The 49,733-nt window shown below is 73.9% G+C and carries 44 protein-coding genes, 1 pseudogene and 1 riboswitch (1 of these 46 running past the window's edge); of the genes and pseudogenes, 27 read left to right on the forward strand and 18 right to left on the reverse strand.

Features of this window, described 5'->3' with window-relative positions:
- The 4 genes from groL to ACWEFJ_RS25815 all read right to left on the reverse strand — a co-directional run.
- A protein-coding gene (groL, locus tag ACWEFJ_RS25800; RefSeq protein ID WP_378083745.1) for a chaperonin GroEL crosses the window boundary here: on the reverse strand, positions 1–561 show its 5' portion. The gene continues 1,062 nt to the left of window position 1, outside the view; the window shows 561 of its 1,623 coding nt (coding positions 1–561); its start codon is at positions 559–561; its stop codon lies off the left edge, out of view.
- 216 nt (positions 562–777) lie between these two features.
- Complete coding sequence (locus ACWEFJ_RS25805; RefSeq protein WP_449715318.1) at positions 778–2,028, reverse strand: serine/threonine-protein kinase; 1,251 nt, start codon at positions 2,026–2,028, stop codon at positions 778–780.
- 147 nt (positions 2,029–2,175) lie between these two features.
- Complete coding sequence (locus tag ACWEFJ_RS25810) at positions 2,176–2,382, reverse strand: cold-shock protein (RefSeq protein WP_033443686.1); 207 nt, start codon at positions 2,380–2,382, stop codon at positions 2,176–2,178.
- A gap of 81 nt (positions 2,383–2,463) precedes the next feature.
- On the reverse strand, positions 2,464–3,108 hold the full coding sequence (locus ACWEFJ_RS25815) for an AIM24 family protein (protein WP_378083817.1): 645 nt from the start codon (positions 3,106–3,108) through the stop codon (positions 2,464–2,466).
- 54 nt (positions 3,109–3,162) lie between these two features.
- Between ACWEFJ_RS25815 and moeA the strand changes: the two genes are divergently transcribed.
- The 4 genes and pseudogenes from moeA (at position 3,163) to ACWEFJ_RS25835 (ending at position 9,150) form a co-directional block, all read left to right on the forward strand.
- Positions 3,163–4,377 (forward strand): molybdopterin molybdotransferase MoeA, encoded by a 1,215-nt coding sequence (gene moeA / locus ACWEFJ_RS25820; RefSeq protein WP_378083748.1) that lies wholly within the window; start codon positions 3,163–3,165, stop codon positions 4,375–4,377.
- Positions 4,378–4,551: 174 nt separating this feature from the next.
- Positions 4,552–5,259: pseudogene (locus ACWEFJ_RS25825) on the forward strand (phosphatidylserine decarboxylase); the annotation flags it as partial.
- A gap of 190 nt (positions 5,260–5,449) precedes the next feature.
- The gene (gene pssA, locus ACWEFJ_RS25830) at positions 5,450–6,421 is read left to right on the forward strand and encodes a CDP-diacylglycerol--serine O-phosphatidyltransferase (protein ID WP_378083750.1); all 972 of its coding nucleotides are present in this window, start codon (positions 5,450–5,452) and stop codon (positions 6,419–6,421) included.
- A gap of 434 nt (positions 6,422–6,855) precedes the next feature.
- Positions 6,856–9,150, forward strand: a complete 2,295-nt coding sequence (locus ACWEFJ_RS25835; protein ID WP_449715319.1) for an AAA family ATPase — start codon at positions 6,856–6,858, stop codon at positions 9,148–9,150.
- A gap of 72 nt (positions 9,151–9,222) precedes the next feature.
- On the opposite strand, the gene ACWEFJ_RS25840 is transcribed toward ACWEFJ_RS25835, so the two are convergent.
- Positions 9,223–9,855: a LytR C-terminal domain-containing protein gene (locus ACWEFJ_RS25840; RefSeq protein WP_378083753.1), complete on the reverse strand. Its 633-nt coding sequence runs from the start codon at positions 9,853–9,855 to the stop codon at positions 9,223–9,225.
- Complete coding sequence (locus ACWEFJ_RS25845) at positions 9,852–10,148, reverse strand: DUF3263 domain-containing protein (protein ID WP_053715184.1); 297 nt, start codon at positions 10,146–10,148, stop codon at positions 9,852–9,854. The genes ACWEFJ_RS25840 and ACWEFJ_RS25845 overlap by 4 nt, the downstream gene beginning before the upstream one ends.
- Before the next feature lie 111 nt (positions 10,149–10,259).
- On the opposite strand from ACWEFJ_RS25845, the gene ACWEFJ_RS25850 reads away from it, so the two are divergent.
- Complete coding sequence (locus ACWEFJ_RS25850; RefSeq protein ID WP_449715320.1) at positions 10,260–10,844, forward strand: peptide deformylase; 585 nt, start codon at positions 10,260–10,262, stop codon at positions 10,842–10,844.
- A 50-nt stretch (positions 10,845–10,894) separates the two neighbouring features.
- On the opposite strand, the gene ACWEFJ_RS25855 is transcribed toward ACWEFJ_RS25850, so the two are convergent.
- Positions 10,895–11,677, reverse strand: coding sequence for a hypothetical protein (locus ACWEFJ_RS25855; protein ID WP_449715321.1), 783 nt, complete (start codon positions 11,675–11,677; stop codon positions 10,895–10,897).
- Between the two features lie 222 nt (positions 11,678–11,899).
- Between ACWEFJ_RS25855 and thiC the strand changes: the two genes are divergently transcribed.
- The 5 genes from thiC (at position 11,900) to ACWEFJ_RS25880 (ending at position 17,991) form a co-directional block, all read left to right on the forward strand.
- Positions 11,900–13,549 (forward strand): phosphomethylpyrimidine synthase ThiC, encoded by a 1,650-nt coding sequence (thiC, locus tag ACWEFJ_RS25860; protein ID WP_449715322.1) that lies wholly within the window; start codon positions 11,900–11,902, stop codon positions 13,547–13,549.
- Positions 13,550–13,562: 13 nt separating this feature from the next.
- The gene (gene thiD, locus ACWEFJ_RS25865) at positions 13,563–14,366 is read left to right on the forward strand and encodes a bifunctional hydroxymethylpyrimidine kinase/phosphomethylpyrimidine kinase (protein WP_378083758.1); all 804 of its coding nucleotides are present in this window, start codon (positions 13,563–13,565) and stop codon (positions 14,364–14,366) included.
- A gap of 230 nt (positions 14,367–14,596) precedes the next feature.
- On the forward strand, positions 14,597–16,720 hold the full coding sequence (locus tag ACWEFJ_RS25870; protein WP_449715323.1) for an ATP-binding protein: 2,124 nt from the start codon (positions 14,597–14,599) through the stop codon (positions 16,718–16,720).
- A gap of 34 nt (positions 16,721–16,754) precedes the next feature.
- Positions 16,755–17,300 carry a VanZ family protein gene (locus ACWEFJ_RS25875; RefSeq protein ID WP_449715324.1) on the forward strand — a complete coding sequence of 182 codons (546 nt, stop codon included), beginning with the start codon at positions 16,755–16,757 and terminating at the stop codon, positions 17,298–17,300.
- On the forward strand, positions 17,287–17,991 hold the full coding sequence (locus ACWEFJ_RS25880) for a DUF4241 domain-containing protein (protein WP_449715325.1): 705 nt from the start codon (positions 17,287–17,289) through the stop codon (positions 17,989–17,991). Before ACWEFJ_RS25875 ends, ACWEFJ_RS25880 begins: the two co-directional genes overlap by 14 nt.
- Positions 17,992–17,995: 4 nt before the next feature.
- On the opposite strand, the gene ACWEFJ_RS25885 is transcribed toward ACWEFJ_RS25880, so the two are convergent.
- From ACWEFJ_RS25885 to thiO, 5 genes are all read right to left on the reverse strand, one after another.
- Complete coding sequence (locus ACWEFJ_RS25885; RefSeq protein ID WP_449715326.1) at positions 17,996–18,394, reverse strand: hypothetical protein; 399 nt, start codon at positions 18,392–18,394, stop codon at positions 17,996–17,998.
- 337 nt (positions 18,395–18,731) lie between these two features.
- Positions 18,732–19,163 (reverse strand): MarR family winged helix-turn-helix transcriptional regulator, encoded by a 432-nt coding sequence (locus ACWEFJ_RS25890; RefSeq protein WP_378083766.1) that lies wholly within the window; start codon positions 19,161–19,163, stop codon positions 18,732–18,734.
- Between the two features lie 57 nt (positions 19,164–19,220).
- Complete coding sequence (gene thiG, locus ACWEFJ_RS25895) at positions 19,221–19,976, reverse strand: thiazole synthase (RefSeq protein WP_378083768.1); 756 nt, start codon at positions 19,974–19,976, stop codon at positions 19,221–19,223.
- 1 nt (position 19,977) lies between these two features.
- Positions 19,978–20,178 carry a sulfur carrier protein ThiS gene (gene thiS, locus ACWEFJ_RS25900; protein WP_378083770.1) on the reverse strand — a complete coding sequence of 67 codons (201 nt, stop codon included), beginning with the start codon at positions 20,176–20,178 and terminating at the stop codon, positions 19,978–19,980.
- Positions 20,175–21,167 (reverse strand): glycine oxidase ThiO, encoded by a 993-nt coding sequence (gene thiO / locus ACWEFJ_RS25905; RefSeq protein WP_449715337.1) that lies wholly within the window; start codon positions 21,165–21,167, stop codon positions 20,175–20,177. The genes thiS and thiO overlap by 4 nt, the downstream gene beginning before the upstream one ends.
- Positions 21,168–21,279, reverse strand: a riboswitch (TPP riboswitch).
- Positions 21,280–21,322: 43 nt separating this feature from the next.
- Between thiO and thiE the strand changes: the two genes are divergently transcribed.
- The gene (gene thiE / locus ACWEFJ_RS25910) at positions 21,323–21,982 is read left to right on the forward strand and encodes a thiamine phosphate synthase (protein WP_378083774.1); all 660 of its coding nucleotides are present in this window, start codon (positions 21,323–21,325) and stop codon (positions 21,980–21,982) included.
- 100 nt (positions 21,983–22,082) lie between these two features.
- On the opposite strand, the gene ACWEFJ_RS25915 is transcribed toward thiE, so the two are convergent.
- The gene (locus ACWEFJ_RS25915) at positions 22,083–23,246 is read right to left on the reverse strand and encodes a S1 family peptidase (protein ID WP_378083776.1); all 1,164 of its coding nucleotides are present in this window, start codon (positions 23,244–23,246) and stop codon (positions 22,083–22,085) included.
- 532 nt (positions 23,247–23,778) lie between these two features.
- On the opposite strand from ACWEFJ_RS25915, the gene ACWEFJ_RS25920 reads away from it, so the two are divergent.
- Positions 23,779–24,699, forward strand: coding sequence for a threonine ammonia-lyase (locus tag ACWEFJ_RS25920; protein ID WP_378083777.1), 921 nt, complete (start codon positions 23,779–23,781; stop codon positions 24,697–24,699).
- A gap of 2 nt (positions 24,700–24,701) precedes the next feature.
- Here the strand turns inward: ACWEFJ_RS25920 and ACWEFJ_RS25925 are convergent, their stop codons facing one another.
- Both ACWEFJ_RS25925 and ACWEFJ_RS25930 read right to left on the reverse strand, forming a co-directional pair.
- The gene (locus tag ACWEFJ_RS25925; protein WP_449715327.1) at positions 24,702–26,159 is read right to left on the reverse strand and encodes an MFS transporter; all 1,458 of its coding nucleotides are present in this window, start codon (positions 26,157–26,159) and stop codon (positions 24,702–24,704) included.
- A 556-nt stretch (positions 26,160–26,715) separates the two neighbouring features.
- A complete protein-coding gene (locus ACWEFJ_RS25930; protein ID WP_073887006.1) occupies positions 26,716–27,474 on the reverse strand; it encodes a GntR family transcriptional regulator in 759 nt (252 codons plus the stop codon).
- 245 nt (positions 27,475–27,719) lie between these two features.
- On the opposite strand from ACWEFJ_RS25930, the gene ACWEFJ_RS25935 reads away from it, so the two are divergent.
- From ACWEFJ_RS25935 to ACWEFJ_RS25955, 5 genes are read left to right on the forward strand one after another with little or no spacing between them, the layout of a single operon-like run.
- The gene (locus tag ACWEFJ_RS25935; protein WP_449715328.1) at positions 27,720–29,003 is read left to right on the forward strand and encodes a sugar ABC transporter substrate-binding protein; all 1,284 of its coding nucleotides are present in this window, start codon (positions 27,720–27,722) and stop codon (positions 29,001–29,003) included.
- 7 nt (positions 29,004–29,010) lie between these two features.
- Positions 29,011–30,000, forward strand: a complete 990-nt coding sequence (locus ACWEFJ_RS25940; RefSeq protein WP_378083783.1) for a carbohydrate ABC transporter permease — start codon at positions 29,011–29,013, stop codon at positions 29,998–30,000.
- Entirely contained in the window at positions 29,997–30,818 is an 822-nt protein-coding gene (locus ACWEFJ_RS25945; RefSeq protein WP_449715329.1) for a carbohydrate ABC transporter permease, read from the forward strand. The genes ACWEFJ_RS25940 and ACWEFJ_RS25945 overlap by 4 nt, the downstream gene beginning before the upstream one ends.
- Before the next feature lie 6 nt (positions 30,819–30,824).
- On the forward strand, positions 30,825–32,255 hold the full coding sequence (locus tag ACWEFJ_RS25950) for a glycoside hydrolase family 3 protein (RefSeq protein WP_378083788.1): 1,431 nt from the start codon (positions 30,825–30,827) through the stop codon (positions 32,253–32,255).
- Positions 32,256–32,273: 18 nt separating this feature from the next.
- The gene (locus tag ACWEFJ_RS25955; RefSeq protein WP_449715330.1) at positions 32,274–33,317 is read left to right on the forward strand and encodes an SIS domain-containing protein; all 1,044 of its coding nucleotides are present in this window, start codon (positions 32,274–32,276) and stop codon (positions 33,315–33,317) included.
- Positions 33,318–33,524: 207 nt separating this feature from the next.
- Here ACWEFJ_RS25955 and nagA read toward each other — a convergent pair whose 3' ends face one another.
- Positions 33,525–34,718 carry an N-acetylglucosamine-6-phosphate deacetylase gene (nagA, locus tag ACWEFJ_RS25960; RefSeq protein WP_378083791.1) on the reverse strand — a complete coding sequence of 398 codons (1,194 nt, stop codon included), beginning with the start codon at positions 34,716–34,718 and terminating at the stop codon, positions 33,525–33,527.
- 193 nt (positions 34,719–34,911) lie between these two features.
- Between nagA and ACWEFJ_RS25965 the strand changes: the two genes are divergently transcribed.
- On the forward strand, positions 34,912–35,586 hold the full coding sequence (locus ACWEFJ_RS25965) for a FadR/GntR family transcriptional regulator (RefSeq protein ID WP_378083793.1): 675 nt from the start codon (positions 34,912–34,914) through the stop codon (positions 35,584–35,586).
- Positions 35,587–35,722: 136 nt separating this feature from the next.
- Here the strand turns inward: ACWEFJ_RS25965 and ACWEFJ_RS25970 are convergent, their stop codons facing one another.
- Positions 35,723–36,472, reverse strand: a complete 750-nt coding sequence (locus tag ACWEFJ_RS25970) for an SDR family NAD(P)-dependent oxidoreductase (RefSeq protein WP_449715331.1) — start codon at positions 36,470–36,472, stop codon at positions 35,723–35,725.
- A 250-nt stretch (positions 36,473–36,722) separates the two neighbouring features.
- On the opposite strand from ACWEFJ_RS25970, the gene ACWEFJ_RS25975 reads away from it, so the two are divergent.
- Complete coding sequence (locus tag ACWEFJ_RS25975) at positions 36,723–39,932, forward strand: S8 family serine peptidase (protein ID WP_449715332.1); 3,210 nt, start codon at positions 36,723–36,725, stop codon at positions 39,930–39,932.
- Between the two features lie 80 nt (positions 39,933–40,012).
- Positions 40,013–40,942 (forward strand): N-acetylglucosamine kinase, encoded by a 930-nt coding sequence (locus ACWEFJ_RS25980; protein ID WP_449715333.1) that lies wholly within the window; start codon positions 40,013–40,015, stop codon positions 40,940–40,942.
- Between the two features lie 175 nt (positions 40,943–41,117).
- Here ACWEFJ_RS25980 and ACWEFJ_RS25985 read toward each other — a convergent pair whose 3' ends face one another.
- Entirely contained in the window at positions 41,118–41,753 is a 636-nt protein-coding gene (locus ACWEFJ_RS25985; protein ID WP_378083800.1) for a DUF3159 domain-containing protein, read from the reverse strand.
- 125 nt (positions 41,754–41,878) lie between these two features.
- Between ACWEFJ_RS25985 and ACWEFJ_RS25990 the strand changes: the two genes are divergently transcribed.
- The 7 genes from ACWEFJ_RS25990 (at position 41,879) to ACWEFJ_RS26020 (ending at position 49,583) form a co-directional block, all read left to right on the forward strand.
- The gene (locus ACWEFJ_RS25990) at positions 41,879–43,102 is read left to right on the forward strand and encodes an ROK family transcriptional regulator (RefSeq protein ID WP_449715334.1); all 1,224 of its coding nucleotides are present in this window, start codon (positions 41,879–41,881) and stop codon (positions 43,100–43,102) included.
- 10 nt (positions 43,103–43,112) lie between these two features.
- Positions 43,113–44,441 carry an ABC transporter substrate-binding protein gene (locus tag ACWEFJ_RS25995; protein ID WP_378083802.1) on the forward strand — a complete coding sequence of 443 codons (1,329 nt, stop codon included), beginning with the start codon at positions 43,113–43,115 and terminating at the stop codon, positions 44,439–44,441.
- A gap of 2 nt (positions 44,442–44,443) precedes the next feature.
- Positions 44,444–45,424, forward strand: a complete 981-nt coding sequence (locus ACWEFJ_RS26000; protein WP_449715335.1) for a carbohydrate ABC transporter permease — start codon at positions 44,444–44,446, stop codon at positions 45,422–45,424.
- Positions 45,421–46,278: a carbohydrate ABC transporter permease gene (locus ACWEFJ_RS26005; RefSeq protein WP_378083807.1), complete on the forward strand. Its 858-nt coding sequence runs from the start codon at positions 45,421–45,423 to the stop codon at positions 46,276–46,278. The genes ACWEFJ_RS26000 and ACWEFJ_RS26005 overlap by 4 nt, the downstream gene beginning before the upstream one ends.
- Positions 46,275–47,546, forward strand: coding sequence for a 6-phospho-beta-glucosidase (locus ACWEFJ_RS26010; RefSeq protein ID WP_378083808.1), 1,272 nt, complete (start codon positions 46,275–46,277; stop codon positions 47,544–47,546). The genes ACWEFJ_RS26005 and ACWEFJ_RS26010 overlap by 4 nt, the downstream gene beginning before the upstream one ends.
- Positions 47,543–48,526: an N-acetylglucosamine kinase gene (locus ACWEFJ_RS26015; protein ID WP_449715336.1), complete on the forward strand. Its 984-nt coding sequence runs from the start codon at positions 47,543–47,545 to the stop codon at positions 48,524–48,526. Before ACWEFJ_RS26010 ends, ACWEFJ_RS26015 begins: the two co-directional genes overlap by 4 nt.
- Positions 48,527–48,818: 292 nt before the next feature.
- Entirely contained in the window at positions 48,819–49,583 is a 765-nt protein-coding gene (locus ACWEFJ_RS26020; protein WP_378083811.1) for an SGNH/GDSL hydrolase family protein, read from the forward strand.
- The last annotated feature ends 150 nt before the right edge of the window (positions 49,584–49,733 follow it).

The following is a 49,733-nucleotide window of genomic DNA, read 5'->3' on the forward strand; positions in this document are numbered from 1 at the left end:
GAGCTCCAGCTCGAGCCCGAGCGCGTTGCTCTCCTCGACGGTGATGACGCCTTCCTTGCCGACCTTGTCCATGGCCTCGGCGATCAGCTCGCCGATGGTCGAGTCGCCCGCGGAGATGGACGCCGTGGCGGCGATCTGCTCCTTGGTCTCGACCTCCTTGGCGGTCTTCAGCAGCTGCTCGGTCACGGCCTCGACGGCCTTCTCGATGCCGCGCTTCAGGCCGAGCGGGTTGGCGCCCGCGGCCACGTTGCGCAGGCCCTCGCGGACCAGGGCCTGGGCCAGCACGGTGGCGGTCGTGGTGCCGTCACCCGCGACGTCGTCGGTCTTCTTCGCCACTTCCTTGACGAGCTCGGCCCCGATCTTCTCCCACGGGTCCTCGAGCTCGATCTCCTTGGCGATGGAGACGCCGTCGTTGGTGATGGTCGGCGCGCCCCACTTCTTCTCGAGCACGACGTTGCGGCCCTTGGGGCCGAGCGTCACCTTGACGGCGTCGGCGAGAGTGTTCATGCCACGCTCGAGACCGCGGCGGGCATCCTCGTCGAACGCGATCATCTTGGCCATTGCGGTGTGTTCCTCCGCCTGATTACGAATGGGGCCACTGCGGACGCGCGCCCGCAGCGGAACACGGTGCTTCGGCCAGGCTCGGTGCCCGCGACGGACGACCAGCCCCCTGGTGGGGACGGGCCTCACCGTCCCAGCCTGCGTGTTGGCACTCAGGTGGTCCGAGTGCCAACACCGTGTTTAGCACTCGACGGAGGAGAGTGCAAGAAGAGCAGGTCAGCGGGAGGTGCGCACGGGCACGCTGGTGGGCAGCGGTTTGTCGCTCGACGTGCCCCCGACCTCGATGGACTGGGTCGTGCCCTCGCTGCCGCCCTGGCGCGGAGGTTCATCCTTCGGCGTGAGGATCACCACGAGGATGACGATCAGCACGATCGCGACCGCGCCCGCGAGCACGGGCGCGAACCACGCGGGCCGGGACTTGGCGGTGCTCGTGAACGCGCTCGCGCCGACCTGCGCGGGCGGGCGCAGCCGGACCGGCTCCTGGAGGAACCCGGGCGGCTGCTGCGGCGGCTGGTGCTGCTGCGGGTAGGGCGGCCGGTACTGCGCGCCCTGCGGCGGCACGGGCACGCCGCCGGTCTGCGGGCCGATCGGCACCGCGCCGGAGTCGGTGCGGCGCGGCGGCGGGGAGCCCTGGGGCGCGCCGGACAGGGCGGCCCGCGCGGCGGCGATCAGCTCGACGCACGAGCCGTACCGCTGGGCCGGGTCCTTGGCGGTGCCCTTGCGCAGCACGTCGTCGATGGCGGGCGGGAGCGCGACCATCGCGGTCAGCGAGGGGATCTCCGCGCCGAGGTGGCCCTGGATGACGTCCTGCACGCTGCCCTGGAACGGCGGCCGGCCGGACAGGCAGGCGAACACCATGCACGCCAGCGCGTACTGGTCGGTGCGGCCGTCGAGGGGTTCGCCGCGCAGGTGCTCGGGCGCGGCGTAGGTGGGCGAGCCGAGGAAGTCGCCGGTGCGGGTGCGGTGGCCGGTGGCGCCGCGCCGGGTGAGGCCGAAGTCGGCGAGGTAGACGTGCTCGCCCGCGGCTTCCTTGGTGGTGACGAGCACGTTGGCGGGTTTCACGTCGAGGTGGACGAGGCCCTTGCCGTGCAGCATGTCAAGCGCTTCGGCGACCTGGCCGAGCAGCGCGAGGGTGCGCGCGGGCGAGAGGGGGCCGTCCTTGATGTGGCTGGCGAGGTCCTGGCCGTCGACCAGCCGCATGGCGATGTAGAGCAGCCCGTCGACCTCGTCGAAGTCGTAGAGCGGCACGATGTTGGCGTGGTCGATCGCCGAGGTGTTGCGGGCCTCGTCGACGAACCGCTCGCGGAACTCGGCGTCCGCGGTGAGGTGCTCGCCGATGACCTTCAGGGCGACCTTGCGACCGAGCCTGACGTCCGTGGCCTTGTAGGTCACGCTCATGCCACCGCGGCCGAGCACCCCGTCGATCCGGTAGTGCCCCAGCCGTCGCCCGCTCAGGTCCTCCGACACGCGACGGAGCCTAACGTCCGCGCACCGGGCTTTGCGCGGGGTTCCCGGCAAACGGACCAGCGGGAGCGCCGAGCGGACGGGGAGCCCGCCGCGCGCGCCGGCCTGGGGGAGGCGGCCCGACCCGCCGCGGGGCGGGTCGGGCGGGAATCACGGCGCCTTCCGCACGTCCGACGCCTGGCTGCGGCCGTCGCGCCCCGCCTGGATCTCGAATTCCACGCGGTCGCCCTCGGCCAGCGTCCGGAAGCCTTCCATCTGGATCGCCGAGTAGTGCACGAACACATCCGGCCCGCCGTCCGCGGCGATGAATCCGTAGCCCTTCTCCGAGTTGAACCACTTGACCGTGCCGACAGCCAAGACGTCCTCCCTTTGAGAAATACCCTGAGCAAACCGCCACGCTAGAGGCAGGAGGGGGTTCGCCGATACCTCCTTATGGAGTCATGAGCGGACGCTGAATCCGTTGTCGCGCAACCAACTGACGAGTCCGCGCGGGCTGCGGGTCCGGGTGAGCACGAGTCCGGGTCCGGCGAAGTCGAGGACCAGCCCTTCGCCATTCCGCACGGATTGGGGCGCGTCGGGCGAAACGGCGCGCAGCCGGCACTGGACGGTGTCGGCGAACGCGACCACGTGGCCGCCGGCGACGGTGACCAGTTCGCCGGGGTCGAGGGTGACCACGTCGAGGGTGCCGTAGCAGCTCAGCACGACGGGGCCCGCGCCGAAGGCGTAGGTGAGGAACCCGTGGTCGCCGCCGTGCAGGGCGCGCACGGGCGGCGCGGTCGGGTCGAGGCGGGCGGTGGCGGCGCAGGCGAGCCAGCTGTCGCGGGCGACGCACCAGCCGGTGGCGCCCTCCAGTTCGAGGACGTGCAGGTCGCCGGGCAGGGCGGGGGCGACGTCCACCCAGCCGCCCTCGGGGCCCGCGGTGCACAGCGCGGCGTTGACGCCGGGCGCCTTGGTGCGCCCGTCGACGGTGACGCCGTAGCTGGTGGCGAGCACGGACGAGCGCTCGACCGCGACCGGCTCACCGGGCGCCAGGACGAGTCGGGCCACCCCGAAGGTCGGGGTGTGGCGGGTCCGGACCTGCAACGTGCCCCCTGTCGTGATCAGCCGGTTGGAGCAGTCTGCCACGGGCGAGGCAGGATGGGACGCGTGTCGAACGCGCTGACCCGAGTCGCTGATCACAAAGCCCGCGTGGCGGGGCTGGTCGGGGTGATGCCCGTGGTGCGGTCGCCGCTCGCGGACTGCCTGGGCCTGGTGCTGGCCGAGGACCTGGTGGCGACGGTGCCGTTGCCGCCGTTCGACAACTCGGCGATGGACGGTTACGCGGTGCGCGCGGCCGACGTGGCGGCGGCTCCGGTGGAGTTGCCGGTGGTGGAGGACATCCCGGCGGGGCGGGCGGCGTCGGGTCCGCTGGCGGCGGGGACGGCGCACCGGATCATGACGGGCGCGCCGGTGCCGGCGGGCGCGGACGCCGTGGTGCAGGTGGAGTGGACCGACGGCGGCACGTCGGTGGTGCGGGTGGACCGGCCGGTGGCGGTCGGCGCGAACGTGCGGCGGCGGGCGGACGACGTGGCCGTGGGCGCGACCGTGCTGCGGGCGGGCGCGGTGCTGGGTCCGGCGCAGTTGGGGTTGGCGGCGGCGTTGGGGTTCGGGTCGCTGCCGGTGCGGCGGCGTCCGAGGGTGCTGGTGCTGTCGACGGGGTCGGAGCTGGTGGGCCCGGGCGAGGAGTTGGCGCCGGGGCGGATCTACGAGTCGAACGGCGTGATGCTGGCCGCGGCGGTGCGGGAGGCGGGCGGCGAGGCGGAGCTGCTGCGGTTCGTGCCGGACGACGTGGAGCGGTTCCACGAGGCGATCGCGCCGCGGTTGGCGTCGGTGGACCTGCTGCTCACGTCGGGCGGGGTGAGCGCGGGGGCCTACGAGGTGGTGAAGGACGCGTTCACCGGGCGCGGGGTGGAGTTCACGAAGGTCGCGATGCAGCCGGGCGGGCCGCAGGGCGCGGGGCGCTACCGGGGGGTGGCGGTGGCGACGCTGCCGGGGAACCCGGTGAGCGCGCAGGTGTCGTTCGAGGTGTTCGTCCGGCCGGCGTTGCGGGCGGCGATGGGGTTCGCGGAGGTGGAGCGGCCGGCGGCGGTGGCGCGGTTGAGCGCGCCGGTGACGTCGCCGGCGGGGCGGACGCAGTTCCGGCGCGGCGCGTACGACCCGGAGTCGGGGCGCGTGGTGACGCCGGTCGGCGGGCCGGGGTCGCACCTGCTGTCGGCGTTGGCGGTGAGCAACTGCCTGATCGAGGTGCCGGAGGACGTGACGGAGCTGGCGGCGGGCGACGAGGTCGTGGTCCGCCTCCTGCACGGAGAGTGACGTCGGGCTGACCGTCGGCGTTGATCAACCGTGTGACCCGGCTTACACTCGGGGTGATCGGAGCGCCGGTCGGTCCGTGCGTTCGTCGGGGGACGCACGGGCGGGCCGGACGCGGGCCGGCGGAGCCGCGTAGCGTGTGGCGGGCCGGAAGCACTGCCCTGACACGGAAGAGCCATGACCGTCGATCGCGACAAGCACAGTGGTGCCGTCTCCCACTTCCTCCAGCTCGCCCGGGGGATCGTCCCCCCGATGCACCCCGCGGGCCGCCCGTTCGTGGCAGGCGCCGCCGTGGCGACACTGCTGCTGCGCCGCTACTCCAAGCGCGCCGGCGTCGTGGGCGCGCTGCTGACCGGGTGGGTCGCGTGGTTCTTCCGCGAACCCCGGCGCACCACGCCCACCCGGCCCGGCGTCGCGGTGGCGCCGGCCGACGGCACGGTGTCGCACGTGGTCGAGGCCGTGCCGCCCGCCGAGCTGGGGCTCGGGTCCGCGCCGATGACCCGGATCAGCGTGTTCCTGTCGGTGTTCGACGTGCACGTGCAGCGCGTGCCGGTGGCCGGTCTGGTGCGGCAGGTGTCGTACCGGCCGGGCAAGTTCCTGTCCGCCGACCTGGACAAGGCCAGCGAGGACAACGAGCGCAACACGGTGTGGTTGAGCACGCCGGCCGGGCACGACGTGGTGGTCGTGCAGATCGCGGGCCTGGTGGCGCGGCGGATCGTGTGCGAGGTCGCCGAGGGCGACAAGGTGGCGGTCGGGCAGACGTACGGGCTGATCCGGTTCGGGTCGCGGGTGGACCTGTACGTGCCGACCGGCAGCCGGGTGCTGGTGGAGGCGGGGCAGCGGACGATCGGCGGCGAGACCGTGCTGGCCGAGCTGCCGTCGGCCGGGTTCCCCGCGCCGGAGGGTTCGGTGGCCGGGTCGCTGCCGGCCGAGGGTTCGGCGGGTTCCGGTTCGACGGGTTCCGGTCCGACGGCTGCGGGTTCGACGGGCGGCGGTTCGGCGGGCGGCGGTTCGGCGGGTTCCGGTTCGGCGGCCGGTGGTTCGGCGGCCGATTCTCCCGCGGAGGGCTGAGCGGATGGCTCCCAGCGGGCCGGGGATCAGGCTGCTGCCGAACGCCATCACGGTCCTCGCGATGTGCGCGGGGTTGTCGGCCGTGCACTTCGCGATCACCGGGATGTACGGGGCGGCGATCGGCTCGATCGCCGCGGCGGCCGTGTTCGACGGGCTGGACGGGCGGATCGCCCGGCTGCTCGACGCGACCAGCAAGATGGGCGCGGAGCTGGACTCGTTGGCCGACGCGATCTCGTTCGGCGTCGCGCCCGCGTTGGTGATCTACGTGTGGAAGTTCGACTCCAGCCGTGAGGGCTGGGTCGTGGCGTTGATCTTCGCGGTGTGCATGGTGCTGCGGTTGGCGCGGTTCAACACGCTGCTGGAGGTCGAGCAGCCGGCGTTCACGAAGGAGTTCTTCGTCGGCGTGCCCGCGCCGGCCGGCGGGTTGTTGCTGCTGCTGCCGCTGATCCTGGACGAGCAGCTCGGCCGGTCCGGGTGGTGGTCCAGCCAGCCGGTCGTCGCCGTGTGGACGGTCGGGATCGCGTTGCTGCTGGTCAGCCGCATCCCGACGTTGTCGGTGAAGACCATCAAGGTCGCGCCGCGCTTCGTCGCGCCGTTGCTGGTGATGGTCGGCCTGCTGGCCGCGGCCGTGATCACGTTCCCGCTGGTGGCGCTGATCGCGGCGATGCTCGTGTACCTCGGGCACCTGCCGTACTCGGTGCGCCGGTACCGGTGGCTGGCGAAGCACCCGGAGGCGTGGTCGGTGCCGGCGGCGGACCGGCGGGCGATCAAGCGGGCGCACGGCGTGGCGGCACGGCGGCTGGGCCTGCGGCAGCCGCTCGGGGGTCGCGTCGCGGGCGCCGCGATGCGTGCCGTGCGGCGGCCGCGGCGGACGGTCGATCCGACGCAGGTGGCGGCGGAGACGAACGGGCAGGCGCGGCCGGGGAAGCGGCGGGGGTGGCGGCAGATCGGCTTGCGGAGGCATGATCGGCCGTAGGCCGGTATGGTGGGGTTGAGCTGCGGTTTTGGTGGTCGACGGCGTTCACGATCGGGTGAATCTCGACGCGGTCATCTTCCAAAACGCCGTTATTGACGGCCTCGAACGTCGGTTGAAACAACGAGGCCGGCAACCCCAACCGTCGCCTCGCCGGGCCGCCGCCGGGTCCCCGACCCCCGCTCCGGGGTCGACCCGCTAAGCCGCTCGCCACGTGCCGGTGAGTCGGGTGCCGCCCCGTCGGACGCATCCGCGAGGAACGCCGCCGGGCTGAACGCCGCCGGGCCGGGTGAGCCGGTGAGGTGAGCGCGAGCCGGTGCGTCCGTGCGAGTGGGTGGAGCCTGGCCCGGCGAGGTGGGGCTGGCGGAGTCCGGCTCGCGGCGTCGGGGTGGGTGGACCGTCCCGCCTCGGCCGCCGGCCCCAACTACGCTCACCCCGTGATCACGCTGACCGCCCGCCTGTCCCCGTCGGCCCTGGACACCCGTCGCGGGGTGGTTCGGCTGCACCCCGAGGTGCTGGACGCGCTCGGGCTGCGGGCCTGGGACGCGGTGCGGCTCACCGGGGCCAGGGCGAGTGCCGCCCTCGCCGCCGCGACGGCCGGTGACGGGCCGCCCGGTGTGGTGCTGGTGGACGACGTGACGCTGTCGAACCTCGGCGTGGTGGAAGGTGCGGAGGTGGTGGTGGCTCCCGTGGACGTCGCGGCGGCGCGTTCGGTGACCGTGGCGGGGTCGCGGTTGGCCAGCACGTCGCTCACGCCGGAGACGTTGCGGATGGCGTTGACCGGGAAGGTGTTGACGGTCGGTGACGCGGTGTCCCTGCTGCCGCAGGACCTCGCGCCGCCGCCCGGTGCGGACGTGAGCGCCACGCGGCGGAAGTTGGCGAACGCCATCGGGATGACGTGGACCAACGAGCTGTTGACGATCACCGCCACGGAGCCGGCCGGGGTGCCGGTGGCGGTGCAGCCGTCGACGGTGGTCGGGTGGCGGGACGGGGCGCGCACCGGTGACGTGCCGGCGGTGTCCGGGGGCGCGGCGGGGGCGGGTCGCGGGTCGGGGGACGGCGGGGTGGGCGTCGGTGCGGGCGGGGCTGCGGGGCAGGCGTTGACGCAGGTGGGGGTGTCGTCGGGGGTTGGGGGTGCGGCGGCGGAGGTGGTTGAGGCGGCCGTGCCGGCGGTGCCGGTGGCGGACCTGGTCGGGCAGCAGGAGGCGGCGAAGCGGCTCGCCGAGTGGTTCGACCTGACGTTCAGCCACCCGGAGTTGTTGGCGCGGTTGGGGGCGACGCCGCGCCTGGCGGCGCAGGTGAGCGGGCCCGAGGGGGTCGGCAAGGCGACGTTCGTGCGGGCCGTGGCGCAGGCGGCGGGGGCGACGGTGGTCGAGGTGGCGGCGCCGAGCATCGCCGTGTTGGAGGCGAACGCGGCGGCGCAGCGGGTGGTGGACGCGGTGGCGCGGGCGCAGGGGCAGGCGCCGGCGGTGTTGTTGGTGACCGATGTGGAGGCGTTGTTGCCGGCCGCGTCGCCGCCGCCGGTGGCGACGGTCGTGCTGGACGCGTTGCGCCGCCGGCCCGAGGGGGTGGTGCTGGTGGTCACGAGCGCGCACCCGGAGGCGGTGGACCCGCGGTTGCGGGTGCCGGAGCTCGTGGACCGGGAGTTGGTGTTGCCGTTGCCGGACGGCGCGGCGCGCACCGAGTTGCTGAGGGTGTTGTTGCGGGACGTGCCGGTGGAGTCCGATGTGGACCTCGGCGTGGTGGCGGACCGGACGCCGGGGTTCGTGGCGGCGGACCTGGTGGCGTTGCGGCGGGAGGCGGCGTTGCGGGCGGCGTTGCGGCAGCGGGACGCGGACGAGCCGCGGGTGGCGCAGGCGGACCTGGTGGGGGCGTTGGAGATCGTCCGTCCGATTTCGATGTCCACTTCGGACACGTTGCGGACGGGTGGGTTGACGTTGGCCGATGTCGGTGACATGGCCGAGGTGAAGCAGGCGTTGACGGAGTCGGCGCTGTGGCCGTTGCAGTACCCGGATTCGTTCGCGCGCCTCGGGGTCGCGCCGCCGCGCGGTCTGCTGCTCTACGGTCCGCCGGGGTGCGGCAAGACGTTCCTGGTGCGGGCGTTGGCGGGCACGGGGCGGTTGAACGTGCTGTCGGTGAAGGGCGCGGAGCTGATGGACAAGTTCGTCGGCGAGTCGGAGCGGGCGGTGCGGGAGTTGTTCCGGCGGGCGGCCGAGGCGGCGCCGGCGTTGGTGTTCCTGGACGAGGTGGACGCGTTGGCGCCGCGGCGCGGGCAGTCGTCGGATTCCGGGGTGTCGGACCGGGTGGTGGCGGCGTTGTTGACGGAGTTGGACGGGGTCGAGCCGTTGCGGGACGTGGTCGTGCTGGGGGCGACGAACCGGCCGGAGTTGGTGGATCCGGCGTTGTTGCGGCCGGGTCGGTTGGAGCGGTTGGTGTACGTGCCGCCGCCGGACGCGGAGGCGCGGGCGGAGATCCTGCGGGCGTCGGCGCGGAACACGCCGTTGGGGTCGGACGTGGACCTGGGTGCGTTGGCGGCCGAGTTGGACGGGTATTCGGCGGCGGACTGCGCGGCGTTGATCCGGGAGGCGGCGTTGACGGCGATGCGGGAGTCGTTGTCGGCGTCGGAGGTGACGGGCGCGCACCTGGCGTCGGCGCGGGAGCGGGTGCGGCCGTCGTTGGACCCGGCGCAGCTGGCGTCCCTGGCCGCTTACGCGGAGTCGCGGGAGCGGTGAGGCGTCGGGGCGGTGGCCGGGCTGGGCGACGGCACGCCGGTCGGGGGCGGGAGGCCGGGTCGGGACGCCGGGTCAGGATGCCTTCTTGGCGGTCGGGCCCCGGTAGTCGTTGGTGACGATCACGATGATGCCGGGGTGCGCGGCCTGGATGCCGTCGAACCGGGGTTCCACGCGGGCGCCGAGGACGGTGGCGAGTTCGCGGGCGGAGGGTTCCTCGTCGGTGCCGGGGCGGAAGTAGACGGTGGTGGTGGGGATGGTGCCCTGGGAGTAGTTGCCCCTCTCGGCGACCTGCCACCCGGCTTGTTCGACGTCGGCCTGGGCGCGGGCGGCCAGGCCCTGGGTGGTGCTGTTGTTGTAGACGCGCACCGGCGGCTTGGGGACGGTGTCGACGGGCGGCGGGGGGACGTTCGCGGTGGTGCCGCCGGGGGCGGCGGTCGTGGTGGGGGCGGTCGTGGCCGGTGTGGTGTCCGACGGCGGGGTGGTCGGCGCGGGGGTGGTCTCCGAGGGGGCGGTCGGTGAGCCGTCCGGGGTGTCGGAGGTGGCCGAGGGCGGGGTGGTCTGGGCGGCGGGCGGGGTGTCGTCGGGGCCGCCGGTGACGAGGCTGACCAGGCCGATGACCAGGGCGATGACGGCCACGCCGAGCAGGGCGTAGCCCGCGGCGCGGGCCGGGTGGGCGGGGCCCGCCGGCTGTTCGGGGTTCGTCATCGGCGCTCGACGCCCAGCCTCTTGGCCGCGCGGGCGCGTTGCCTGCCGGAGCGGGACCGGCGCAGTCTCTTGATCAACATCGGATCGGCGGCCAACGCCTCTTCTTTCTCGATCAACGCGTTGAGCAGCTGGTAGTAGCGCGTCGCGGACATGTCGAACAGCTCCTTGACGGCCTGTTCCTTCGCACCCGCGTACTTCCACCACTGGCGTTCGAAGGCCAGGATCTCGCGTTCCCGGTCGTTCAAACCGTCGTCCGGCCCCTCCGCCGGCGCCAGTGCCTCTGCGGCGTCCATCTGGCTCCTCAGCCGTGTCCCGTGCGTGGGTGCCATTACATCACGTGATCTTGGTGTGGGTGGGCTCATCGGTCGGCGCGTCCGCCGTGGCGCGCCGTTAGGCTGCACGCCATGGCAGTTCACCCGATCCGGATCGCCGGAGATCCCGTCCTGCACCGCCCGACCCGTCCGGTCGAGGTGTTCGACGAGTCGTTGCGCACGTTGATCGAGGACATGCACGAGACGATGGCGGCGGCGCGGGGTGTGGGGCTCGCGGCGAACCAGATCGGGATCGACCTGCGGTTGTTCGTCTACGACTGCCCGGACGACGAGGGTGTGCGCCATCGCGGTGTGGTGGTGAACCCGACGTTGGAGACGTCGGAGGTGCCGTTGGGGATGCCGGACCCGGACGACGACTTCGAGGGGTGCCTGTCGGCGCCGGGCGAGTCGTACCCGACGGGGCGGGCGTCGTGGGCGAAGGTGACCGGGTTCGACGGGGACGGCAAGCCCGTGGAGGTGGAGGGCACCGGGTTCTTCGCGCGGTGCCTGCAGCACGAGACCGATCACCTGGACGGGGTCATCTACCTGGACCGGCTGGTGGGGCGGCACAAGCGGGCGGCGAAGAGGATGCTGCGCGCGAACGGGTGGGGTGTGCCGGGGTTGTCGTGGGACCCGGCGACGTCGGAGGACCCGTTCGCGGACGACGACGAGGACTAGGACGACGACGAGGACTAGGACGACGACGAGGACTAGGACGACGACGAGGACTAGGACGACGACGAGGACCAGGGCGACGACGAGGACCAGGGCGGGCCCGGCCTCGTCCCGCCCGCGGGCGCGTGGTGGGACGGGTCGCGCCGGTCGTGGGCGCGGTGCGGCGCGGGGTGGTCGGCGCGGGGCGGTCGTTCGGGGCGTCGCCAGGGCAGTTCGGGGTAGGACGCGAGTTCGCGGTGGGTGGGGCAGCGGGCCAGGTCGGCGTAGGCGCCGGCGAGCACGGCGGCCCGGATGCGGCGCATCTGGCCGGCCGTCGGCAGCTCTCCGACCAGCAGGAACGGCAGGAGGAGCCGCCAGGCGGCGACGGTGGCGGGGCGGCCGCGGTGGGGGGCGCGCAGGGCGGCCCGGGCGACGCGGAGGGCGTGTTCGGCGGCGGTGATCGCGGTCGGGTAGCCGGCGTGGTCCCACGACCAGCGGAGGGCGTCGGCCATGGCGCAGCGGACGCAGTCGGCGGGGCCGGTGGCGAGTTCCTCGCCGCACTGGGAGCAGGTGACGAGGGTCATCGCCCAGTCGGTGCAGGTCCAGGGGTGGCGGCCGACCTCGTCGGCGAGGACCAGCTCGGCGAGTTCGCGCTCGCCGGCGCCGCCTTCGGCGAGTTGTTCGGCGGCGAGCAGCTCCTGCCAGTCGAGCAGCCAGTACTGGTCGACCAGCTCGGCGCAGAAGCGGCAGGCGGGGTAGCCGCGGCCCGCCAGGTCGCCGCAGGACGGGCAGGGCGAGACGGCGGCGGGGCGGGCCACGCGCCGGGCGCCGGGCGGGAACGGCCGGTGATCAGCCACGCGGTGAAAGGTACGCGCAACCGGTGGTCTTCGGCATCCGCACCTTGGCATCGGCACCTGGCCGTGGCTATGGTCGGGCCGACTGCTCGAACGCAGTGCGAAAACTCAACACACGCGGGAGCTCGCGCCACAGCGGGCTGAGAGGGCGGCTGGGGTGTGAGGGCCCCGGCGCCGCCGACCGCCTGAACCTGACCGGGTAATGCCGGCGTAGGGAGGAATGTCGTGACGGCTCTTGACGACCGTTCGGTCAAGCCCAGTGTCACCACGGGACCGATCTCGGGTTCGCGCAAGGTCTACCGCGAGGTGGGCGACGGCGTGCGGGTCCCGTTCCGCAGGGTGGAGCTGACCAACGGCGAGCACGTCGACCTGTACGACACTTCCGGTCCGTATACCGACGAGAGCGCGACCATTGACGTCCACAGTGGACTTCCGAGGGTGCGTGCGGAGTGGATCGCGCGGCGGGAGCCGGTCGACGGGGCGGTGACCCAGCTGGCGTACGCGAAGGCGGGGGTCATCACGCCGGAGATGCGGTTCGTGGCGGCGCGCGAGAACCTGAGCCCGGAGTTCGTCCGGGACGAGGTGGCGATCGGTCGGGCGGTCATCCCGCTCAACCGGAACCACCCGGAGGCCGAGCCGATGATCATCGGAAAGAAGTTCCTGGTGAAGGTCAACGCGAACATCGGGAACTCGGCGGTGACCTCCTCGATCGAGGAGGAGGTGGAGAAGATGGTGTGGGCGTCGCGGTGGGGCGCCGACACGATCATGGATTTGTCGACGGGGAAGCGGATCCACGAGACCCGCGAGTGGATCATGCGGAACTCGCCGGTGCCGGTCGGGACGGTGCCGATCTACCAGGCGTTGGAGAAGGTGGACGGCGACCCGGCGAAGCTGTCGTGGGAGGTGTACCGGGACACCGTCGTCGAGCAGGCCGAGCAGGGCGTGGACTACATGACGGTGCACGCGGGGGTGCTGCTGCGGTACGTGCCGCTGACGGCCAGGCGGGTGACGGGCATCGTGTCGCGGGGCGGGTCGATCATGGCCGCGTGGTGCCTGGCGCACCACAAGGAGAGCTTCCTGTACACGCACTTCGAGGAGCTGTGCGACATCCTGCGGGCGTACGATGTCACGTTCTCGCTGGGTGACGGGCTGCGGCCGGGTTCGATCGCGGACGCGAACGACGAGGCGCAGTTCGCGGAGCTGCGGACGTTGGGCGAGCTGACGCACGTCGCGCGGGCGAAGGACGTGCAGGTGATGATCGAGGGGCCGGGTCACGTGCCGATGCACAAGATCGCGGAGAACGTGCGGCTGGAGGAGGAGTGGTGCGGGGAGGCGCCGTTCTACACCCTCGGGCCGCTGGCCACGGACATCGCGCCCGCGTACGACCACATCACCTCGGCGATCGGGGCGGCGCAGATCGGGTGGCTGGGCACGGCGATGCTGTGCTACGTCACCCCGAAGGAGCACTTGGGGCTGCCCAACCGGGACGACGTGAAGACGGGCGTGATCACGTACAAGATCGCGGCGCACTCGGCGGACCTGGCCAAGGGGCACCCGGGGGCGCAGGAGCGGGACGACGCGTTGTCGAAGGCCCGGTTCGAGTTCCGGTGGGAGGACCAGTTCAACCTGTCGCTGGACCCGGACACGGCGCGGTCGTTCCACGACGAGACGCTGCCCGCGGCGCCGGCGAAGACGGCGCACTTCTGCTCGATGTGCGGGCCGAAGTTCTGCTCGATGAAGATCACCCAGGACGTGCGGCGGTTCGCGGAGGAGCGCGGGCTGTCGACGGTGGAGGCGATCGAGGCGGGCATGGCGGAGAAGTCGCACGAGTTCACCGACCGGGGCACCAAGGTGTACCTGCCGGTGGTGGACTGATGGGGGTGCGCTGATGGCGGTCGCGCCGCCGAAGGTGCTGACCATCGCCGGGTCGGACTCGGGCGGTGGCGCGGGCCTGCAGGCGGACCTGAGGACGTTGTTCGCGTGCGGGGTGCACGGGATGACGGCGGTGACGGCGGTGACCGTGCAGAACTCGCTGGGCGTCACCGGGTACACGGAGATCCCGCCGGACGTGGTGGCCGCGCAGATCGAGGCGGTCGCGACGGACATCGGGGTGGACGCGGCGAAGACCGGGATGCTGGCGTCGGCGGCGATCATCGAGGCGGTCGCGGCGGCGGTGGACCGGGTCGACGTCGGGCCGTTCGTGGTGGACCCGGTGGCCGCGTCGATGCACGGGCACCAGCTGCTGGCCGACGACGCGCTGGACGCGGTGCGGTCGCTGCTGTTCCCGCGGGCGACGCTGGTGACGCCGAACCTGGACGAGGTGCGGCTGCTGACCGGCATCGACGTGCGCAGCCGCGCCGACCAGCGCAAGGCGGCCGAGGCGCTGCACGCGATGGGCCCGCGGTGGGTGCTGGTCAAGGGCGGGCACCTGTGGGACGACCCGGAGTGCCTGGACGTGCTGTTCGACGGCGAGCGGTTCGTCGAGCTGCTCGGGCCGCGCTACGACGTGAAGGACACCCACGGCAGCGGGGACACGCTGGCGTCGGCGATCGCGTCGCAGCTCGCGCGGGGCGCGGACGTGCCGACGGCGGTGCGGTTCGGCAAGGACTTCGTGGTCCGGTCGGTGGCCGCCGCGTACCCGTTGGGCGGCGGGGTGGGCCCGGTGTCGCCGCTGTGGCGGCTGGAGGGGTGACGCCGGCGGGGCGGGGTGGTCGTCGCCACCCCGCCCCGTCGCCGTTCGCGGCCCGGCGGCGGAGGGGGACCGCGTCGCCGTCGCCGGTTCTCGATCGTCGAAGGGTTCGGTGAGCACGTCCGATTCGTCACCCTGTGGTCGGGAATCCGAACACGGGTGGTCGAGGGGGCGGTCCAGTGGAGGTCGACGAACCGGTGGCCGGTGTGGGCCGCGGAGCCGGTCCGATCCGGGTGGCACCGCCCGGTGTGCGCAACACGGTGACGGGCCGGCTGGGCGGCGCGGTGCAGGCCGGTGTGGTGCACGGCGGTGTGCACCTGCACGCCGCGCCGGTACGGCCCGCGGCCGCGACGCCGCGGCAACTGCCGGCCGCGCCCGCGGCGTTCGTCGGTCGGGCGGCGGAGCTGGCCGCGTTGGACGACGCCGCGGGCACCGTGTCGGCGATCGCGGGCGTGGGCGGCATCGGCAAGACGTGCCTGGCGCTGGTGTGGGCGCACCGCAACCTCGACCGGTTCCCGGACGGTCAGCTGTTCGTCGACCTGAACGGGTTCAGCCCGGCGGGGCGGCCGACCGGGCCGGTGGACGCGGTGCGCGGGTTCCTCGGCGCCCTGGGCGTGGACCCCGGCGCGCTCCCGCCCGACCTGGACGCCCTGGCGGCGCTGTACCGGGGTCTGGTCGCGGGCAGGCGGATGCTGGTCGTGCTGGACAACGCGGCCACCGCCGAACAGGTCGTGCCGCTGCTGCCGGGCAGCCCGACGTGCACGGTGCTGGTCACGGGCCGGACCGTGCTGTCGTCGCTGATCGACCGGTGCGGCGCGCGGCACGTGCCGCTGGGTGTGCCGGGCCGGGAGGAGGCCCGTGACCTGTTGACCCGACGTTTGGGCGTGCCGCGGGTCGCGCCCGCCCCGGAGGCGACCGACGACCTGGTCGGGCTGTGCGGTCGCCACCCGCTGGCGCTGGCGATCATGGCCCGGCACGCCGCGGCGCGGCCGGCGGTCCCGCTGGCCGAGTTGGCGGTCGAGCTGCGGGAGCTGGGCCTGGAGATGCTCGACCACCACACCGACCCCGCCGCCAGCCTGCCCGCCGTGCTGTCCTGGTCCCTGCGGCACCTCACCGACCGCCAACGGGAGGCGTTCGCGCTGCTGGGGCTGGCTCCGGGGCCGGACGTGGACCTGCCCGCGGCCGCGTCCCTGACGGGCCTGCCCGCGCGGGAGGCGCGCGCGGTGCTGGGCGCGTTGGCGGAGGCGTCGCTGCTCGACCGGCAGGCGCACGGCCGCTACCGGATGCACGACCTGGTCCGCGCCTACGCCGCCACCACCGCCTGCGCCGACGTCCCCGAACCGGTGCGGCGGGCGGCGCTGGACCGGGTGGTGGACCACTACCGGCACACCGCCCACGCCGCCGACCACCTGCTGTACCCGTACCGGGAGCCGATCCGGGTCGACCCGCCCGCGCCCGGCTGCCAGGTCCGGTCGCTGCCGGACCGCGCCTCCGCGCTGGCCTGGCTGGACGCGCACCACCCGCACCTGCTGGCCGCCCAGCTGCTCTCCGCCGCCCGCCACCGCCACCAGGCCGTCTGGCACCTGGCGTGGGCGCTGCACACGTTCCACTGGCGCCGCGGGCACCGCGTCGACGAGTTGGCCGTGTACCGGGCCGCCGTCCACGCCGCCGACCACCTGCGCGACCCGGCCGCCCGCGCCCTCGCGCACCGGCGCCTCGGACGCGCCCACGCCGCCCTCGGCCGGCACGAGTCGGGTCTCGCGCACCTGCGTCACGCCCTGGCGCTGGCCGAGCACCACCACGACCTCGTCCAGCAGGCGGCGACCCACCACTACCTCGCGTGGGTGTGGGAGCTGCGCGGGGACGACCGGAGGGCCTTGGAGCACGCGTCCCGGGCGTTCGACCTCGACCGGGTCGCGGCCCACCCGGTGTGGCAGGCCCGTGCGCTCAACCAGATGGGCTGGTACCGCGCCCGGCTGGGCGACCACGCCGGCGGGCGCGTCCAGTGCCGGCAGGCCCTCGAGGTGTTCCGGCGCCACCACGACCCCGACGGCGAGGCCGCCACCCACGACAGCCTCGGTTACATCGCCCACCGGACCGGGGACCACCACCGGGCCGTCCACCACTACCGGCGGGCCCTCGCGCTGTTCCGCGCCCTCGGCGACCCCGTCGAAGCCGCCGAAACCCTCAACCGCCTCGGCCACCCCCTCGCGGCCCTCGGGCAGCACCACCGGGCCCGCGCGGTCTGGCGGTACGCCGTGGAGCTGTACCGCCGCCTGGGCCGCGCGTCGGAGGCCGAACTCGTCCTGCGGCAGCTCCGCGGGCTCGACGCGTGTCGGTCGCCGGCGACGCGCTGAGCCACCCGCGAGGGGCTCGCGCGTCTTGTAGGGCATGAGCGCTTGGGGACGGGACGCGTACGTGGCCGAGCTGGTGCTGGGCCAACCCGAGGCGGTCGCGGCGTTGTTCGGCGGCTCGGTGCTGCTGGGCGCGGTCGGGCTGGTGGTGGCGCGGTGGCGGCGGTGGCCGGTGGCGCCGTCGGTGCTGGCCGGGTGCGGGTTGGCGCTCGCGCTGGCGGTGACCCTGGCGCGGCCGGGCGGGTCGCTGTCGATCGTCACGACCGACCCGGTCGGGGTGTGCGTGGCGAACGAGTTCTCGCTGGTCGGGTCGCTGGCGCGGCTGAACCTGGTGATGCTCGTGCCGTTCGCGTTCTTCGCCGCGCTGGCCACCCGGCGGCCGTTCACGGTGCTCGCGGTCGCGGCGGCGTTCAGCGGCGCGGTGGAGTTCGTGCAGGCCGTGACGGGGATCGGGGTGTGCGAGGCGCAGGACTTCCTCAACAACACGGTGGGAACGTTGCTGGCGGTGCTGGTGGCGTGGCCGTTCACGGTCGCCGCGGGCGGTCCCGCGCGACGGCGGCTGACTGTCGGTGGTCGCCCGTAGGGTGCGCCGCACGATCTCCGACGCGACCGCCGAAGCCGCCGCCGACCGCCCGCTGCCCGCCGTGCCCCGGCACGCCGACCTGGTGTTCCGGGCCGGGGTGAGGTGGGAGCTGCCCCGGCCGGGGGCCGTGGTCACCGAGGTGCGCGAGGCGGGCGCGGTGCGGCTGGGCAGCGGGCGGCTGGTCGTCGCCGACCCGGGGCACCTCGACTCCGAAGCCGAGCCGTTCACCGTCGGCGTCGAGCCCGGCGAGTACCCCGTGGAGGTGGCGCCGGCGCGGTTCGCGGACGACCCGGAGCACGTGCGGGTGGCGGCGGCGCGCCTGGTCGTGACGCGCGAGCCCGCGGTGTCGTGGGAGTTGGCGGTGGTGGCCGGGCAGGACGTGGCGGACTTGGGCGAGGACGAGTTCTACGGGTTCGGCGTGGACACCGGCACGGCGTGCTTCGTGGACGCCGACGCGGCCGCCGCGCTGGGCGCGTGGCTGGACGACAACCACGACACCGCCTACGACGGCGTGTTCGAGGCCCACGCGGCGCCGATGCGGGACCCGTCCACCGGGCACGGGCTGGTCGCGTTCACCAGCGGGTGGGGTGACGGGTCGTACCCGACGTGGATCGGCCGCGCCGCGGACGGCGGGGTGACGTGCTTCGTGGTCGACACGTTCGTGCTGCACGGCGCCACGCCGCGGCCGTGACGGTTCACAGCCGCCGCAGGTAGCCCTCGTACGGGGCGCGCAGGTCGACCGTCTCGGGGTCCAGCAGCCACAGGGTGAGCGCGCCCTCGGGGAACGCGAGCAGTTCGGTCGCCCGGTCGGGGCCCAGGCGCTCGGCGAACGCGCGCCGCAGGGCGCGGTTGCGGGCCACGAACCGGGCGCGGACCTCGCCGTCGCCCGCGAGGTGCTCGGCCTGGAGGACGACGTGCGGCGTGGCCAGGCCGCGGTGCGCCATCGTGTGCTCGGCGTCGGACAGCAGCGCGGCCTTGAGCCCGTCGACGCCCCGGTCGGCGTGCTCGGACACGCGTGCGGCGGAACGGGCGTCGAACTCGTCCAGGACGGCTTTGAGCAGGGCGGCGACCCGGAGCTGCTCTTCGGCAGGCACCGCTGGGAGCCGGCCGAGGACGTCCCCGGCGTGACGCGGCCCCCTGTTCTTCATTCTGCCACCGGGGACCGACAATTCCGCCGCCCCGACGGCGCTCACCTCGTCGAACCCGGCGGCACCACCCGGACAGGGACGCCCGATCCGCCGGGCGCAGTCGATGACCGTCGTGCCCGACGTCCCCCTCCGACACCGCGCGAGAGCCGCGGGTTCCACGGCCCGATCCGGGTGGGCGGGACGCAGATCGTGCACCCCCGCGCGGGACGGGGAACGGGGGCGCGCGGCGGTCCTCCGCCCGCGACCCCGGCGGCCGGGTGGTCGTCGTGCCCGCGCGCCGCCGTCAGGCGGTCTCGCCGACCAGTTCCTCCAACGCCGGCAGGGCGTTCACCAGCGCGTCGCGGTGCTCCGGGGCCAGCTGCTCGATCCGCCGCTGCAACTCCCGCACCCGCGCCGACCGCACGCCCGACACCATCGTCACGCCCTCCGGCGTCGGCGTCGCCAGCCAGGCCCGCCCGTCCTGCGGGTCCGGCTCCCGCCGCACGTACCGCGCCTCCACCAGGGCCGCCACGATCCGCGACAGGGTGGGCGGCGCGACACCCTCCTTCGCGGCCAGGTCGCCCAGCCGCATGGGGCCGCACCGCGCCAACGTGGCCAACGCCGACACCGCGCCCGGTCCGAGACCGGGCGAGCCGGTGCGCCGCAGCAACCGGGATAGCCTGCCGATCGCGAGGTACAGCCGGGCGGTGGCGTCCTCGACCTGGTCGGCCGTCACGGCACTCCTCCTCGGGCAGACGGACAGGATGAGCGTCCATCATGCCGTGCCGGGCAATCACCCCACCGCGGGACTCGACGCGTGCGCCCAGAACCGCTTCGGGATCCGCCCCGCCAACCGGGCCAGCCGACCGGCCTCCACGCCCGCCCGCATGGCCGCCGCCATCCGCTCGGGGTCCTGCGCCCGGGTCACGGCGGTCGCCAGCAGCACGGCCGAGCAGCCCAGCTCCATCGCCAGCGCCGCGTCCGACGCCGTGCCGACCCCCGCGTCCAGCACCACCGGCACGGACGCCCGCGCCACGATCAGCTCGATGTTGTGCGGGTTGCGGATGCCGAGCCCCGTCCCGATCGGCGAGCCCAGCGGCATCACGGCGGCGCACCCCACCTGCTCCAGCCGCAGCGCGAGCACCGGGTCGTCGGAGGTGTAGGGCAGCACCACGAACCCGTCGTCGACCAGCCTCTCGGCCGCGTCCAGCAGCTCCACCGGGTCGGGCAGCAGGGTCCGGTCGTCGGCCACGACCTCCAGCTTCACCCAGTTCGTCTCCAACGCCTCCCGCGCCAGCCGCGCGGTGAGCACGGCCTCGGCGGCGGTGCGGCAGCCGGCCGTGTTGGGCAGCGCCGCGATCCCCAGCCGGGCCAGCAGGTCCAGCACTCCCCCGCCGGACGCGTCCAGGCGGCGCATCGCGACCGTCGTCAGCTCCGTCCCGGACGCCACCAGGGCGCGTTCCAGCACCGACAGGTTCGCCGCGCCGCCGGTGCCCATGACGAGCCGCGACCCGAACTCGCGCCCGGCGATCACCAAGGGGTCGTCCACGTCAGCCTCCCTGCACGGCGGTCAGCACCTCGACCGCGGCCCCGTCGCGCACCGCCGTCGTCGCCCACGCCGCGCGCGGCACGACCTCGCCGTCCAGGGCGACCGCGACACCGCGCGGCGGGGCGTCGAGCAGCGCGAGCACGGTGGCGACGGTCGACCCGTCGGCCAGTTCCCGCTCCACACCGTTCACGTGCGCCTTCACCGACTGTTTCCTCCTTCGCGGAGCAGGGCGAGCACCCGCCGGGCGGTGACGGGCGCGAGGAGCAGGCCGTTGCGGTGGTGGCCGGTGGCGGCCACCACGCCCGGTTCGAGCAGGCGGATGACGGGCGCGTTGTCGGGGCTGCCCGCGCGGAACCCGGCGGCGGCCTCGACCAGCGCGTACTCGGCGATGCCCGGCCACACCACCTCGGCGTCGCGCAGCAGGTCCCGCACGCCGCCGACGGTCACGTCGCCGTCGAAACCGGCCTCGTACTGGGTCGCGCCGAGCACGAACCCGTCCTCGCGGGGCACGAGGTAGACGGGGCGGCCGGACACGTGGGCGCGGATCGTGTGCCGGGGCGGCGGCAACGCGCCGGGCCGCGCGGCCAGCCGCAGGATCTCGCCCTTCACCGGCCGGATCACCGTCCGCAGCGCCGGGTGCAGGTCGCGGCTCCACGCGCCGGCCGCGATCACCGTCACGTCGCGCTCCGCGCCCGGCTCGGCGGCGAACAAGACACCGTTGGCGGCACAGGCTTCCCGCAGCGCGCGCAGCAGCGCCCGGTTGTCCACGGCGACGTCGCCCGGCACGGACAGTCCACTGCGGACCGGGCCGAGACCGGGCTCCAACGCCCGCAGCTCCCGCCCCGTCAGCCGGGACACCGGCCGGCCCAGCCGGTCCAGGTGGGCGCGCAGCTGGTCCAGCACCTCGACGTCGGCCCCGTCCACCGCGACCGCCAGCGTCCCCGCCGGGCTCAGCGCGACGCCCAGCTCGCGGGCGAACTCCGGCCACAGCTCCAGCGACTCGACGCCGAGCGCGAGGACCTCCTCGTCGCCCGGCCACGCCTCGGTGATCGGCGCGAGCATCCCGCCCGCCACCCACGAGCCGCCGTGCGGCGAGGCGCGGTCGACCAGTTCGACGGCGTAGCCGGCGCGGGCCGCGTACCAGGCCGCGGACAGGCCGATGACGCCACCGCCGAGGACGGTCACTCGCATTGCCAAGGCACTCACGCTCCCTGCGCCGGCATGACCCGGATCAGGTTCGACGGTCGGAGCGGACCACGCTCCCTCTCAGCCCGGTCTGTTCCAGGCTCCCGTGCGGACCGCGTCCACCGTAGCGCACGCGGCGGCGCGGCGGTTACCGTGCCGCCGTGCCAGGACTCGACGGAACGCGGATCAGGCGGCGGCTCGCCGACGCACGGCTCTACCTCTGCACGCCCACGCGCCCCGACCTCGCCGAGTTCGCGGACGCCGCGCTCGCGGGCGGCGTGGACGTCGTGCAGCTGCGGGACAAGGGCATCGAGGCGAAGCAGGAGATCGCCGCGCTGGAGGTGCTCGCCGAGGCGTGCGCGCGGCACGGCGCGCTGCTCGCGGTCAACGACCGGGCGGACGTGGCGCTGGCCGTGGACGCCGACGTGCTGCACCTCGGGCAGGACGACCTGCCGGTGCCGCTCGCCCGCCGCGTCGTCGGCGACGACGTGGTGATCGGCCGGTCCACGCACGACGTCGCGCAGGCGCGGGCGGCGGCCGGGGAACCGGGCGTGGACTACTTCTGCACCGGGCCGTGCTGGCCGACGCCGACCAAGCCGGGCCGTCCCGCGCCGGGCCTGGACCTGGTGCGGGCCACGGCGGGCACGACCGACCGGCCGTGGTTCGCGATCGGCGGCATCGACCGGGACCGGCTGCCCGAGGTGCTGGCGGCGGGCGCGGAACGGGTCGTCGTCGTGCGCGCCGTCACCGAGGCCGAAGACCCCCGCGCCGCCGCGGAGTGGTTCGCGCGTCGGCTGGAGGGCGCGCGGTCGTCGGCGTGACCCCCGGGACGCGGAACGCCCCCGGACCGGGTGGTCCGGGGGCGTCGCCCGAGCGGTGCGCGGCCCGCAGGGGAAGGGACGGCCGCGCGGCGCCGCGACGTCAGCCGCGGGTCAGGCTGAGCCCGTAGGCGCTGAGGATCTCGTTGACGGGCTGGAAGTAGACGATGCCGCCGGAGGTGCAGTTGCCCGAACCGCCGGAGGTCACGCCCTGGGCCTGGCTGTAGTTCGAGCCGGCCACCCACGAACCGCCCGAGTCACCGGGCTCGGCGCAGGCGTTGGTGCGGGTCAGGCCCGACACCGAGCCCTGCGCGTAGTTCACCGTCTGGTTCTTGGCCTGGACGGTGCCGCAGCGCCAGCCGGTGGTGGAGCCGGAACGGCAGATCGCCGCGCCGACCGCCGCCTCGGACGAGCCGGTCACGGTGACGTTGGAGCCGTTGTAGCGGTTGACCCACGGGCGGGAGGTCCAGCTCGTGTTCGTCCGCACCCAGGCGTAGTCGTTGCCCGGGAAGGACGAGCCCGCGAAGGTGCCCTGCGAGACGCGGTTGAAGCCGGTCGTCGCGTTGCCCGTGCGGCCGCAGTGGCCCGCGGTCACGAACCCGCCGGCGACCGCGAAGCCCACCGAGCACCGGCCGCTGCCGATGTAGTAGGCGTCACCACCGCGGGTGTCGTACAGCGGCGTCGGCGACTCGTCGACCTCGACCACCCGGACCGCCGGGCTGACCGACTTGGCCGCCGCCAGGAACGACTCCGCCGCCGCGTCGCGCTGGAAGCGGTTCACCTCGACCACGACCGAGTTGGTCTGGTCGTCGACCCGCCAGCCGGTGATCGACTTCGGCGCCGACATGCCGTCGAGCGCCGACTTCGCGCCGGTGAGCTGCCGGTGGGAGAAGGCGACGTACTTGGCGTCGGCGCCCGCGGCCTTCGCCGCGCCCGCCTTCGCCGGGTCCGCCACCGCGACGACCAGCTTGCCGGTCGCCTGGTTGATCCACGAACCCGCGTAGGCGGCGCCGACGGCGGCCTTCGCGGCCGCCTCGACCTCACCCGCGCGGGTGTCGCTCGCCAAACGGGCGGTGACCTGTTCGGCGGTCAGGCCGAGGTCGCGTTGCGCCGCTTGGAGCAACTCGGCGGGGTAGCTCTCCGTGTCGGCCGGGCTTGTGCCATTGGGCGCGGCGGGCGCCGCGAAGGCCGGTACGCTGAGAGCTGTAGCCGTGCTCGTGGCCAGCAGGACGGCCGTGGCAAGGCGGACCGCACTCGTGCGGTTCATTAGGCGTCTCCCTCATCTTCGGGTGCAGGGAACCCGAGAGCCTGGTTGCAGGGACCGCTCTCGGGGGCTCTAGGGGGACGGGTGGTGGGGCGGCGGCAGGGGTCGCCCCACCCCTTTTTCTCTCGCCCGGTTCGTCGCTCGTGCCTCCCGGACCGCGGTCGCACGCGGTGAGGCGCACGGCCGGGACGGCGCTCGCGTGTCCCGCATGCCACTCCTCCCCGGTCTCCGGTCGACCAGCACTCGCCCGTTCGAGCGACGTTATGACTCCGTTACCTATGACGGTTCGAGCCATCTGAGGGCGAAGTGTGTCACAGGACACGCCGATATGACTGCGCTGTGTAGCGTTTGACAGTTAACTCTCACTCAAGGTAGTGACTCGATCACCGATTCGGGCGGATTTGCCACATGTAAGCGATCCCGTCACGCAAGCCTCGTACGTGTGAATGCTGTTGAACCGGGCGGGTGACACAGTAGGAGTTCCGGTAGCGGGCCGTGTAGGCGGGACGCCGCCGCAGGGGTGAGGATCGACGCCATGGGACTCGTCACCATCTCCGACATCCAGGCCGCCGCCGACCGCGTCAAGGGCGCGGCGGTGCGCACACCGCTCCTGCGGTTCGACGACGGGTTGTGGCTCAAGCCGGAGAGCCTGCAGCCGGTCGGCGCGTTCAAGATCCGGGGCGCGTACAACGCCCTCGCCCGGCTGCCCGAGGACGTGCGGGCGCGCGGCGTCGTCGCCTACTCCAGCGGCAACCACGCCCAGGCCGTCGCGTACGCGGCGAAGCTGTTCGGCGTGCGCGCGGCGATCGTCGTGCCGGACACCACGCCCCGGGTCAAGGTCGAGGCGACCCTGTCCCACGGCGCGGAGGTCGTGCAGGTGCCCATGGCGCAGCGGGAGGCGCGGGCCGCGGAGCTGGTGGCCGAGCGGGGCGCGACGCTGATCCCGCCGTTCGACCACCCCGACGTCATCGCCGGTCAGGGCACCATCGGGCTGGAGGTCGTGGCGGACCTGCCGGACGTGGCGACGGTGCTGGTGCCGGTCAGCGGCGGGGGCCTGATCTCCGGGGTGGCGACGGCGGTGAAGGCGCTGAGCCCGTCGACGCGGGTGATCGGCGTGGAGCCGGAGCTGGCGGGCGACGCGGCCGAGTCGCTGCGGGTCGGCACGCTGGTCCGGTGGTCGCCCGACGACCGGGCCCGGACGTCGGCCGACGGGTTGCGCGCCGAGCCGTCCGAGCTGACGTTCGCGCACATGAGGGCCTACGTGGACGACATCGTGACGGTGTCGGAGGAGCAGATCGGCGAGGCCGTCGGCCTGCTGGCCCGGCGGGCGCGGCTCGTGGTGGAGCCGAGCGGCGCGGTCACCGTCGCCGCCCACCTGGCGCGGCCGTCGGAGCGCGCGGTCGCCGTGCTGTCCGGCGGGAACGTCGACCCGGAGGTGTTCGCCGGGTACCTCTGAGGTCAGTCGCGCACGTGCGCGGGCGGGCCGTCGACCGGGCAGCTGTGGCACTCGTGGGCGTCCGGGGTCGCCCGGAGCACGCGGTTGTCCGTGCCGACGGCCAGCAGCCCGCCGACCACCGACGCGACCGCGCACACCAGCAGGGCCCGCTGCCAGCCCTCGGTGAGCGCGGCCGGGTCGGCGTACCGGTCCCCGGTCAGGCCCGCCACGGCCGGCAGCACGGCCACCGCGACCAGGCTGCCGGTGCGGGCGACCGCGTTGTTGACGCCCGAGGCGACCCCCGCGTACCGGTCCGGGGCGGCGGCCAGCACGGTCGCCGTCACCGGCGCGACCACCGCCGCCAGGCCGAAGCCGAACACGAGCAGGCCGGGCAGCACGCCGGTCCAGTAGCCGGCCCCGGGCTCGACCCGCCGCAGCAGCAGCATGCCGACGCCGATCAGCACCGGACCCGCGACCAGCTGGGCGCGCGGCCCGATGCGCTGGGCGAGGTCCCCGGACCGCGCCGACAGCGCCAGCATGATCAGCGTGATGGGCAGGCTCGCCAGGCCGGACGCGGTCGGCGAGTAGCCCAGCGACACCTGCAGTTGCAGCACCATCAGCACCATCACCCCGCCCAGCGCCGCGTAGACCAGGAAGGTCAGCGCGTTGGCCAGGACGAACGTGCGGTCGGCGAACAGCCGGGGCGGCACGAGCGGGTCGCGGCCGCGCCGTTGCGCCACCACGAACGCCACCAGCCCCGCGACCCCCAGCGCCCCGGCCGTGAGCACGAGCGCGTCCGCGCCGCGGACCGGCGCCTCGACCAGCGCGCCGGTGACGCCCGCGAGGCCCACCGCGCCGATCACGGACTCGCCGACGTTCGGGTGGCCGGTGAGGGACTCGTCGCGGGACTCGGGCACGTGCCGGCGGGCGAGCCACACGCAGACCGCCGCGACCGGCAGGTTGACCAGGAACGCGAGCCGCCACGACCACGCCTGCACCAGCAGCCCGCCGAGCAGCGGCCCGACGGCCGTGGCGACGCCGGACAGGCCGGACCACGCGCCGATCGCGCGGGACCGGTCGGCGCGGGCGAAGACCGACTGCAGGATGGCGAGCGAGCCGGGCGTGAGCAGCGCGCCGCCGATGCCCTGCAGGACGCGGGCGGCGACGAGCAGCTCGGTGGTCGGCGCGAGCCCGCAGAGCAGTGACGCGGCCCCGAACCAGAGGACGCCGAACGTGAAGACCCGGCGGCGGCCGTACCGGTCGCCCAGCGAGCCGGCCACGAGGATCAGCGAGGCCAGCGCCAGCAGGTAGCCGTCGAGGATCCACTGGAGCCCGGCGACCGACGCCCCCAGCTCCGCGCCGATCCGGGGCAGGGCGACGTTGACGATGGTGCTGTCCAGCATCGCCATGCCCGAGCCCAGGATGGTCGTCGCCAGCACGGCCCTGGCCCGTCCCGTGCCCCACACCACCGTCTCGGTCACCGACCCATTCTGCTCCCCGAGTTGTCCACAGGCCGGAGCGGACCACTCCCGCACCGTCGGCGCCGGCCGGCAGTATGAAGAACAGGGGTCCCCCCGGGCGGGGTACCCCTGGCGGAATTCGGGGCGCGGGGGAAACCGCACCGGGCACACCGACGGCAGGCGCACCGGCGCGATTCCGCGCCGGGTGATTTCCGTGGCGCGGGTGAACGGGGATCCCGCTGCGCGGTGAGGGGTTTTCCGCGGTGCCCGTCGCGGCTCGCGTCCGCCGGCGAGGGGCAGGAACCGTGCAGGTGGGCGACGACCCGGGCCGCCCCGTCGGCGCGGACAGGCCCACGTCCTACGACGCCGGATCGCGGCTCGACAGCACGCGGGGATCGATTCTTCCGCGTTCCGCGAAGGACGCCGGGGACAAGGTTTCCACACCGTCGGAACACGGCGTCGGATCACGCCCAGCGCCCATTCCCGCGCCGCCCGTGTGATGAGGTCGGGACAAGTGGCGCCGGTCCCCGACACGACCGCCGCCCGGCCCGAACGCGGACCGGACGGCGGCGCGCGACTAGTCCGCCGGCCGGTTCAGCGTCGCCACGAACTTGTACCGGTCGCCCCGGTACACCGACCGCACCCACTCGACGGGGTTGCCCTCCGTGTCGAACGAGTGCCGCGACAGCAGCAGCATCGGCAGGCCGATGTCCGCGCCGAGCAACTCGGCCTCCTCCGGCGACGCGAGGGCCGTCTCGATGGTCTCCTCGGCGTGTCCCATCTCGACCCCGAACCGCTCCCGCAGCACCTGGTACAGCGACGCCCCCGGCGCGAGGTAGCGCCGCAGCCCGCGGAACCGGCCCAGCGCCAGGTGCGTGGTCTCGATCGCCATCGGCTCGCCGTCGGCCAGCCGCAGGCGGTGCAGGCGCAGCACCTTCGCGCCCGCCCGCACGCCGAGCAGCCGGGCCAGCTCCGCCTCCGCGGGCATCTCCGACGCCTCGATCAGCCGGGACGACGGCTGCCGCCCCTGGGCCTTCATGTCCTCTGTGTACGAGGAGAGCTGGAGCCGTTGCGCCACCTTGGGTTCCGCGGCGAACGTGCCCTTGCCCTGCACGCGCAGCAACCGGCCTTCCACGGTGAGTTCGGCAAGCGCTTGCCGCACCGTCGTGCGCGACACGTCGAACTCCGCCGCCAGCGACCGCTCCGTCGGGATCGGCGACCCCGGTGGCAGCGCGCGCAGGAGGTCGAGCAGGTGCCGCTTGAGTCCCCAGTACTTCGGCTCGCGCTGCGCGCGGGTCCTGGCGTCCACGCCAGTCGCAGGGCTCGTCTCGAGCATGCCTTCCTCCTCGCCCCTTGCCACCATCCGACAATGCCGGCGCTCCCGGACACAGGATGCCTTGTCCTCGTCGGATCGTGCGCCCGAACCCCCGACAAGACCCGGGAAATTGGTCCGATGACTTTGCAACGGTCCAGCAACGGCCTTGACATGCCCTGTGGTGAGGCACACTCTAGGCCGCATTGGTCTACACCACTTTGGCGTTCCGGTCGTCGCGATCGGGGCATGGGGAAAGGGCGCACAACGTGAAGGGCTGGAGAGGACTGGCCGTAGGTGCCGCCGCACTCGCGGTGGCCGTGGCCGGATGTGGCACCAAGGCCGACAGCGGCAGCGGCGACTCCGGTGAACCCAAGACGCTGACGGTCTGGTTGATGGACGGCTCGGCGCCGACCACCCTGACCGACGCGCTGCACAAGGAGTTCCAGGACTCGCACCCCGGCGTCACCGTCAAGTACGAGATCCAGAAGTGGAACGGCATCCAGGAGAAGCTGACCACCGCTCTGACCAGCAACAACCCGCCGGACGTCATCGAGCTGGGCAACACCCAGACGGCGAAGTTCGCGGCCGAGGAGACGCTGCTCGACCTGAGCGACAAGGCGGGCGAGCTGAACGGCGACCAGTGGCTCGGCGGCCTCAAGGACTCGCTGACCTGGGACGGCAAGCAGTACGGCCTGCCGTTCTACGCCGCGAACCGCACGGTCATCTACCGGACCGACCTGTTCGAGGCCGCGGGCGTCACCGCCGCGCCGAAGTCGCGTGACGAGTGGGTCTCGGCGATCGAGAAGCTGAAGGCCGCCAACGCGGCCGACCCGGACTTCCAGCCCCTCTACCTGCCCGGCCAGTCGTGGTACGTGCTGCTGTCGTTCATCTGGGACGAGGGCGGCGACGTCGCCAAGCCGCAGGGCTCAGCCTGGGCCGGCGCGCTCGACACCCCGGAGGCCAAGGCCGGCCTCGAGTTCTACAAGAAGCTGGTCGACGTCTCCGGCACCAAGGCGCCGAAGGACGCCGACGAGGCCACGCCGCAGCAGATGGAGGTCTTCGGCACCGGCAAGATCGGCATGATGATCGGCCTGCCGTGGGAGCTGGCGGGCGCCGTCAAGGCCAACCCGGACCTGAAGGACAAGACCGCGGCGTTCCCGATCCCGTCCAAGACCGCGGGCAAGACCGCCCCGGTGTTCCTCGGCGGCTCGAACCTCGCCATCCCGGCCGGCAGCAAGAACAGCGACCTGGCCACCGAGTACCTGAAGCTGCTCAGCTCGGCGAAGTACCAGGACATGCTGGCCGAGGGCGGCGCGGTGCCGGGCACCTCGACCGACACCTCGAAGCTCGCCACCACCCCGATCGGCAAGGCGCTGGCCGAGTCCGCCCCGAACGGCAAGGTCACCCCGACCACGCCGTCGTGGGCCGCGGTCGAGGCGGGCCAGAACCCGCTGAAGGACATGCTGACCGCGTACCTGACCGGCGCGAAGCCGCTCGACGCGGCCACGTCCGACGCCAACGCCGCGCTGTCGAAGACGCTGGGCGGATGACGATCGCATGACGGCCGTGCACACGACCGACGCCGCGGTGCCGACGAACTCCTCGTCGGCACCGCGGCGTGCCGCACCGGACGGCGCGCCGCGCCGTCGGGGCAGCGCCTTCGACCGGGTGCTGCCCTACCTGCTGCTGGCCCCCGCCGTGGTGGCCATCCTCTGGCTGATCGGTTGGCCCGTCCTGTCCGTGCTGGTCACCAGCTTCCGCGAGCTGAACCTGCGCGAGCTGACCCGCGGCGAGGTCGTGTGGGTCGGTCTGGACAACTACGCGGAGATCCTCGGCGACCCGGAGTTCTGGGTCATCGCGGTGCGCTCGGTGGTGTTCACCGCGCTCGTCGTGGTCGTGTCGGTCCTCGCGGGCCTGCTGATCGCGCTGCTGATGCGGCAGACCGGCACCGCCGTGCGGATCGTGCTGCAGGTCGCGATGCTGCTGGCGTGGGCGATGCCGCTGCTCGCGGCCACCACGGTCTACCAGTGGATCTTCGACCAGCAGTACGGCATCCTCAACAAGACCCTGGTCAAGCTGGGTTTCGACGGGTTCGCCGGCTACTCGTGGTTCTCGACCGGCACCTCGACGCTGGCGGTGATCGGGCTGCTGATCGTGTGGCAGGCCGTGCCGTTCCTGGCGTTCTCGCTCTACGCCGGGGCCATCGGGATCCCGAAGGACCAGTACGAGGCGGCGGGCATCGACGGGGCGTCGGCGTGGCAGACGTTCCGCGCGGTGACGTGGCCGGAGCTGCGGCCGCTGCTGCTGATGGTGACGTTCCTGTCGCTGCTGTGGGACTTCAAGGTGTTCACGCAGGTCTGGGCGATGCGCAAGGGCGGCCCGGACGGCGGCAGCACCACGCTGCCCGTCTACCAGTACCTGGAGGGCATCTCCAAGAGCCACTTCGGCGTGGCCGCCGCGGTGTCCGTGGTGATGGTGGCGCTGCTCGCGCTGCTGACCTTCCAGTACCTGCGCAGGCTCATCCGATCCCAGGAGGGCGAGCTGTGACCGCGAAAAAGGTCTCCGCCAACGTCGTCGCGCTGGTCGTGGCGCTGTTCTTCGCGTTCCCGACCTACTGGATGGTGTCCACGGCGCTCAAGCCGCGCAAGGACCTGCTGTCCACCGGCTACGACCTGATCCCGTTCTCCGTGACGGGCTCGAACTTCGCCACCGCGTGGACGAAGCCCGGGTTCCTCAACGCGCTGGGCAACAGCCTGCTGGTGTCGTTGAGCGCGGTGCTGGCGGCGGTGGTGATCGGCGTGCTGGCGGCGGTCGCGCTGGCCCGGATGCGGTTCCGCGGCCGCAAGGGCTTCGTGATGCTGCTGCTGATCGCGCAGATGGCGCCGTTCGAGGCGCTGCTGATCCCGATGTTCCTCATGATGCGCGACCTCGACCTGCTGGACCGGCTGCCCGCGCTGGCGCTGATCTACTTCGCGGTGACGCTGCCGTTCTGCGCGTGGACGCTGCGCGGGTTCGTCAACGGCATCCCGCTGGAGCTGGAGGAGGCGGCGATGGTCGACGGCTGCGGCCGGTGGGGCGCGTTCCGCCGCGTCACGCTGCCGCTGCTCGGGCCGGGCCTGGTGGCCACGTCGGTGTTCGCGTTCGTGACCGCGTGGAACGAGTTCCTGTTCGCGCTGTCGCTCGTCAAGGACCAGACCAAGGAGACCCTGCCGGTGTGGCTGTCGGGGTTCCAGACGCAGTTCGGCACCGACTGGGGTGGCGCGATGGCCGCGTCCGCGCTGTTCACCCTGCCGGTGCTGGTGTTCTTCCTGATCGTGCAGCGCAAGATGGTCACCGGTGTCACCGCCGGTGCGGTGAAGGGGTAGGGCCGCATGTCGTTGCACCGGCTCGCGTCGGGTGTGCTGTTGCCGGGGTTCCACGGCGCCACCGCGCCGGACTGGCTGCTGGACCGCGTCGCCGACGGGCTGGGCGGTGTCGTGCTGTTCGGGCGGAACGTGGTGGACGACGCCCAGGTCACCGCGTTGAGCGCGCAGTTGCGGGGTGTGCGCGCCGACGTCGTGATCGGCATCGACGAGGAGGGCGGCGACGTCACCCGGCTCGACGCCGGCCGCGGGTCGGAGGTGCCGGGCAACCACGCGCTGGGCGCGGCGGACGACGTCGGGCTCACGCGGGCGGTGGCGGCGTCGATGGCGGCGCGGCTGGCGGCGTGCGGGGTGAGCCTGAACCTCGCGCCGTCGGCCGACCTCGTGCTGACGCTGGAGGACCCGGTGATCGGCGTGCGGTCGTTCGGGTCGGACCCGGTGGCGGCGGGCGCGCACGTGGCGGCGTTCGTGGAGGGCATGCAGGCGGTGGGCGTGGCCGCGTGCGCCAAGCACTTCCCCGGCCACGGCGCGTCCACGGTGGACTCGCACGCGGCGTTGCCGGTGCTGCCGCGGACGGTGGCGGAGCTGGCCGAGGTGGAGTTCGAGCCGTTCCGGGCGGCCGTGCGGGCGGGGGTGCGGTCGGTCATGACCGGGCACCTGGTCGTGCCGGAGTGGGGCGACGAGCCCGCCACGCTCAACCCGCGGGCGGTGCGCGTGCTGCGGGAGGAGCTGGGGTTCACCGGGGCGGTCATCACCGACGGCCTGGACATGAAGGCCGTGGGCGGCGACCTCGCGGAGGGGTCCGTGCGGGCGTTGGCGGCCGGCGTGGACGCGTTGTGCCTGGGCGGCGAGCCGCTGGACGACGACGGGCTGCGGTGGCTGGTCGACCGGATCGTGGCCGCCGTGGAGTCGGGCGCGCTGCCGGTGGCGCGGCTGGAGGAGGCGGCCCGGCGGACCGCCGCGCTGGGCGCGCCGGCGGCGGCCGTGGACGCGCACGACGCGGAGCTGGGCCTGGTCGCGGCACGGCGGGCGCTGGAGGTGCGCGGCACACTGGCGTTGTCCGGGCCGCCGGTGGTGGTGGACCTCGCGGTGGAGCCGTCGATCGCGGTCGGCGACGTGCCGTGGGGCCTGGGGCCGTACCTGGCGGAGCTGGTGCCGGGCACCGAGGTGGTGGCGTCCACGCCGGCGACGTCGGCCGAGGAGATCGCCGCGCGGGCGGCGGGTCGTCCGGTCGTCGTGGTGACGCGTGAGGCACACCGCCACCCGTGGGCTCGCGGGCTGGTGTCCTCACTCGCTACTATTGGTCTAGACCTTGTGCACGTCGAGACCGGCGTGCCGGGCCCTGACCTGGGCGCCGACGCCCGCGTGGACACCCACGGCGGCGCCCGGGTGTGCCTGCGGGCCGCGGCCGAGCGCCTCGCCGCCGCCCTCCAGACCTGAACCGACAGGGGAACCCCGATGACCGACCACCAGCCCGGCAGGCACATGGCGGCCGAGATCGGCCAGCAGCCCGGCATCTTCGCCGACCTCCACGCGCGGCGGGACGCCATCGCGGCGGTCGCCTCGGTGATCGCCGAGCGGCGGCCGCGGTTCGTGCTGCTGGCGGCGCGCGGGTCCAGCGACCACGCGGCGCTGTACGCCAAGTACCTGACCGAGGTGCTGCTGGAGCTGCCCGCCGGGCTGGTGTCGCCGTCCACGACCACGCTGTACGGCGCGCAACCCGACCTGCGGGACGTGCTGGTGGTCGCGGTGTCGCAGTCGGGCGGGTCGCCGGACCTGCTGGAGGTCACCGAGTCGGCGCGGGCGCGGGGCGCGCTCACGGTCGCGGTGACCAACACGGCGTCGTCGCCGCTGAACGGGGCGGCGGAGCTGTCGGTGGACGTCGGCGCGGGCGTGGAGCGCGCGGTGGCGGCCACCAAGACGTACTCGGCCACGCTGCTGGCGCTGTACCTGCTGGTGGACGCGATCCGGGGCGGTGACGGGTCGGCCGCGGCGCGGCTGGGCGAGCTGGCCCAGTCGACGCTGGACGGGTCGGAGGAGGCCGTGGCGGAGGCCGTGCGGCGGTACCGGTTCGTGGACCGGGTGCTGACGACCGGGCGCGGCTACTCGCTGCCGACGGCGTTGGAGTCGGCGTTGAAGCTGGCCGAGACGTCCTACCTGGCGGCGCGGGCGTACAGCGGGGCGGACCTGCTGCACGGGCCCGTGGCGGCGGTGGACGCGGAGACCGCGGTGCTGGCCGTGACGAGCGCGGGCAAGGGCGGTGACGCGCTGCGCGACGTGCTGGACGTGGTGCACGGGCGGGGCGCGGACGTGCTCGCGGTGGGTTCGGCGGCGGGCGGGGTGCCCGCCGCGCTGCGGATCCCGGTCGCGGAGACCGCCGAGGAGGTCGCCCCGATCCTGGAGATCCTGCCGGTCCAGCGCCTGGCCCACGGCCTCGCGCTGGCCCGCGGCGGCGACCCCGACAGCCCGCGCGGCCTGAACAAGGTCACCAAAACCCGCTGACCCCCGCGTGTCCTACCTCCGGGACGCGAGTGTCCTACCTCCGGAACGCGAGTGTCCTACGTTCGGAACGCGAGAGTCCTACGTTCGCGTCGCGCGTGTCGTACGTTCGCGTCGCGTGTGTCGTACGTTCGGGACACCCGAGTTCAACGCTCGGAACACGCGAAAGGCCCGAGGGGGTGCACCCCTCGGGCCTTTTCGTCGGTGCGGCTACTGGCCCGCGGCGGCCAGGCCGACCGGGGCGTCCTGGTACGCGGCGTCGAACACGACCTCGCCGTCGACCCAGACCTTGCGCGGCCGCAGGTCGTCGTCCCACCAGACGAGATCGGCCACGGCCCCGACCTCCAACCGGCCCAACGTCGGCTCGCCGATCACGTCGGCCGGGACGATGGTCGCCGACGCCAGGGCGTCCGCCGGGTCCACGCCCACCGACACGATGTTGCGCACGGCCCGGTCCAGGGTCAGCGCGCTGCCCGCGATCGTGCCCTCCGGCGACCGCGGCACGCCGTCCTCGGTCAGCAGCACGTCCGCGCCGCCGAGCTGGTACCGGCCGGGCGGCATGCCGGCGGCCGCCACGGCGTCCGTGACCAGCGCGACCCGGTGGCCGGCGGCGTTGAACACGAGCCGGCAGACGTCCGGGCCGACGTGCGCCAGGTCCGCGATCAGGCCCAACGTGAACCGGTCGTCCACCAGCGCCACGCCGGGCACGCCCGGCTCGCGGTGCCCCAGCGGGCGCTGCGCGTTGAACAGGTGCGTCACCATGCGCGCGCCCGCCTCGGCGGCCGCACGGGTCTGCTCGCCCGTCGCGTCGCTGTGCCCGACCGCGACCAGCACGCCCGCCGCCGCCAGCCTGCGCACGGCCTCCATGCCGCCCGGCTGCTCGGGCGCGAGCGTCACCATGCGCAGCGCGCGGCGCAGCACCTCGTCGTCCAGCAGCACGTCGATCTCGGCCGGCCCCGGCGGCACCATCAGCGCCGGGTCGTGCACGCCCGCGCGTTTCGGCGACAGGAACGGCCCCTCCAGGTGCACGCCCAGCGGCTTGGCGCCCGCGCCCTCCGGCAGGGTCGCCGACGCCGCCAGCACGGCGTGCGCCTGGCGCACGGCGACCGGCACCGGCGCGGTGATCAACGTCGGCAGGAACCGGGTCACCCCCGTTCGTGGGAGCGCTCTCGCGACCGCGGCCATGCCCTCGGGGTCCACCTCGGCGAAGTCGACGCCGACCGCCCCGTTGACCTGCACGTCCACCAGGCCCGGGGTGAGCAGGCCGTCGGTCAGCACCTCGGCGCCGTCGGGCGGTGAGCCCGCGACGACCTCCACGATCCGGCCTGCCCGCAACCTCAGGCTGACGGGACCGGTGATGGTCCGACCGAGCAGTGCTCGCGGAGCTGCGACAACCGTGTCCAAGGTCCCTCCTCAAATGGTCCAGACCATTATGGCCGGAAGTGGCGGACGCCGTCACGTGTGGTTATAAGATAACCGAATAGACTAGCGTTGGGTGAATGTTTCGCCGCACGGCGAGGGCTGCCGCGCGGCGTTCCGGCGTGGCCCATACTTGGCGTCAGACATCCGAGGTCTAGCTGACGAGTCGAGGACCGCCGTGGCAGTTACCGACGACGCGATCCTGCGCGTCAAGGAGATGATCGTCTCGGGCGAGCTGAAGCCGGGCGACCGGCTGCCGCGCGAGGCGGACCTCGCCGAGCGGCTCGGCCTGTCGCGGAACTCGCTGCGTGAGGCGGTCAAGGCGTTGTCGCTGGTCAGGGTGTTGGACGTGCGGCAGGGCGACGGGACGTACGTGTCCAGCCTGCGGGCCGACGACCTGCTCGGCGCGCTGTCGTTCGTGCTCGACCTGCACCGGGGCGAGGACTCCGTGCTGGAGGTCCTGCAGGTGCGGCGCATCCTCGAACCGGCCGCCGCGGCGATGGCGGCGCAGCGCGTCGGGGCCGAGGAGGTGGCGGCGTTGCGGGCGCTGTGCGACGCGGCCGAGTCGGCCCGGTCGGTGGAGGAGCTGGTCGAGCACGACCTGGCGTTCCACCGCGCCATCGCCCAGGGGTCGGGCAACGCCTACCTCGCCCGGCTGCTCGACACCCTCGCCGGCCCGACCGTGCGGGTGCGCATCTGGCGTGGCATCACGCAGGGCGGCGCGGTGGACCGGACCGTTGCCGAGCACCGCGCCATCGTCGACGCCCTGGCCGCCCACCAGCCCGAACTCGCCCGCTCGTGGTCGACGGTGCACGTGGCCGGGGTCGAGCAGTGGCTCTCCGACCTGGCCTGACCGTTCCGAGCGTGGAATTCGGGTGTCCTGGACGTAGGACTCACGCGACGCGAACGTACGACTCACGCGTCCTGAACGTAGGACTCACGCGACGCGAACGTAGGACACGCGCGTTCTGGGGGTAGGACACGCGGGGTTAGGGGCGGGGGCGCAGGCGCAGGCCGTGCATGCCGCCGTCGACGGCCAGGACGGTGCCGGTGGTGGAGCCGGACAGCGGGCCCGCCAGGTAGGCGATCGCGCCCGCGACCTCGTCCGCCGAGACCAGCCGCCCGTGCGGCTGCCGCGCCTCCAGGGCGGCCCGCTCGGCGGCCGGGTCCGGGGCGGAGTCGAGCAGCCGGCCGATCCACGGCGTGTCCGCCGTGCCGGGCGCGACCGCGTTCACCCGGATGCCCTCGCGCACGTGGTCCGCGGCCATGGCCCGCGTCAACGCGTGCACCGCCCCCTTGCTCGCCGAGTACAGCGCCCGCTGCGGCAACCCCGCCCACGCCGCGATGGAACCCGTGTTCACGATCGCCGCCGACGGCGAGCGCCGCAGGTGCGGCAGCGCGGCACGGGCCACCCGCGCCATGCCGAGCACGTTCACGTCCAGCACCCGCCGCCACTCCTCGTCCGGGTTCGCGGTCACGTCGCCCTGCGCGCCGACGCCCGCGTTGTTCACCAGCACGTCGAGCCGGCCGAACCGCCCGACCACCTCGTCCACCGCGGCCCGCACCGACGCGTCGTCGGTCACGTCCGCCCGGATCCCGTGCACCGGCGGGTCGACCCGCGGCTCCAGGTCGAGCGCCACCGCGGTCGCGCCCCGCGCCGCCAGCAGCCGCGCCGTCGCCAGGCCGATGCCCGACGCGCCGCCCGTCACCACCGCGACCAGTCCCTCGAACTCGCCCACCGCTCCTCCTCCAGCTCGCGTCCACCCGGACCGTCGGTCCGCCACGTCCCCCGCCGTCACCCGGCCGGAGGACCGTGAACCGGTTCGGGTCGCGGACCCGCCCGGCCACCGAGAAGATCATGTTCCGGCGGAGGCGGCCGTGGCGAGCGGCGGCACGGGTGACTCCCGCGGCCGGTCGGCGCCCCGGGTGCGCAGCGCTCCGCCGGCCCCCGTCCAGGGGTCCGATGATCCCCGTCCCCGAAGGGTCGCGATGAACCACCACCGCGCGGTGCGGGCCTCCGCCACCGCCGCCGCGCTGCTCGGCGCGCTCCTCGTCGGCAGCCCCGCGTCGGCCGACCCGCACGCCGAGCCGCTGCCGCCGAACCGCACGGACCACCGCACGGGCACGGGCTCGTCCGAACGGGTCGGCGCGGCCCTGGCGCGGGCCGAAGGTCCGATCACGGCGTTCGTCGAGCTGGCCACGATCCCGGCCGCCGAGGCGTACGGGGCGCAGAAGGCGCGCGGCGTGGGCGACCCGGTGGCGGCGGCCCGGTCGGCGCGGCTGCTCGCGGACGCGCAGGCGGACCGGGTGGTGCGGGCGTTGCTCGGCAGGGACGCGGGCGCGCGCCGCGTCGCGTCGACCCGCAACGCGGTGCCCGGCGTGGTGGTGACCGCCGACGCGGCGAGCCTGCGCGAGCTGGCCGCGCTGCCCGAGGTCAGGACCGTCCGGCCGACCGTGTCGAAGCACGTCGCCAACGCGGGCGCGGTCGGGCTGACGCGGGCCTCCCGGGTCTGGCAGGACACCGGCCGCCTCGGCGACGGGCTGCGCATCGGCATCGTGGACACCGGCGTCGACTACACGCACGCCGACTTCGGCGGCCCCGGCACCACCGCCGCCTACGAGGCCGTCGACCGCACCGCGCCGTGGACGCCGACCGCGAAGGTCGTCGGCGGCCACGACTTCGCGGGCGACGCCTACGACTCGGACCGGCCGGAGCACGCCGTGCCCGTGCCCGACCCGAACCCGATGGACTGCCACGGCCACGGCACGCACGTCGCCGGCACCGCCGCCGGGTACGGCGAGAACGCCGACGGCACCACGTTCGACGGCGACTACTCCGCGTTGACGCCCGAGGCGTTGACCGGCCTGGGGATCGGGCCCGGCGTCGCGCCGAAGGCGTCGCTGTACGCGTTGAAGGTGTTCGGCTGCACCGGCGCCACCGCGCTCGTCGGCCCCGCGCTGGACTGGGCGCTCGACCCGAACGGCGACGGCGACTTCGGCGACCGCCTCGACGTGGTCAACCTGTCGCTCGGCGGCGACTTCGGCGGCCAGGACGACCCGGACAGCCTGTTCGTGCGCAAGGTCGTGGAGCACGGCGTGGTCGTGGTCGCGTCCGCGGGCAACGGCGGGGACTTCTACGACGTCGGCGGGTCGCCCGCGAACACGCCCGAGGCGCTGGCCGTGGCCAACACGCGGGACGCGTTCTCGGTGCTCGACGGCGTCGAGGTCGGCGGCGAGGCCCGGCCCGGCCAGTACAGCCGCGACTACACCGGCTACCCCGCGCTGGACCTGGAGCGGCCGGTCGTGCCCGTGTCGGACCCGGCGAACCTCGACGGCTGCGCCCCGATCGCGGACGACCTCGCGGGCCGGTTCGTGTGGCTGGAGTGGGACGAGGACGACGCCACCCGCGCGTGCGGGTCGGCCGTGCGGACCGACAACGCCCAGGCGGCCGGCGCGGAGGGCGTGCTGCTCACCGCGACCGGCGGGACGTTCAAGGCGGCCATCGCGGGCAACGCGGGCATCCCGGTGTTCCAGTTCACCCGGGCCTCGACCGAGGCGGTGCGGCCCGCGCTGGCCGACGGCACGCTCCGGGTGCGGATGCTCGGCTCGCTGCGCTCGTCCGTGCCCACGATGACGCCGAACCTCGCCGACACGATGACGCCGACCTCGTCGCGCGGGTCGCGCGGCCGTTCGGCGGCCAAGCCGGACGTGGCCGCCCCCGGCGACACGATCGTGTCCGCGGACTTCGGCACCGGCACGGGGTCGCTGGGCATGGGCGGCACGTCGATGTCCGCGCCGCACGTGGCCGGCATCGCCGCGCTCGTGCGCGAGGCGCACCCGGAGTGGACGGTCGAGGAGGTCAAGGCGGCGATCATGAACACCGCGTCCGGCGAGGTGACCGACGGCGACGACCACACCACCGGCACGCCCGAAGCGCCCATGCGGGTCGGCGCGGGCCGGGTCGACGCGCTCGACGCGGTCGGCGTGGACCTGCTCGCGATGGTGGCCGACGACCCCGGCGTGGTGGGCGTGTCGTTCGGGCCGGTCGAGGCCGGGTCGCCGCTCACCGCGCGCAAGACGGTGAAGGTGGTCAACAAGTCGTCCCGGGTCCGGACCGCGGCGGTGCGCTACGAGGCGGCGACCACCGTGCCCGGCGCGGAGGTCGAGGTGTGGCCGCCGACGCTGGTCGTGCCGCCGGGCGGGACGCGCACGGTGGACGTGACGCTGACCGTCACGCCCGACCGGCTGCGGAAGGTGGCCGACCCGACGGTGGAGAAGCGGCACGCGGGCGTGGCGCGGCAGTTCCTGGCCGAGACGTCGGGACGGGTGCTGGTGCGGTCGGGCGACCTGGTCGTGCGGGTGCCGGTGTACGCCGCGCCGAAACCGGTCGCCGACGTGGAGGCGGTCGACCGGGGCGACGGCACGCTGGTGCTGGAGGGACGCGCGCTGGACCAGGGCGAGGGGGACGAGGCGTACCGGTCGCTGGTGAGCGCGGTCGAGCTGCACGGCTCCAGCCCCGAGCTGCCCGACTGCGCGGGCGACGTGCAGGCCGGGTGCGCCGTCACCGCGTCGGCCCGGGGTGGCGACCTGCGGCACGTCGGCGCGGCGGCGGCGGACGGGATGCTCGCGTTCGGCGTGGCGACCTGGCGGAACTGGGTGACGCTCGGCATCGCCACCAGCCCGGAGGTCCGGGTCGACACCGACCTCGACGGCGCGCACGACTACGTGGTGCAGGCGGTGAAGCCGACCTCGGGCGGCGTCGTGACGGCGGACGTGTGGCTCGCGCGGACCGTGCGGGTGGCCGACGGCGCGGTGGTGGACGAGCAGCCGCTGAACGGGCAGTACGGCGACGTCGACACGAACCTGATGGACAGCGACGTGGTCGTGCTGCCGGTGGCGTTGACCGCGTTGGGCATCGACCCGGCGGCGGGCTCCGCGCCCCTGGCGTACAGCGTCGTGACGACCGGGAACTACCCCGCGCCGGGGAACGCGGAGGAGGTCGTGGACCGGCTCGACGGGCTGCCGGCGTTCGACCCGCTGCGGCCGGGGCTCGCGGTCGAGGGCCCGGTGTCGTTCGTGGCGCGGGAGGGGGCGGTGCTGCGGGTGCGGCGCGGCGACGGTGCGGCGGCGGGCAGCCTGCTCCTGCTGCACCACCACAACGCGTCGGGCGACCGGGTCCAGGTGCTCGCTCCGCGCTGATCGCCGGTCACCGAGAGCCAGGTCCGGCTCAACCCGGTTGGGTGTGCCGGACCCGGTGCGTGCTGGGCATACTCGGGCGAATGGGTTTCGTGGTTGGTCTGGACGCGGGCGGCACCAGCACCCGCGCGCTGGTGCTCGACCTGGACGGCAGCCGCCTGGGCGCGGGCGTGGCGGGCGGGGCGAACCCCAACTCGCACCCGCCGGAGGTGGCCGCCGCGCACGTGCGGCAGGCGTTGACGGCGGCGTTGGACGGGTTGGACCCGGCGAAGGTCGAGTCCGGGGTGCTGGGCATGGCGGGGTCGAGCAAGCTGACCGACCCGGCGGTGGCGGCGTTGTTCGAGGCGGCGTGGAGCGGTGCGGGGCTGCGGTGCCCGCTGCGGGTGATCACGGACTGCGAGGCGGCGTTCGCGACCGGGACGGCGTCGCCCGACGGCACCGTGCTGGTGGCCGGGACGGGGTCGATCGCGGCCCGGATCGAGCACCACGAGCTGGTGTCGACGGCGGGCGGGTACGGGTGGCTGCTCGGTGACGAGGGGTCGGCGTTCTGGCTGGGCCGGGAGGCGGTGCGGGCGACGCTGGCCGCGTTGGAGCGGGACGGGCTGGACGAGATGACGACCGCGGTGCTGGCGCGTGCCGCGATCCCGGACCTGCCGCGCCGTGAGCGGTGGCGTCGGCTGATCACCGTGGCGAACGAGGCGGCTCCGATCGCGTTGGCCGCGTACGCGCCGCTCGTGACGGCGCACGCGACCGCGCCGTCGGCCGAGCGGATCGTCACGTCGGCCGTGCGCGTGCTGGCGGACCTGGCGGAGGCCGCGCGGCCGGCCGACGACCACGCGCCCGTCGTGCTGATGGGCAGCCTGGTCCACGCCAACCCCCTGGGCACGCGGCTGCGCGCCGAACTGGCCGCCCGCACCCGTGCGCCGATCCACGTCGCCACCGAGGGCGCGGCCGGCGCCGCCTGGCTGGCCGCCGTGAAGATCCTGGGCGACCGCGCCCCCCGCCCCACCTAACCCCCACGCGTGTCCTACACCGGGAACGCGCGTGTCCTACGTTCCGGTACCCCGAGTTGAACGCTCGGAACAGCGTCGGCTGCGGCGTTGCCCGGCGTCAGCCGTTCCGAATGGTCAACTCGGGTGTTCCCGACGTAGGACACGCGCGTTCCGGACGTAGGACACGCGCGGTTGGTCAGGGGGTTCGAGGGTGGCGGAGGCCCGGGTGGGTGGAGGGGAGGGTGCGGCGGAGGACCCACCAGCTCACGGCGACGCACGCGACCTGGAGCGGCCAGGTCAGGGCGGCGCGCATGATGCCCAGCAGGACGACCTCGCCGGCCAGCCACAGCGCGCCGAACACGAGGACGCGCAGCACGTACTGGCCCACCCACGGCCAGGACGCGTAGCGGTACGCGCGCAGCAGGTCCGGGTCACGCCGCCAGCGGAACTTCTGGCCCGTGAGCAGGCCCACCACGACGCCCAGCAACGGCCAGCGGACCACGATGGACGCCGCCCACACCAGCGCGGACGCGGCGTTCAGGAAGATCTGCAGCAGGAAGAAGTCCTCGGCGCGGCCGGTCTGCAGGGCGATGTACGCGGCCAGCACGACCAGGGCCACCGACACCAGGAGCGCCCGCGGCCGACCGCCGCGCAGCACCCGCACCACGCCCGCCACCACGCCCGTGCCGACGGCCGCCGCCGCTCCCACAGCCACGGAGTGCCCGCCCAGCAGCCACCCCAGCACGAACGCCAACGGCGGCAGCGAAGCGTCCAGCGCACCGCCCCGCCCGCCCAGCAGGGCCCCCAGCGACTCCTGACGCGTGTCGGTCATGCCTCCAGGGTGCCTTAGGTCAACCTAACCCAGGTAACGGACCCGTCTCGGCCCATTGACGCGCGTGAGCCCCGTCACTACCGTCGCCACGAAATCGTCTGGAAAGTTAACAGACAGGAGTGCCGATGCGAGCCGGGAGCCCGAGGCTGCTGCGCGAGATCAACGACCGCGCCGCCATCGAGGCGCTGCTCCGCAACGGCCCGCTGACCAGGGCCGAGCTGGAGGGCCTGATCGGACTGTCCAAACCGGCGACCGCCCAGCTCCTGACCCGCCTGGAGGAGGAGGGCACGGTCCTGCGCGACGGTCTGCGCGGCGGCGGACGCGGTCCGCGGGCGCAGCTGTGGACCGTCAACGGCGCGCTGGCCCACGTCGCCGCGATCGACCTCACCCCCGACGCGGTCGACATCGCCATCGCCGACATCTCCGGCACCACCCTGACCGAGCACCGCGCGCCCATGCCGAGGACCGACGTGCTGGACGCGTTCCACGGCGCGGTCACGAAGGCCGCCGCCCAGGCGGGCCTCACGCCCGACGCCCTGCACCACGTCGTCGTCGGCAGCCCCGGCGCGGTGGACCCGGCGACCGGCCGGCTCAACTACGCGCCCCACATGCCCGGCTGGGCGGACAAGGACATCCCCGAGGAGCTGGCCGCCCTCCTCGACACCTCCGTCACGGTCGAGAACGACGTCAACCTCGTGGCGCTGGAGGAGATGGTCGCCGGCCGGGCCGTCGGGGTGAAGGACTTCGTGCTGCTCTGGCCCGCGGACGCGGTGGGCGCGGCCGTCGTCGTCAACGGCGTGCTGCTGCGCGGCGCGACCGGCGGCGCGGGCGAGATCGACGCCATGCGGGTGCCCGACCACGCCCACGCCGACACGGGCACCGACCGCGCCGGCAGCCGGTACGGCGACCTGCTCGACAGCCCCGGCATCGCCCGCCTGGCCCGCGCGCACGGCGTGTCCGCGCGCACCGGGCAGGCCGCCGTGGAGAAGGCGCTCGGCGAGGGCCGCGCCGGTCGGGAGTTCCTGGTCGACCTGGCCCGCCGCATCGCGACCGGCGTGGCCAACGTGGTCGCCGTGCTCGACCCCGAGCTGGTGCTGCTGTCCGGCGGGATCGCGCAGGCCGGCGGCACGGCGCTGGCCGACCTCGTCGCGGCCGAGCTGCGCCGCCTGGTGGTGCCCCGCACCCCCGTCCAACTCGCCCTGGTGACCGGGAAGCCGGTGCGCTCCGGCGCGCTGCACGCCGCGCTGTCGGTCGTCAGGGAGCAGGTGTTCGGTCTGCCCGCCGCCACGACCGAACCGTTCCGCGGCCCGCGTCGCCAGGACGCGACCGCATCGGGCACGTCGAGATGAAGGAGAGCACATGCGCCGGTTCCACCGCGCAGCGTTGCTGGTCGTGGCCGCGGCGGTGTCCCTCACCGCTTGCGCGGCGGGCTCCGGCCGGACCACCGGGCAGTCCGGGCCCGCGGCGGCCCCGGGCCGGGACGACGCGTTCACCCTGACCGTCTGGAGCAACTTCTCCGGCCGCGAGCAGGCCGAGGTCACCAAGGCCCTGGAGAGCTTCAAGGCGAAGTTCCCCAACGCCGAGATCAGGCACGAGGGCAGCCAGGACGACGACAAGATCACCGCGGGCATCCGCGGCGGCAACCCGCCGGACGTGGCCCTGTCGTTCACCACCGACAACATCGGCCAGTTCTGCTCCAGCGGCTCGTTCCAGGACCTCAAGCCCTACGTCGAGCGGGACGGGGTGGACCTCGGGCAGATCACCGACGCGGTGCGCTCCTACACCGAGCACAAGGGCGTCCGCTGCGCGATGCCGCTGCTCAGCGACGTGTACGGGCTGTACTACAACAAGGACATGCTCGCCGAGGCGGGCATCACCGAGCCGCCGCGCACCACGGCCGAGCTGCTGGACTTCGCCAAGCGCACCACCAAGCGCGCCCCGGACGGCTCGATCGAGGTCGCGGGCTTCCTGCCCAGCATGCCGTTCTACGCGAACAACCCGCAGATCTGGGCCCCGCACTTCGGCGCGAAGTGGGAGGCCGCGAACGGCAAGTCGGGGCTCGCGAGCCCCGAGTGGGCCGAGATGCTGCGGTTCCAGAAGGAGCTGGTGGACTTCTACGGCTACGACGCGCTGGAGCGGTTCCGCGCGGGGCTGGGCCAGCAGTACTCCACCGACCACGCGTTCCACCGGCGCAAGATCGCCATGATGATCGACGGCGAGTACCGCACCGCGTTCCTGCGGGACCAGGCGCCGGACGTGCGGTTCGGCACCGCGCCGTTCCCGACGAGCAAGCCGGAGCTGTACGGCGCGGGCTTCACCGCCGGGACGATCATGGGCATCCCGAAGGGCGCGAAGAACCCCGGCGCGGCGTGGGAGCTGATCAAGCACATGTCGTTCGACACGGGGACGATCGTCGCCCTCGCCAACGGCATCAAGAACATCCCCAGCACGAAGGCCGCGCTGGCCGACCCGCGCCTGGAGGTGGACGAGAACTTCAGGACGTTCATCGACCTGGCGACCTCGGGCAAGCTCCAGGGCAACCCGGTCACGCCCATCGGCGACGCGCACATCAAGGCGATCGGCGACTTCGCCACGTCCTGGCAGGCGGGCAAGGTGCCCGACCTGATGGCGGGGCTGGCCGAGGTCGACCGGCAGATCGACGACCAGATCGCGAAGAGCGGCAAGTAGGGATGACGGCCACGCTGGAGCGCGTGGACGCGGCGCGGACCGCCCCGGCCAGGGGGCGGTCCCGCGCCCGCGCCCGTCACCGCCTGACCGTGCTGGCGTTCCTGGCGCCCGCGGGCCTGGGGTTCGCCCTGTTCTTCGGCTACCCGCTGGTCGCCACGATCGGGTTCTCGTTCACCCGGTACGACCTGATCAACCCGCCGGAGTGGGTCGGCTGGGAGAACTACGCCTACATGGTCTCCGACAAGCTGTTCCGCACGGCGGTCTACAACACGCTGTGGTTCGTCGTGGTGCTGACCGCGGCCCGCGTGGCGTTCGCGCTGGGCGTGGCGTCGGTGATCGCCCGGCTGAGGTCGGGCGTCGGGTTGGTGCGCACCCTGTGCTACCTGCCCTCGCTGGCCCCGCCGGTGGCCGCGACGCTGGTGTTCTTCCTGGTCCTGCGGCCGAACGAAGGACCGCTGGACGCGTTCCTCGGCTGGTTCGGCGTCGAGGGGCCGCTGTGGTTCGCCGACCCGGCGTGGGCCAAGCCGGGGATCGCGGCGGTGGTGCTGTGGGTGTCCGGCGACCTGATGATCATCATCCTGGCGGCGGTCCTGGACGTGCCGCGGGAGCGCTACGAGGCGGCCGAGCTGGACGGCGCGGGCCCGCTGCGGCGGTGGTGGCACATCACGCTGCCGACGATCTCGCCGGTGCTGGTGTTCGGCGTGGTGAACTCGATCATCCTGGCGCTGCAGCTGTTCACGCAGGCCGTGGTGGCCGGGTCGGCGGCCAGCGGGTCGGCCGACGTGACCGGGTCGACCAAGGTGCTGGGCTACCCGGAGAACTCGACGCTGACGTTCCCGATGTGGCTCTACACGCAGGGCTTCCGGTACTTCGACATGGGCTACGCGGCGGCGATGGCGACGGTGCTGTTCGTGGTGTCGTTCGCGGCGACCGCGTTGCTGGTGCAGCGGATGCGCAAGGCCACGCACCAGGAGGAGTCGTGACGGCGACCGCGGCCGCGCGCCGGCCGGTCGACTGGCGCAGGGGCCTGGACTGGGTCGCGGTGCACAGCCTGGGGCTGGCGCTCGGGCTGATGTTCGCGCTGCCGGTGGTGTTCGTGTTCCTGACCGCGGTCATGTCGGACGACCAGGCGTTCACCGAGGACCTGTGGCCCCGCGAGTGGCACTGGGGGAACTTCGTCGAGGTGTTCGACAAGGCCCCGCTGCTGACCTACCTGGGCAACAGCCTGCTGTACTCGCTGCTGGCCACGGCCGGGATGCTGGTGTCGTCCATCCCGGCCGCGTACGCGTTGGCCAAGCTGCGGTGGCGCGGCCGGAACGTGGTGTTCCTGCTGGTGGTGGGCGCGATGATGCTGCCGCCGCAGGTGGTGGCCGTGCCGCTGTACGACACGTGGTCGAGCCTGGGGCTGACCGGGACGCTGTGGCCGCTGATCGTGCCGTACTTCCTGTTCGACGCGTTCAGCGTGTTCCTGCTGCGGCAGTTCATCCTGACCATTCCGCAGTCCTATGTGGACGCGGCCCGGGTGGACGGCTGCACGGAGTTCCAGGCGCTGCTGCGGGTCGTGGTGCCGATGGCGCGGCCGGGCATCGCGGCGACCGCGCTGTTCTGCTTCCTGTACACGTGGAACGACTACTTCGGACCGCTGCTCTACACCAGCGAGCGGCCGGACCGGTGGACGCTGTCGCTGGCGCTGTCCTCGTTCAAGGGCATGCACCACGTGCAGTGGAACCTGGCCATGGCCGTCACGTTGCTGATCATGCTCCCGGCGGTGGCGCTGTTCGCGTTCGCGCAGCGCTCCTTCGTCCGGGGCATCACGTTCACGGGGGTCAAGGGATGAAGCTCACCGTTGTCGGCGGCGGGTCGACGTACACGCCCGAGCTGGTCGACGGGATCGCGGGACGGCGGACCGACCTCGCCGTGGACGAGATCGCGCTGGTCGACCCGGACGCGGCGCGGCTGGAGGTGGTCGGCGCGTTCGCGCGCCGCCTGCTGGCGCACGCGGGCCACCCGGCCCGGGTGACGACCACCTCCGACCTGGACCGGGGCGTCGACGGGGCGGCCGCGGTGCTGGTGCAGCTCAGGGTGGGCGGCCAGGCGGCGCGGGCGTCGGACGAGACGTTCCCGCTCGCGTGCGACTGCGTCGGGCAGGAGACGACGGGCGCGGGCGGGCTGGCCAAGGCGCTGCGCACGGTGCCGGTCGTGCTGGACATCGCCCGGCGGGTGCGGGAGGTGGCGGGCGACGACACGTGGATCGTGAACTTCACCAACCCGGTGGGGATCGTGACCCGGGCGCTGCTGGCCGACGGCCACCGGGCGGTCGGCCTCTGCAACGTGGCGATCACGTTCCAGCGGTGGACGTCGGCGCTGCTCGGCGTGGAGCCGGAGTCGGTGCGGCTGGAGCACGTCGGGCTCAACCACCTGACGTGGGAGACGGGCGTGTTCGTCGACGGCGTGGACCGGCTGCCCGAGCTGCTGGACCGGCACGCCGACGCGCTGGCCGGGCACATCGGCCTGCCCGCGTCGCTGATGCGGCGGTTGGGGATGGTGCCGTCGTACTACCTGAAGTACTTCTACGAGCACGACGAAGTGGTGCGGCGGCAGAAGACCGAGCCGCCGCGGGCCGAGGTGGTGGCCGGGGTGGAGAAGGAGCTGCTGGACCTGTACGCCGACGTGGGCGTCGTGACGAAGCCGGCGCAGCTCGCGCAGCGCGGTGGCGCGTACTACTCGGAGGCGGCCGTGCAGCTGGTGCACGCGTTGACCGGGGGCGCGGGGGCGGAGCAGCACGTGGTGAACGTGCGCAACGGCGGCACGCTGCCGTTCCTGCCGGCGGACGCGGTGATCGAGGCGCCGGCGGTGGTGGACGGCGGCGGCGCGACACCGCTGCCCGTGCCGCCCGTGCCGGCGTCGGTGTCCGGGCTGATCGCGCACGTGACGGCGTACGAGCACCTGGCGTTGGAGGCTGCGGTGCGCGGCGGGCGCGACCGGGTGGCCGACGCGTTGCTCGCCCACCCGCTGGTCGGGCAGCACGCGGTCGCCGAACGGCTGGCCGACGAGCTGGTGGCGCGCAACGCGGACTTCCTGCCGTGGGCGAAGGGGACGGTGTGACGGACCGGGTGCTCGCCGTGGATGGCGGGAACAGCAAGACGGCCATGGCGCTGGTCGACGTGGACGGCCGGGTGCTCGCGCAGGTGCGCGGGCCCGGCGCGTCCGCGCAGAACGTGGGGCTGGCGCGGAGCCTGGAGGTGTTCGACGGGCTGGTGCGCGACCTCGCGCGGCGGGCCGGGCTGGCCGCCGACGAGCCGGTCGCCGCGCACACCGCCGCGTACCTGGCCGGCGCGGACCTGCCCCGGGAGGAGGACGACCTGCGCGCGGCCATCGAGGCGCGGGGGTGGTCGGCCACGACCGTCGTCGGCAACGACACGTTCGCGCTGCTCCGGGCGGGCACGTCCGACGGGATCGGGGTGGCCGTGGTGTGCGGCGCGGGGATCAACTGCGTGGCGGTCGCGCCGGACGGGCGCACGCACCGGTTCCCGGCGCTGGGGCGGATCTCGGGCGACTGGGGCGGCGGCGGGCAGGTCGGGTCGGAGGCGTTGTGGCTCGCGGTGCGGGCCGAGGACGGGCGGGGCGAGCCGACGGCGTTGCTGGACGCGGTGCGCGCGCACTACGGCACGGCGACGGTGGCGGAGGCGGTCGAGCGGCTGCACCTCGGGCTGGTCGAGTTCGACCCGCACCCGCTGTGCCCGCTGCTGTTCCAGGTCGCGGCGGGCGGTGACGCGGTGGCGCGGTCGGTGGTGGACCGGCTCGTGGAGGAGGTGGTGCTCCTGGCGCGGGTGTCGCTGACGCGGTTGGGGCTGCTGGCCGAGCCGGTGGACGTGGTGCTCGGCGGCGGTGTGCTGACCGGGACGGGCGGGGTGGTGGTCGACGCGGTCGCGGCACGGCTGCGGGAGTCCGCACCCGCGGCGCGGGTGCGGGTGGTGGACGTGCCGCCGGTGGTGGGGGCGGCGTTGCTGGGGTTGGACGCGGTGGGCGCGGCGGCGGGGGCGGAGGCGCGGTTGCGGGGCGAGTGGGTGGCGGCGGTGGGGTGAGGGGGCGCGACGGTGGGGTGAGGCGTCGGCGACGGTGGGTGAGGGGGGAGGCGGTGGGGTGAGGGGGCGGAGGCGGGTTTCCGGGTGGCGTTGGTTTCGGTGAGGGGGTGGAGTGATCTGTGCCGCACCCGGCGGGGTGAAAGGCGGTGAATCACCCATTGCCGACACTGGTTCACACCACCGAGTGACACCTTGGTAACAGCGTCGCCAACCGACGGTGGCGTAGGGCGGAGTTGGCGTTGCATGCTGTCGTGCGCGGTCATGGGGGTGCCGCGTGGAGCGGAGGTAACGCATGGAGGGGCTGGACAGTTTCGTCGCGGTGGGGGACAGCTTCACCGAGGGCATGGACGACCCGGCGCCGAACGGCACCTACGTGGGGTGGGCGGACCGGCTGGCGGCGATGGTCTCGCAGCGGCAGAGCGGCTTCCGGTACGCCAACCTCGCGATCCGGGGCAAGATGCTCCAGGAGATCGTGGACGAGCAGGTGCCGCTCGCGGTGTCGCTCAGGCCGAAGCTCGTGACGCTGTGCGGTGGCGGCAACGACATCCTGGTGCCCGGCAGCGACCCGGACGCGTTGGCCGAGGTGTACGAGATCGCGGTGGCCGACCTGCGGGCGGCCGGCGCGGAGGTGCTCATCTTCACCGGGTTCGACCCGAAGCACACGCCGCTGCTGCGGTCGTTGCGCGGGAAGATCGCGATCTACAACAGCCACCTGTGGGCGGTGGCGGACCGGTACCACTGCAAGGTGGTCGACCTGTGGTCGATGACCGTGCTGCACGACCGGCGCGCGTGGAGCGAGGATCGGTTGCACCTGTCGCCCGAGGGGCACCGGCGGGTGGCGTTGCGGGCGGCCCAGGTGTTGGGGTTCGAGACGGAGGAGGCGTGGAACACCCCGTGGCCACCGTTGGCCGGTGAGGATTGGATGACGCAGCGGCGGCACGACCTGAAGTGGGCGCGGGAGCACGTGGTGCCGTGGATCGGGCGGCAGCTGCGCGGGGAGTCGATGGGGGACGGATTGCGGCCCAAGCGGCCGGAGTTGTTGCCGGTTTGCGAGTGAGGTTGGTCCGGGTTCGGGGGGCCGGGGTTCGGGGTGGTGACTCGGTGGTGCGGTCCGGCTCGATTTGACATGGGGCCCTTACGGGTACCCGGGGCAGGCCAAAGCCGGCAGGCCCGGCGGGGAAGAGCGTCCCGCCAGGCCTGCCGGCTT

It is taken from the genome of Actinosynnema sp. NPDC004786 (genome assembly GCF_053601135.1).

Excerpts from the sequence above, each read along its gene's own strand:
- moeA (WP_378083748.1), top strand. The coding sequence starts at position 3,163 with ATGGGACGCGTGTCGAACGCGCTGACCCGAGTCGCTGATCACAAAGCC.
- pssA (WP_378083750.1), top strand. The coding sequence starts at position 5,450 with ATGGCTCCCAGCGGGCCGGGGATCAGGCTGCTGCCGAACGCCATCACG.
- ACWEFJ_RS25840 (WP_378083753.1), bottom strand. The coding sequence starts at position 9,855 with ATGACGAACCCCGAACAGCCGGCGGGCCCCGCCCACCCGGCCCGCGCC.
- ACWEFJ_RS25845 (WP_053715184.1), bottom strand. The coding sequence starts at position 10,148 with ATGGACGCCGCAGAGGCACTGGCGCCGGCGGAGGGGCCGGACGACGGT.
- ACWEFJ_RS25850 (WP_449715320.1), top strand. The coding sequence starts at position 10,260 with ATGGCAGTTCACCCGATCCGGATCGCCGGAGATCCCGTCCTGCACCGC.
- thiD (WP_378083758.1), top strand. The coding sequence starts at position 13,563 with ATGGCGGTCGCGCCGCCGAAGGTGCTGACCATCGCCGGGTCGGACTCG.
- ACWEFJ_RS25875 (WP_449715324.1), top strand. The coding sequence starts at position 16,755 with ATGAGCGCTTGGGGACGGGACGCGTACGTGGCCGAGCTGGTGCTGGGC.
- thiO (WP_449715337.1), bottom strand. The coding sequence starts at position 21,167 with ATGCGAGTGACCGTCCTCGGCGGTGGCGTCATCGGCCTGTCCGCGGCC.
- ACWEFJ_RS25915 (WP_378083776.1), bottom strand. The coding sequence starts at position 23,246 with ATGAACCGCACGAGTGCGGTCCGCCTTGCCACGGCCGTCCTGCTGGCC.
- ACWEFJ_RS25920 (WP_378083777.1), top strand. The coding sequence starts at position 23,779 with ATGGGACTCGTCACCATCTCCGACATCCAGGCCGCCGCCGACCGCGTC.
- ACWEFJ_RS25930 (WP_073887006.1), bottom strand. The coding sequence starts at position 27,474 with ATGCTCGAGACGAGCCCTGCGACTGGCGTGGACGCCAGGACCCGCGCG.
- ACWEFJ_RS25940 (WP_378083783.1), top strand. The coding sequence starts at position 29,011 with ATGACGGCCGTGCACACGACCGACGCCGCGGTGCCGACGAACTCCTCG.
- ACWEFJ_RS25950 (WP_378083788.1), top strand. The coding sequence starts at position 30,825 with ATGTCGTTGCACCGGCTCGCGTCGGGTGTGCTGTTGCCGGGGTTCCAC.
- ACWEFJ_RS25955 (WP_449715330.1), top strand. The coding sequence starts at position 32,274 with ATGACCGACCACCAGCCCGGCAGGCACATGGCGGCCGAGATCGGCCAG.
- ACWEFJ_RS25975 (WP_449715332.1), top strand. The coding sequence starts at position 36,723 with ATGAACCACCACCGCGCGGTGCGGGCCTCCGCCACCGCCGCCGCGCTG.
- ACWEFJ_RS25980 (WP_449715333.1), top strand. The coding sequence starts at position 40,013 with ATGGGTTTCGTGGTTGGTCTGGACGCGGGCGGCACCAGCACCCGCGCG.
- ACWEFJ_RS25985 (WP_378083800.1), bottom strand. The coding sequence starts at position 41,753 with ATGACCGACACGCGTCAGGAGTCGCTGGGGGCCCTGCTGGGCGGGCGG.
- ACWEFJ_RS25990 (WP_449715334.1), top strand. The coding sequence starts at position 41,879 with ATGCGAGCCGGGAGCCCGAGGCTGCTGCGCGAGATCAACGACCGCGCC.
- ACWEFJ_RS25995 (WP_378083802.1), top strand. The coding sequence starts at position 43,113 with ATGCGCCGGTTCCACCGCGCAGCGTTGCTGGTCGTGGCCGCGGCGGTG.
- ACWEFJ_RS26000 (WP_449715335.1), top strand. The coding sequence starts at position 44,444 with ATGACGGCCACGCTGGAGCGCGTGGACGCGGCGCGGACCGCCCCGGCC.
- ACWEFJ_RS26010 (WP_378083808.1), top strand. The coding sequence starts at position 46,275 with ATGAAGCTCACCGTTGTCGGCGGCGGGTCGACGTACACGCCCGAGCTG.
- ACWEFJ_RS26020 (WP_378083811.1), top strand. The coding sequence starts at position 48,819 with ATGGAGGGGCTGGACAGTTTCGTCGCGGTGGGGGACAGCTTCACCGAG.